This window comes from Acidiphilium iwatense (genome assembly GCF_021556475.1).
In the GTDB taxonomy this organism is placed as follows: Bacteria; Pseudomonadota; Alphaproteobacteria; order Acetobacterales; family Acetobacteraceae; genus Acidiphilium; species Acidiphilium iwatense.
In genome coordinates, this window is sequence record NZ_JAKGBZ010000032.1 from 1 (window position 1) to 41,854 (window position 41,854).

40 protein-coding genes and 1 pseudogene are annotated in these 41,854 nt (G+C 64.8%); 28 read left to right on the forward strand and 13 right to left on the reverse strand.

The annotated features are described in order from the left end of the window. Positions 1-298 precede the first annotated feature (298 nt). On the forward strand, positions 299-721 hold the full coding sequence (ndk, locus tag L2A60_RS14320) for a nucleoside-diphosphate kinase (protein WP_235705121.1): 423 nt from the start codon (positions 299-301) through the stop codon (positions 719-721). Between the two features lie 18 nt (positions 722-739). Then, the gene (locus L2A60_RS14325; RefSeq protein ID WP_235705122.1) at positions 740-1,324 is read left to right on the forward strand and encodes a GNAT family N-acetyltransferase; all 585 of its coding nucleotides are present in this window, start codon (positions 740-742) and stop codon (positions 1,322-1,324) included. A 6-nt stretch (positions 1,325-1,330) separates the two neighbouring features. On the opposite strand, the gene L2A60_RS14330 is transcribed toward L2A60_RS14325, so the two are convergent. After that, a complete protein-coding gene (locus L2A60_RS14330; protein WP_235705123.1) occupies positions 1,331-3,112 on the reverse strand; it encodes an SLC13 family permease in 1,782 nt (593 codons plus the stop codon). Positions 3,113-3,311: 199 nt separating this feature from the next. Continuing rightward, positions 3,312-3,566 carry a YMGG-like glycine zipper-containing protein gene (locus L2A60_RS14335; RefSeq protein ID WP_235705124.1) on the reverse strand — a complete coding sequence of 85 codons (255 nt, stop codon included), beginning with the start codon at positions 3,564-3,566 and terminating at the stop codon, positions 3,312-3,314. 443 nt (positions 3,567-4,009) lie between these two features. Between L2A60_RS14335 and L2A60_RS14340 the strand changes: the two genes are divergently transcribed. The 7 genes from L2A60_RS14340 (at position 4,010) to cysN (ending at position 12,025) form a co-directional block, all read left to right on the forward strand. After that, a complete protein-coding gene (locus tag L2A60_RS14340; protein ID WP_235705125.1) occupies positions 4,010-5,050 on the forward strand; it encodes a rod shape-determining protein in 1,041 nt (346 codons plus the stop codon). Positions 5,051-5,100: 50 nt separating this feature from the next. After that, complete coding sequence (locus L2A60_RS14345; RefSeq protein WP_235705127.1) at positions 5,101-5,979, forward strand: universal stress protein; 879 nt, start codon at positions 5,101-5,103, stop codon at positions 5,977-5,979. A gap of 15 nt (positions 5,980-5,994) precedes the next feature. Beyond that, positions 5,995-6,444, forward strand: a complete 450-nt coding sequence (locus L2A60_RS14350; RefSeq protein WP_235705129.1) for a MarR family winged helix-turn-helix transcriptional regulator — start codon at positions 5,995-5,997, stop codon at positions 6,442-6,444. A gap of 77 nt (positions 6,445-6,521) precedes the next feature. Further along, positions 6,522-7,253, forward strand: a complete 732-nt coding sequence (locus L2A60_RS14355; protein ID WP_235705131.1) for a pirin family protein — start codon at positions 6,522-6,524, stop codon at positions 7,251-7,253. A gap of 244 nt (positions 7,254-7,497) precedes the next feature. Beyond that, positions 7,498-9,030, forward strand: a complete 1,533-nt coding sequence (locus L2A60_RS14360; RefSeq protein WP_235705133.1) for a Do family serine endopeptidase — start codon at positions 7,498-7,500, stop codon at positions 9,028-9,030. Positions 9,031-9,203: 173 nt separating this feature from the next. After that, the gene (gene cysD, locus L2A60_RS14365; protein WP_235705134.1) at positions 9,204-10,145 is read left to right on the forward strand and encodes a sulfate adenylyltransferase subunit CysD; all 942 of its coding nucleotides are present in this window, start codon (positions 9,204-9,206) and stop codon (positions 10,143-10,145) included. Next, entirely contained in the window at positions 10,145-12,025 is a 1,881-nt protein-coding gene (gene cysN, locus L2A60_RS14370) for a sulfate adenylyltransferase subunit CysN (RefSeq protein WP_235705135.1), read from the forward strand. The genes cysD and cysN overlap by 1 nt, the downstream gene beginning before the upstream one ends. Positions 12,026-12,078: 53 nt before the next feature. On the opposite strand, the gene L2A60_RS14375 is transcribed toward cysN, so the two are convergent. Together L2A60_RS14375 and L2A60_RS14380 are read right to left on the reverse strand one after the other, a co-directional pair. Next, positions 12,079-12,936 (reverse strand): restriction endonuclease subunit S, encoded by an 858-nt coding sequence (locus L2A60_RS14375; RefSeq protein ID WP_235705136.1) that lies wholly within the window; start codon positions 12,934-12,936, stop codon positions 12,079-12,081. Continuing rightward, the gene (locus L2A60_RS14380; protein ID WP_235705137.1) at positions 12,899-14,731 is read right to left on the reverse strand and encodes a restriction endonuclease subunit M; all 1,833 of its coding nucleotides are present in this window, start codon (positions 14,729-14,731) and stop codon (positions 12,899-12,901) included. The genes L2A60_RS14375 and L2A60_RS14380 overlap by 38 nt, the downstream gene beginning before the upstream one ends. A 205-nt stretch (positions 14,732-14,936) precedes the next feature. Here L2A60_RS14380 and L2A60_RS14385 point away from each other — a divergent pair, with 205 nt between their 5' ends. The 4 genes from L2A60_RS14385 to L2A60_RS14400 are packed head-to-tail and all read left to right on the forward strand — an operon-like array spanning position 14,937 to position 20,414. Next, positions 14,937-15,443: a GNAT family N-acetyltransferase gene (locus L2A60_RS14385; protein ID WP_235705138.1), complete on the forward strand. Its 507-nt coding sequence runs from the start codon at positions 14,937-14,939 to the stop codon at positions 15,441-15,443. Beyond that, positions 15,444-18,062, forward strand: coding sequence for a YfhO family protein (locus tag L2A60_RS14390; RefSeq protein ID WP_235705139.1), 2,619 nt, complete (start codon positions 15,444-15,446; stop codon positions 18,060-18,062). It begins immediately after the preceding gene. A gap of 6 nt (positions 18,063-18,068) precedes the next feature. After that, positions 18,069-19,205, forward strand: a complete 1,137-nt coding sequence (gene aroC, locus L2A60_RS14395; RefSeq protein ID WP_235705140.1) for a chorismate synthase — start codon at positions 18,069-18,071, stop codon at positions 19,203-19,205. Between the two features lie 18 nt (positions 19,206-19,223). Continuing rightward, on the forward strand, positions 19,224-20,414 hold the full coding sequence (locus L2A60_RS14400) for a hypothetical protein (RefSeq protein WP_235705141.1): 1,191 nt from the start codon (positions 19,224-19,226) through the stop codon (positions 20,412-20,414). 7 nt (positions 20,415-20,421) lie between these two features. On the opposite strand, the gene L2A60_RS14405 is transcribed toward L2A60_RS14400, so the two are convergent. Genes L2A60_RS14405 through L2A60_RS14415 form a run of 3 tightly spaced genes read right to left on the reverse strand, consistent with a single transcriptional unit; the run spans position 20,422 to position 22,753 of the window. Continuing rightward, complete coding sequence (locus tag L2A60_RS14405; protein ID WP_235705142.1) at positions 20,422-21,138, reverse strand: SDR family NAD(P)-dependent oxidoreductase; 717 nt, start codon at positions 21,136-21,138, stop codon at positions 20,422-20,424. Then, complete coding sequence (locus tag L2A60_RS14410; RefSeq protein WP_235705143.1) at positions 21,135-21,917, reverse strand: enoyl-CoA hydratase; 783 nt, start codon at positions 21,915-21,917, stop codon at positions 21,135-21,137. The genes L2A60_RS14405 and L2A60_RS14410 overlap by 4 nt, the downstream gene beginning before the upstream one ends. An 8-nt stretch (positions 21,918-21,925) precedes the next feature. Further along, complete coding sequence (locus L2A60_RS14415) at positions 21,926-22,753, reverse strand: DeoR/GlpR family DNA-binding transcription regulator (RefSeq protein WP_407932559.1); 828 nt, start codon at positions 22,751-22,753, stop codon at positions 21,926-21,928. 261 nt (positions 22,754-23,014) lie between these two features. On the opposite strand from L2A60_RS14415, the gene L2A60_RS14420 reads away from it, so the two are divergent. The 8 genes from L2A60_RS14420 to ptsP are packed head-to-tail and all read left to right on the forward strand — an operon-like array spanning position 23,015 to position 33,299. Continuing rightward, the gene (locus L2A60_RS14420; RefSeq protein ID WP_235705144.1) at positions 23,015-24,511 is read left to right on the forward strand and encodes an MFS transporter; all 1,497 of its coding nucleotides are present in this window, start codon (positions 23,015-23,017) and stop codon (positions 24,509-24,511) included. Positions 24,512-24,561: 50 nt separating this feature from the next. Further along, positions 24,562-25,401 carry a phosphodiesterase gene (locus tag L2A60_RS14425; RefSeq protein ID WP_235705145.1) on the forward strand — a complete coding sequence of 280 codons (840 nt, stop codon included), beginning with the start codon at positions 24,562-24,564 and terminating at the stop codon, positions 25,399-25,401. Then, positions 25,398-26,930 carry a glycerol-3-phosphate dehydrogenase gene (gene glpD, locus L2A60_RS14430; protein WP_235705146.1) on the forward strand — a complete coding sequence of 511 codons (1,533 nt, stop codon included), beginning with the start codon at positions 25,398-25,400 and terminating at the stop codon, positions 26,928-26,930. Before L2A60_RS14425 ends, glpD begins: the two co-directional genes overlap by 4 nt. Before the next feature lie 40 nt (positions 26,931-26,970). Then, positions 26,971-28,470: a glycerol kinase GlpK gene (gene glpK, locus L2A60_RS14435; protein ID WP_235705147.1), complete on the forward strand. Its 1,500-nt coding sequence runs from the start codon at positions 26,971-26,973 to the stop codon at positions 28,468-28,470. Between the two features lie 25 nt (positions 28,471-28,495). Beyond that, a complete protein-coding gene (locus L2A60_RS14440; RefSeq protein ID WP_235705149.1) occupies positions 28,496-29,335 on the forward strand; it encodes an MIP/aquaporin family protein in 840 nt (279 codons plus the stop codon). Between the two features lie 53 nt (positions 29,336-29,388). Further along, the gene (dhaK, locus tag L2A60_RS14445; RefSeq protein WP_235705151.1) at positions 29,389-30,390 is read left to right on the forward strand and encodes a dihydroxyacetone kinase subunit DhaK; all 1,002 of its coding nucleotides are present in this window, start codon (positions 29,389-29,391) and stop codon (positions 30,388-30,390) included. Then, positions 30,390-30,992, forward strand: coding sequence for a dihydroxyacetone kinase subunit DhaL (dhaL, locus tag L2A60_RS14450; protein ID WP_235705152.1), 603 nt, complete (start codon positions 30,390-30,392; stop codon positions 30,990-30,992). The genes dhaK and dhaL overlap by 1 nt, the downstream gene beginning before the upstream one ends. 6 nt (positions 30,993-30,998) lie before the next feature. Then, on the forward strand, positions 30,999-33,299 hold the full coding sequence (ptsP, locus tag L2A60_RS14455; protein WP_235705153.1) for a phosphoenolpyruvate--protein phosphotransferase: 2,301 nt from the start codon (positions 30,999-31,001) through the stop codon (positions 33,297-33,299). Between the two features lie 16 nt (positions 33,300-33,315). Here the strand turns inward: ptsP and L2A60_RS14460 are convergent, their stop codons facing one another. After that, on the reverse strand, positions 33,316-33,744 hold the full coding sequence (locus L2A60_RS14460; RefSeq protein WP_235705173.1) for a MucR family transcriptional regulator: 429 nt from the start codon (positions 33,742-33,744) through the stop codon (positions 33,316-33,318). A 160-nt stretch (positions 33,745-33,904) separates the two neighbouring features. On the opposite strand from L2A60_RS14460, the gene L2A60_RS14465 reads away from it, so the two are divergent. Next, a complete protein-coding gene (locus L2A60_RS14465) occupies positions 33,905-34,168 on the forward strand; it encodes a sulfurtransferase TusA family protein (RefSeq protein ID WP_235705154.1) in 264 nt (87 codons plus the stop codon). Here L2A60_RS14465 and L2A60_RS14470 read toward each other — a convergent pair. Genes L2A60_RS14470 through L2A60_RS14485 form a run of 4 tightly spaced genes read right to left on the reverse strand, consistent with a single transcriptional unit; the run spans position 34,146 to position 36,407 of the window. Continuing rightward, complete coding sequence (locus L2A60_RS14470; RefSeq protein ID WP_235705155.1) at positions 34,146-34,568, reverse strand: GNAT family N-acetyltransferase; 423 nt, start codon at positions 34,566-34,568, stop codon at positions 34,146-34,148. The two genes, L2A60_RS14465 and L2A60_RS14470, sit on opposite strands and share 23 nt — an antisense overlap. Then, on the reverse strand, positions 34,565-35,236 hold the full coding sequence (gene tsaB, locus L2A60_RS14475; protein WP_235705156.1) for a tRNA (adenosine(37)-N6)-threonylcarbamoyltransferase complex dimerization subunit type 1 TsaB: 672 nt from the start codon (positions 35,234-35,236) through the stop codon (positions 34,565-34,567). Before tsaB ends, L2A60_RS14470 begins: the two co-directional genes overlap by 4 nt. After that, positions 35,233-35,817, reverse strand: a complete 585-nt coding sequence (locus L2A60_RS14480) for a malonic semialdehyde reductase (protein ID WP_235705158.1) — start codon at positions 35,815-35,817, stop codon at positions 35,233-35,235. The genes tsaB and L2A60_RS14480 overlap by 4 nt, the downstream gene beginning before the upstream one ends. Before the next feature lie 32 nt (positions 35,818-35,849). Continuing rightward, complete coding sequence (locus L2A60_RS14485) at positions 35,850-36,407, reverse strand: NifU family protein (protein ID WP_235705160.1); 558 nt, start codon at positions 36,405-36,407, stop codon at positions 35,850-35,852. 207 nt (positions 36,408-36,614) lie between these two features. Between L2A60_RS14485 and L2A60_RS14490 the strand changes: the two are divergent. The 4 genes and pseudogenes from L2A60_RS14490 to L2A60_RS14505 all read left to right on the forward strand — a co-directional run. Further along, a pseudogene (locus L2A60_RS14490) lies at positions 36,615-36,971 on the forward strand (NADPH-dependent FMN reductase); the annotation flags it as partial. A gap of 129 nt (positions 36,972-37,100) precedes the next feature. Beyond that, the gene (locus tag L2A60_RS14495; protein ID WP_235705164.1) at positions 37,101-37,508 is read left to right on the forward strand and encodes a Fur family transcriptional regulator; all 408 of its coding nucleotides are present in this window, start codon (positions 37,101-37,103) and stop codon (positions 37,506-37,508) included. Then, entirely contained in the window at positions 37,505-38,359 is an 855-nt protein-coding gene (locus L2A60_RS14500) for an urease accessory protein UreH domain-containing protein (RefSeq protein WP_235705165.1), read from the forward strand. The genes L2A60_RS14495 and L2A60_RS14500 overlap by 4 nt, the downstream gene beginning before the upstream one ends. 119 nt (positions 38,360-38,478) lie before the next feature. Next, positions 38,479-39,009, forward strand: coding sequence for a Spy/CpxP family protein refolding chaperone (locus L2A60_RS14505; protein WP_235705166.1), 531 nt, complete (start codon positions 38,479-38,481; stop codon positions 39,007-39,009). Between the two features lie 4 nt (positions 39,010-39,013). Here L2A60_RS14505 and L2A60_RS14510 read toward each other — a convergent pair whose 3' ends face one another. Then, positions 39,014-39,721, reverse strand: coding sequence for a class I SAM-dependent methyltransferase (locus L2A60_RS14510; protein ID WP_235705167.1), 708 nt, complete (start codon positions 39,719-39,721; stop codon positions 39,014-39,016). A gap of 31 nt (positions 39,722-39,752) precedes the next feature. Between L2A60_RS14510 and gloB the strand changes: the two genes are divergently transcribed. After that, positions 39,753-40,487 carry a hydroxyacylglutathione hydrolase gene (gene gloB, locus L2A60_RS14515; protein WP_235705168.1) on the forward strand — a complete coding sequence of 245 codons (735 nt, stop codon included), beginning with the start codon at positions 39,753-39,755 and terminating at the stop codon, positions 40,485-40,487. Between the two features lie 20 nt (positions 40,488-40,507). Further along, positions 40,508-41,698 carry a metallophosphoesterase family protein gene (locus tag L2A60_RS14520; RefSeq protein WP_235705169.1) on the forward strand — a complete coding sequence of 397 codons (1,191 nt, stop codon included), beginning with the start codon at positions 40,508-40,510 and terminating at the stop codon, positions 41,696-41,698. Positions 41,699-41,854 lie beyond the last annotated feature (156 nt).

Sequence of the window (41,854 nt, forward strand, 5' to 3'; positions counted from 1 at the left end):
CTCCCATTGGTCAGCCCTCAGCCCATAACGCCCCATCAATCAGCCTTTCGGAATGCTGATCTGCTATGAATCAGGAAAACGGTCGCGCCGGAATCCCCCCGGTCAAATGACGACACACCCTAGCAAACATTTGATTTCAGTGCGGTGGTTCTGAAATTCCCAAAATTGCCGCCGCGGGCATGTTGGGAATTTCAGAACCACCGCACTGGCTAGCTATCGCAGAGGGCGGGGCTTGCCCACCCCGCACGGTGCGGCTATGGCCGCCCGCAATTCTTTACCAACTGAAAAGAGACCAAGCATGGCCACCGAACACACTTTGTCGATCATCAAGCCCGACGCGACCCGCCGCAACCTGACCGGGCGGATCAACGCCAAGTTCGAGGCGGCCGGGCTGCGCATCGTCGCCCAGAAGCGGCTCCGGCTCACCCAGGCGCAGGCCGAGGCGTTTTATGCGGTTCACAGGGAGCGGCCGTTCTTCGGCGGTCTGGTGTCGTTCATGACCTCCGGCCCGGTGGTCGCCCAGGTGCTCGAGGGCGAGGATGCGGTCGCGAAGAACCGCGAGATCATGGGCGCCACCGATCCGAAAAAAGCCGATGCCGGCACGATCCGGGCGGAATTCGCCGAGGATATCGAGGCGAACTCGGTGCACGGCTCGGATGCCGCCGATACCGCCGCCCAGGAAATTTCCTTTTTCTTCGCCGGGATCGAGATCACCGGCTGATCTTTTGCTCCACCCGCGATGGCCACCAAGCTGTCATCGCGGGAGCATCGGAAGATGCCTGCCATGAATGATGCCGGAAGGCCAGTCATGCTCGAAACCAGTCGGCTGGTTCTCCGACCGCACGAGCGGAGTGATTTCGAGGAGCTGGCGACGATATGGGCCGATCCCGAGGTCGTCAAGCATATTTCCGGCAAACCCTCAAGCCGCACCGAATCCTGGATGCGGCTTGTCACCTATTCCGGTCTGTGGCCGCTGCTCGGATACGGGTATTGGGCAATACAGGAAAAGCAGACTGGACGCTTCATCGGCGATATCGGGTTTGCGGATTTCCACCGGCCGATTGAACCCTCGATAAACGGTATTCCCGAAGCGGGGTGGGCCCTGGCATCGTGGGCGCATGGTCAAGGTTTCGCGAGCGAAGCCCTCGGCGTCGCGCTCGCATGGCTCGACCATGAAACTCCTTACCGCAGGACTGTCTGCCTCACAGACCCTAATCATCGCGCATCGATACGCGTCGCGGAGAAGGCCGGTTTCGTCGCCGGCCCGATCACATCGTTCCGCGGCGAGGATACCCTAATTCTCGTAAGGGACATTACCGGCTGATACGCTCTAACGATGCAGCGGCCAGACCAGCATGATCAGCGGCACGGCCACCGCCATCACCACCAGGCTGAGCGGCAGGCCGAGCCGCCAGTAGTCGCTGAATTTGTAGCCGCCCGGCCCCATCACCAGCACGTTGCATGGATGGCCGGTCGGGATCAGCATCGGCGCCGAGGCGCCGACCGCGACCGCCATCAGCAGCGGATCGACCCCGACATGCATCCCGTGCGCGACCCCTGCCGCGACCGGCGCCATCAGCACGGCGGTCGCCGCGTGATTCACCGCGTTCGACAACAGCAGCGTGCCCAGCAGCATCACCGCGATGATGCCGAAGGGCGGCATATGATGGGCGAGCGCGACGAACAGGCCGGCGATCGTCTTGGCACCGCCGGTCTGTTGCAGCGCCTGCCCCACCGGAATAATCGCGCCGAGCAGGATGATCACCGGCCATTCGATCGCGTCATAGATGTCGCGCACCGAGATCAGCCGCGCCAGCACCATCGCCAGCGCGCCGCAGGTAAACGCCACGTCGGTCGCCAGCGCATTGGTCGCGGCGAGGACAATCGCGGCGGCGAAAATGCCCAGGGCGGTGACGATGCGAGTCGGCTTCCCGAGCCGGATGTCGCGTTCGGCGAGCGGTAGGCAGTCGAGCCGCGTCATCACCTCGTCCAGCGTATCGGCATCGCCCTGGAGCAGCAGAACGTCGCCGGCCACAAGCGGGATGTCGGAATAACGTCCCTTGATGCGTTCGCCGTGCCGGGCGACCGCCAGCAGGTTGACGCCATACCGGCGGCGCAGCCCGAGCGACCGGGCGGAACGCCCGACCAGCCGGGAGCCGGGCTGGACGATGCATTCCACCACCTCGATATCTTTCGATTTCAGGAAATCGTCCTCGATCTCCTTATCCTCGGCCAGGGTGAGCTTGGCGGCGTCGAGCAGGGCAGTGAGGTTGTCGGCACCCGCCTCGATCACCAGCCGATCGCCGGCGGCAAGACGCTGATGGGGGCGCGGGGCGAGCCTGCGGTCGTCGCCGCGCACCAGCCCGACCACGGCGAAGTCCGCCTCGACCTTGGCTTCCAGCTCGCCGAGCGTCTTGCCGGCGAAAGGGCTGTCCTTGTCGATTTCGGCCTCGGTGAGATATTTGGCGATGCCGTAATGCTCGTCCTCGCCCTTGCCGCTCTGGCGCTCGGGCACCAGAAACCGGCTCGCCAGCGCCATGAAGACCAGCCCCGCCACGGCGACGCCCGCCCCCACCGGGGTGAACGAGAACATGGTGAAATTGCCGTGGCCGAGCTGGCCGCGATAGGCGGCGATGATGATGTTCGGCGGGGTGCCGATCAGCGTGGTCATGCCGCCGAGAAACGCGCTGAACGAAAGCGGCATCAGAAACCGCGACGGGCTGGTTTCTGATTTGCGGGCAAGCTGAATCGCGACCGGCATGAATACGCCAAGAGCGCCGGTATCGTTGATCAGCGCCGAACACAGCGCTTCCGTGCCGGTCAGCGCGACCATCTGGCTGCCCGGCGATCTGGCGGCACGGCCGAGCCACTTGGCGATGAAATCGACCACGCCGGACTGCCAGAGCGCGTGGCCCATCACCAGCACCGACGCGATCGTGATCACCGCCGGATTGGCGAAGCCGGTGAACACCTGCTTCGCCTTGAGCACGTGGCTGACCGCAAGCACCATCAGTGCCAGCACGGCAACCAGATCGTAACGGATCAGGCCGGTCAGAAACAGGACGAGGCTGCCGCCGATCACGGTGAACACGATCATCTGGCCGAGCGGCATGGGGCGTCCCTGTGCGAGAGAGCCTAGAGCAATTTTATCAGATCTGATTGAATCAGAGAGCCAATCAGATCTGATAAAATTTCTCGCAAAAACAAACAATTAGAGCGCTTTCAAGCTAGCTGGTTACGGTCAGCCTGAAAGCGCTCTAAAAAAGGGAGGCCGAAGCCTCCCTTTCAAGTCCTCTATGATCGATCGCGGTTTACGGCGCGGGACCAAGATTGACGGTGTTCGGGTTGGTCAGCGCGCCGCCGAGCGCGCCGACGCCGCCGCCGATCAAAGCACCCATCGCCGGCGAACCGCCGGTCGCGGCGCCGATAATGGCACCGGTGCCGGCGCCGATCGCGCCGCCGGACAGGGCGCGCGACCCTGGCGTATAGCCGCAGGCGGCGAGGCTGAGTGCCAGGCCCGCGAGCAAGGCGGGGGTGAGAAGCTTGCGTGAGGTAGCGCGTGTCATACTTGTTCTCCTTCTGAATCGGCCTGATAACGTCTCGTTCTTTGCATCACGATTGCCGGATCATGTCGGCATTGTCACGGCGAGGATATGGCGGGATCATGGCAGCCGGCCGGCACGAACGAGCTTCTAAATCGCGACACTAGTGTGGCGGTTCTGAAATTCCTACGTGCCTGAGTGAGGCAGCGGTTTTAGGAATTTCAGAATCATAAACCACACTAAAATCAAAGGCTTGCTAGTGTCCTACTCGATTTGCAAGTTCGTAGACCGCCTTCGCCAACCCTGACGAACTTCCAAATCGGGACACTAGCGGCTAATCGGACGGATGCGCCGTGCCGTACGGTGCTTCCGTTCGCTTTCGCCACCTTGACTCTTCGCCCGTGCCGCCGCCAGACGGAAGATATCGCTTTCCTCTGGTTTCGCCGACGCTGCGCAGAAAGGATTCCATGTTCTCTCGGCTTCTCGGGCTCATGTCCGCCGACATGGCCATTGATTTGGGTACTGCCAACACGCTTGTCTATGTCAAGGGCCGCGGAATCGTGCTCGACGAACCCTCGGTCGTCGCGATCGCCGAGGTCAAGGGCCGTAAGCAGGTGCTGGCGGTCGGCGAGGAAGCCAAGCACATGCTCGGCCGCACCCCCGGCAATATCTCGGCGATCCGGCCGCTGCGCGACGGAGTGATCGCGGATTTCGAGGTGGCGGAGGAAATGATCAAGCATTTCATCCGCAAGGTGCATAACCGGCGGGGCTTCGCCTCGCCGATGATCATCGTCTGCGTCCCTTCCGGCTCGACCGCGGTGGAACGCCGGGCGATCCAGGAAAGTGCGGAGAGCGCCGGGGCGCGCAAGGTGCTGCTGATCGAGGAGCCAATGGCGGCCGCGATCGGGGCCGGCTTGCCGGTGACCGAGCCGTCGGGCTCGATGGTCGTCGATGTCGGCGGCGGCACCACCGAGGTCGCGGTGATCTCGCTCGGCGGCATCGTCTATTCGCGGTCGGTGCGGGTCGGCGGCGACAAGATGGACGAGGCGATCATTTCCTATATCAGGCGTAACCATAACCTGCTGATCGGCGAATCCTCGGCGGAAAAGATCAAGCTCGATATCGGCGCCGCCTGGGCCGACCCCAAGGCTCCCGGCCCGCTGCGCGAGGTCAAGGGCCGCGACCTGATCAACGGCGTGCCGCGCGAAGTGACGGTCAGCCAGGCGCAGATCGCCGAAAGCCTGGTCGAGCCGGTCAGCCAGATCATCGAGGCGGTGAAGGTGGCGCTCGAGAACACGCCGCCCGAACTCGCCGCCGATATCGTCGATAAGGGCATCGTGCTCACCGGCGGCGGCGCGCTGCTGCACCGGCTGGACGACGTGCTGCGCGAATCGACCGGCCTTCCCGTGGTGATCGCGGAAGACCCGCTGCAATGCGTCGCCATGGGGACCGGCCGCGCGCTCGAGGAGTTGAAACGGCTGCGCACCGTCCTTTCTTCGATGTATTAGAGCGTGACGACTTTAAGTCGATCACGCGTTCGTTTTCGGGGGACTTGATCATGGCGATACGGAAAATCCTGCTGCCGCTGGCCGGCGTCGCCTCGGCGCGCGGCGCCCTGAGCACCGCGCTGATGCTGGCCGGGCGCTGGGGTGCCCATGTCCATGCGTTTCACGTCCGCACCGACACGCGCGACGTCGCCCCGCTGGCCGGCGAGGGTCTGTCCGGCGCGATGATCGAGGAGATGATGGCGAGCACCGAGAAGGAGGGCCATTCCGAGGCTCGCGCGCTCGCCGCCCTGTTCGAGGCGGAAACCGGCGCGCGCGGCATCGCGGTCGGCGCGCCGGTCCGCGCCGCGGACGGTGCGGTGCGCGCCTCCAGCGCGCGCTTCGAATCGGTGATCGGCCGCGAGGAGGAACTGGTCGCCGGCGAGGCGCGGTTGTCCGATCTGATCGTGGTGCCGCACCCGAAATCCGCCGAGGAGGTCGCCTCCGCCGACGCGCTGCACGCCGTGCTGTTCGATTCCGGCCGGCCCGCGCTGATCGCGCCGGCGGGCGTGCCGGAGACGATCGGCGCGCGCATCGCCATCGCCTGGAACGGCACGGCGGAGAGCGCGTCCGCCGTCGCCTCGGTGCTGCCCTGGCTCGCCGAGGCCGAACAGGTGCGGATTTTCCACTCCGAGGACTATCAGCGCCAGGGGCCGGGGGCCGACCGGCTGGCTGGATTCCTGGAACTGCACGGCATCGCCGCCGAAATCGCCGCATTCCGCGCGATCGACCGCAGCGTCGGCGCCGGGTTGCTCGCCGCGGTGACCGAGTACGGCGCCGACCTGCTTGCGATGGGCGCCTATTCGCATTCGCGCCTGCGCCAGCTCATCCTGGGCGGCGTGACGCGCCACGTGCTGGAACACGCCACGACCGCCGTGCTGATGAACCGATGAATTCGTGATGGTGTGATGTACGGCGTCGAGGATGCGGCGACCATCGCGGCGGTGCGGGCCTATGTGAAGCTGCTGCGCGCCAGCCGCGCCGTGGTCGCGCGCACCCTGCCGCGCCTTGCCGAGGCCGGGCTGACCCATACCCAACTCGGCGTGCTCGAGGCGGTCCTGCATCTCGGCCCGCTCACCCAGCGCGACCTGACGCGCAAACTGCTCACCAGCCCCGGCAATCTGACCGACGTGATCGACAAGCTCGCCCGGCGCGGGTTGGTCGAGCGGGTCGCCTGCAAGGAAGACCGGCGCAGCGTGCGGGTGGTGCTGACCGACTCCGGCCGCGCCTTCATCGAGGGTCTGTTCCCCGGCCACGCCGAGGATATCGCCGCCGCGATGGCGGGGGTAACCGGCGTGGAGCTGGCGGAACTCGACCGGCTGCTGCGCCGGCTCGGGAAGGGTGCGGCGGGAGATTGAATCGGAAGAGCCTCGCGCTATATAGTTTGATATCGAACTATAACAGCGCAACTTCGCGCTTATCAGGAGATCTCTCCATGATCGAACTGCGCCCCTTCGAGGGCATCGGACGGTTTCGCAACGACTGGCTGAACGCGCATCATCACTTCAGCTTCGGCCAGTATCATGACCGCGGCCGGATGGGCTGGGGGAGCTTGCGCGTCTGGAACGACGACGAAATCGCGCCCAGTGCCGGATTCGACCCGCACCCGCACCGCGACATGGAAATCATCACCTTCATCCGGCAGGGCGCGATCACCCATCGCGACAATCTCGGCAACGAGGGGGTGACGCGCGCGGGCGACGTGCAGGTGATGCACGCGGGCACCGGCATCGTCCATGCCGAATACAACAGGGAAGCCGAACCCACGCGGCTGTTCCAGATCTGGATCGTGCCGGACCGCACCGGGGTCGAACCCGGCTGGGCGAGCCGGGAATTCCCGCGCATGGCGGGATCGGGCCTGCAGGTGCTGGCGGGCGGGCGGCCCGGCGATGCCGAACTTGGCGCCCTGCCGCTCTATGCCGACGCCGCCGTGCTCGCGGCGCGCCTCGCCCCCGGCGAGCGGGCAACCTACGACATGGCGCCGGGCCGAGCCGCCTATCTGGTCGCGGCAACCGGCTCGATTTCGGTCAGAAACGCGGACGCATCGTCACGCGATGGTGTGGACGCGTCGTCACGTGATGGCGTCGCGGTCAGCGGCGAACGCGCGATCGTGATCGAGGCCGGGGCCGAAGAAACCGAGTTGGTGCTTGTGGATGTGCGCGGATGAAACGAGTTTCATCGCAGACCCTTGCCCGCGTTTAGAATCGTCCCTCTATCGCGAGCGAGGTAAATCGATCCGTAACGCGAATGATGCAGACTGGCGAAACAATTGTGCCGAACCTGCCGATGATGCAACATCACCGTTCGTCGCGGCAGGACGGCCGAGCCGTCAGGCTCATCCGGCCCGCGATCGGAGCCGACGCGATCCCTCCCCGGCCGGTACCGCCGGCCAAAAACAAAGGAAAAGCTGAATGACAGTCTTCGTCGCACGACGCCGGCCGCAGCGCATCGCGGCCCTCTCCGCCGTGCTGCTCGCCGGAACCGCGCTTGCCGCCGTTTCGCTGCGTCCGGCTCTCGCCGGCGATCAGTCGCTCAACGCGACCGCCAAAGTCCAGCAAGATTTCAAGCCGATTCCGAGCTTCGCGCCGCTGGTCAAGGACGTGAAGCCGGCGGTGGTGTCGGTCACGGTGCATCTCAAGGTGCAGAACGCGGTCAACGCCCAGGGCCAGATGCAGGGGCCTCAGGGCATGCCCTTCCCGTTCCCGTTTCCGTTTCCGAATCCCCAACAGCAGCAGGCGGTCGAGGCCAAGGGTTCGGGCTTCTTCATCAGCCCGAAAGGCTATCTCGTCACCAACAACCACGTGGTCAAACACGCCAAATCGGTGTTCGTCACCCTGTCGGACGGTGAGCGTCTGCCGGCCAAGGTGGTCGGCACCGACCCCAATACCGATCTCGCGGTACTGAAGGTGACGCGGGCGAAGCCGTTCCCCTATCTCGAACTCGGCGATTCGGCGAAAGTCGTGCCCGGCCAATGGGTAATCGCGATCGGCAACCCGTTCGGCCTCGCCGAAACCGTGACGACCGGCGTGGTCTCCGCACTCGGCCGCGATATCGGCGATGGCGAGTACGACAGCTTCATCCAGGTCGACGCGCCGATCAACGAGGGCAATTCCGGCGGCCCCCTGCTGAACCAGAAGGGCGAGGTAATCGGGGTGAATACCGCGATCCTGACGCCGACCGGCGGCTCGGTCGGCATCGGCTTCTCGATCCCGTCCGACATGGTCAAGCGCATCACGGCCGACCTGATCAAGAGCGGTCATGTCACCCGCGGCTTCATCGGCGTTCAGGTGCAGCTCATCAGCCCGGAAATGGCGCAGGCGATGGGCATCAAGACCAAGGACGGCAAGGCAAAGGGCGCGCTGATCGCCGCGACCGAGCCGAACAGCCCGGCGGCGAAGGCGGGAATCAAGCCCGGCGACGTGATCACCAAGGTCGACGGCAAGGCCGTGACCGATCCGCGCGATCTCGCTCTCGCGATTTCCGACATCAAGCCGGGCAATACCGCGCATGTCAGCTATCTGCGCGACGGCAAGCCGCACGACGTCACCATCACGGTCGAGAAAATGCCGGCCAACGCTCAGGCGGCGTTCAATCAGGGCGGCAATAACAGCACCAGCAGCACGGTGGCGAAGAAGCCGGAACTCGGCCTGACCCTGGCGCCGCTGACCGAGACCGACCGCCAGCAGCTCAACATGCCGATGAGCAGCACCGGCGCCCTGGTCGCGCATGTCACGCCGAACTCCCCGGCGGACGAGGCCGGGCTGCGCTCGGGCGACGTGATCGTCGGCGTCGGCAGCTCCGCGATCGCCAATCCGAACCAGGCGGTCGATGCGATCCACAAGGCCGAGACACAAAAGGCCAAGGCGATCGCGCTCCGGGTGATGCGCGGCAATCAGGCGATCTTCGTCGCGGTGCCGCTGCCCAAGCCGGGCGCCAAAAAATAATTTTTTATTTTGGCGAAAATTGAAAAAACTTTCTCTATAACGCGGCTAAAAACGCCTTATTGTGCCAAAATTTTCCCCGGCTCTTGCGAGCCGGGGACATTTCTGTTTTCACGGCGTGGCTGTCGCCGCCTGTCGCGGCGCCATTGGGTACACACCCTAATCGCGGGATTGCCATGAATTTGCTCGCCGACTCCAGGACTGAAGCCGGAATTGCCGGCGAGAGCGCCGATCTTGCCGCCCTCGAAGCCGAGAGCATCGAAATCATCCGCGAGGCGGTCGCGGGATTCCGCAATCCGGTGATGCTCTATTCGATCGGCAAGGACTCATCGGTCATGCTGCATCTGGCGATGAAGGCGTTCTACCCCGCCAAGCCGCCCTTCAGCCTGCTGCATGTCGATACCGGCTGGAAATTCCGCGAAATGATCGCGTTCCGCGACGCGACGGTAAAGCGCCTCGGCCTCGAACTGATCGTGCGCACCAACGGCGAGGCGGCGGCGCGCGGAGTTGACCCGTTCAACTATTCCGCCTCGACCTATACTCAGATCATGAAGACCGAGCCGCTGAAATCGGCGCTCGACGATCTGAAATTCGACGCGGCGTTCGGCGGCGCACGCCGCGACGAGGAAAAATCCCGCGCCAAGGAGCGGATTTTCTCGGTGCGCAGCGCGCATCATGGCTGGGACCCGAAAGCGCAGCGGCCGGAACTCTGGACCTTGTTCAACACGCGCCTCGCCCCCGGCCAGACCATGCGGGTGTTTCCGCTGTCGAACTGGACCGAGGCCGATGTGTGGAATTACATCGCGAGAGAGAACATCCCGGTGGTGCCGCTCTATTTCGCGAAACCGCGCCCGGTGGTGGAGCGCGGCGGCCAGCTCATCATGGCGGATGACGACCGCCTGCTGCTCCTGCCCGGCGAGGTGCCGCAGCTCCGCACCGTGCGGTTCCGCACCCTCGGCTGCTACCCGCTGACCGCCGCGATCGAATCGGACGCCGAAACCCTCGGCGCGGTGCTCGCCGAGATGCGCGCCTCGCGCCTGTCCGAACGCCAGGGCCGGCTGATCGACCATGACGATTCGGCGGCGATGGAAAAGAAGAAGCGGGAGGGTTACTTCTGATGAACGACATGCGCCTCCCGCCCGCCCAACCTGGGTCCGCCCGCTCGCTGCTGCGCCTGCTGACCTGCGGCTCGGTCGATGACGGCAAATCGACGCTGATCGGCCGGCTGCTGTTCGATACCGACAACATCCCCGACGATCAGCGTGCGGCGCTCGAACGCGACTCGAAAAAATTCGGCACCGACGGCGCCAATATCGACTTTTCTCTCCTGGTCGATGGGCTGGAGGCCGAGCGCGAGCAGGGCATCACCATCGATGTCGCCTATCGGTTCATGGCCACACCGCGCCGCAAATTCATCATCGCCGACACGCCCGGCCACGAGCAATATACCCGCAACATGGCGACCGGCGCCTCCACCGCGCAACTCGCGATCCTGCTGGTCGACGCCAGCCAGGGGCTGCTGACCCAGACCCGCCGCCACGCCTTCATCGCCGATCTTTTGGGCATCCGTCACGTGGTTCTGGCGGTGAACAAGATCGACCTGATCGGCTTCGATCAGGCGCGGTTCGAAGCGATCGCGCGCGACTTCGCGAGCCTCGCCGAGCAATTCCATTTCGAGACGATCGCCCCGATCCCGCTCTCCGCCCGGCACGGCGATAATGTGGTACATCGCAGCGCGCGCATGGGCTGGTATGACGGCCCGACGCTGCTCGAGCATCTCGAACGCATCGAGCCGGGCATCGCGGCATCCGGGCCGTTCCGCCTGCCGGTGCAATGGGTCAACCGGCCGGATGCCTCGTTCCGCGGCTATGCCGGCACCATCGCGGGCGGCGCGATCAGCACGGGCGATCCGGTCATTGTCGCGGCGTCGGGCCGGACGAGCCGCGTCGCCCGCATCGTCACCGCCGATGGCGACCGCGCGGCCGCGCGCGCCGGCGATGCGGTGACGCTGACCCTGGACGACGAGATCGACATCTCGCGCGGCGATCTGCTCGCCGCCCCCGAGGCACGGCCCGAGGTCGCCGACCAGTTCGCCGCCGATATCGTCTGGATGGCCGAGGCGCCGCTGCTGCCGGGCCGGCCCTATGTGGTGCGGATCGGCACCGCGACGGTCTCGGGCGTCGTGTCGAAAATCAAGCACAAGGTCAACGTCAACAATTTCGACCATCTTGCCGCCGACAGCCTGGCGCTGAACGAGGTCGCCGCAGTGAACATGGCGCTGTCGGTCCCGGTCGCCTTCGACCCCTATACCGGCAACCGCCGCACCGGCGGCTTTATCCTGATCGACCGGCTGACCAACGCAACGGTCGCCGCCGGCATGGTGCGCCATCCGCTGGGCCGCGCGACCAACATCCACCGTCAGGCGCTGACCATCGACCGCGCCGCGCGCGAGGCGCGCAACCGGCACCGCCCGGCGATTCTCTGGTTCACCGGGCTGTCGGGCGCCGGCAAATCGACCATCGCCAATCTGGTCGAGGCCAAGCTGCATCTGCTCGGCGCGCACACCTATCTGCTCGACGGCGACAATGTCCGCCACGGGCTGAACCGCGATCTCGGCTTCACCGACGCCGATCGGGTGGAGAACATCCGCCGGGTCGCCGAGGTGGCGAAACTGTTCGCCGATGCCGGGCTGATCGTTCTGGTCAGTTTCATCTCGCCGTTCCGGGCGGAGCGGCGGATGGCGCGCGAACTGGTCGAACCCGGCCTGTTCCACGAGGTGTTCGTCGATACGCCGATCGAAATCTGCCGTCAGCGCGATCCGAAGGGTTTGTATCGCAAGGCCGATGCCGGGCAGATTCGCAATTTCACCGGAATCGACAGCCCGTATGAACCGCCCGAGGCGCCGGAATTCCATCTCCGCACCGAAACCGGCACGCCCGAGGCGCTGGCCGACGCGATGATCGCCGCCCTGCGCGATGCGCTGGGGTTTGCGGAGTAGTCCGGGGGGACGGAAGCCTCCGACGAGTAGCACCCAGGCAGCATGTCGGCCATTTAGGCAACCGCCAGAAGGTCTGGCTGATCGTTACCCGATGCACGCCCCTTGCGCTGTGGTACATCGAACGTAAGGGCAGGAAGGTTTTCCCGAAGTCGCTCGATCATATCAAGGGAGAAGTCCGATTCAGCCGGCTGCTGGTGTTGAACCTGCGCGGCAATCTGCTCCGCGAGACGTGCGAGCGTATCATTCCAACGATCATTAGCGAGCCTTATGGCTTCGGATCGTTCACGAAATGCCCGCATCACCTCGTCGGCAATCGCATCCTGTTCTACCTGCCCGACCATCGGCACGAGTGTTTTCCGTACATCATCGTCGAGGATCGCCGGATAGCTTGAGCCCGTACTCCACTTCCTAAATTGCTCCAATGTACTTGGCAGTCGGAGAGCGAAGTACAGATAGTACGGATTGATACCTGGCTTCGGCCGGATAACGGTGAAGGCGGTTGATGCGATCTGATTGTGCAATTCGACAGGAACAACCGCTATTGCCCCTCGCGTCGGTCTGCATGTCGAGACGATGATGTCGAAGGCGCTCACAACTTTTCGTGCCCGCGAGGGCGCTTCCTCGCCGAGCAGTTCCTGCGGAGAAACAATGGAGCCCGTCGTAACATCGACGCTCGCGATATCTATGTATTGGAACATCATTTCTGGATTCGAAGTTGGATCGCGTTTCTCAATCGCTACGTCCGCAAGCGTATCGACCCGGCGCAACGCATCCTTTCGAAATTGTCGAATGCCCTCTGAAGGAAGATGAAAATCGATGTCCCAGCGTCCCGCAGCCTTGAGCGCGTCTCGCGCAAGCTTCACCACCTTCATATCACCAACCCACATGATCGCGGAATGCAGCAGCCGCATCCGCTATTTCTGTTCCAGATTTTGCCCGCCCGGTGGCGTCGTACCCGAGGTTCTCCACTTCGCACAGGAAGACATCCTCCTCTCGCTCGGCATCTCCCACGCGACGCTTCTCGAGGATGCACAGGCATGTTTTTACCATCGCACCGTACGGGGTGAAAGCATCTTCGGGAAAGAAGAAAATGCCTCTTAAATGCGCACATCCGTACAACCAGTCACGTACAAATGATCCGCTTTTCCCTTTCGTAAGGTGTTCAGGTAGAACGATGGCAAGCCTACCACCCGGCTTTAAGAACTGGATACTGCGCTCCAAGCCAAGAACTTCTAGCGGAAGAGACTTCTTCTTGTGCCCAAGGTCAAAGCGACCTAGCATGGCCAAAGTTTCTTGTTTCATAATGCTACCAAACGGCGGGTTTGTTAGTACTACGTCAAATACCGCCGGCTCGCCGTTACCCAACGCTGTTATATCGGGGTAGTTGTCGAAACTAAGTAGCGCATCTTGGTTGCGGATGTTTGTATGGCCGTCGTCGTTCAAAAGCATATCCGTCATGGCGATCCGTACCATCCGGTCGGATTTCTCAATGCCATGTAAATGAAAGAACTTGAATTCGTGAATCGCGTGAGCAGTGAGCGTTGCTCCCTGATTTGCCATCACGTATTGCAAGGCCTTAGTAAGAAAATGGCCCGATCCACAAAACGGATCAAGAATCAATTCATCTGCGCGCGGTTTTATCGCATCGACAGCGAGCATAACAATTGGATCAGGCGTAAAGTATTGGCCCATACCAGCCCGGATGGCAGGGCCTAGAACGCGCTGAAATGCACGGCCTTTGATATCTGCCGCACTATCAATTAGCGAAAACTCCTGAAGCCGATCGACAATATTGTACAACGCCGTATCGCTCAGCCTAATCTGAGTCTTGAAGACGCCACGCGACCGCTCATATCCCGGAATTCTTTGTGAATATACCTCAAGATCGGTATTCCGAGCTTCCTCGTAGAGGATGCGGATATTAGAGGCAACCTCCGACGCGTTACTTGCGCCGTACGTTTGAAAGCAAAATGGCGTTCCTACGGCTTGCTTTGTCGTATGCCGCTCATCGTAAATCTTAGTGTAGAGAACCTTGCATATCTCATCTAACGCCTCATCTGCGTGTAGCCCATCAATGTCTCGTGCTGTGCTGTGACATTCGAACAGCTTTCTCTCATACTCAGCCGAGATAGGTCGAAGTCCGGTGGTCCGGCCGGACCCGACCTCCGGCAACTCGCGAATGAATTGCACACGAACGGCAGCCTCAAGGCCGTAGGTGGGTAAGTCTGCGATGTATTCGAAGTCGTTTGGATCGATCTTTTTCCGAAGCGTGCGCACGCGGTCGCCGTCGGTAACGAGCCCGATCGTAGCTGTGTGTGTCGAGGCAAGGTACGTCTCTAGCTGCCGTTCTGCCTCTATGAACTCGTCGTCAGTGGCCCCCCGCTTCTTCACCTCGACGTATAGAAACGTTCGACGAGTCGCATTCCGAATTGAGATATCAGCCTGTTTTTCCGTAGAGCCCATTTTGACGGGCTCCTCGATGATAAGCCTCTCGCCAAGCCAATCGCGAGGGTAGCCGTACTTGGAGATGAGGCTTTCAAGCGCCCATTGACGAATGAACTCCTCAATGACTCTCTCGGCACCGTCATAGGTGTTGTGTTGATGAAACCATAGGTCCGCGCGCCGGCGAGCGTCCGCAACATCGCCATGATTTGGGAAGAGCCAATCTGCGGGGGGAATGAGCCTAAAATTACCAATCAGTGCCATCGAACGTCCCAAATTCTTAAACCGCGTCGCGGTGATCGGGTCCCTGATATGACATGAGAGGCGACGGGTATAGGGTTTGTGCGGTCGCTACGTGCTACGCTGGTGCTACTTTTACCAGCTTCAAGGCCCAGCCGGCACGCCCCCCCCAACCGAAACGCTGCTGGGCGGAATGGACGGTCGGCTCGGGGGATGATAGCAGCGGTCGATGAGCGAAACGACCGGCAAGCCGTTTTCCCTGCGCGCCGCTCGGCAGGATGACGCCGCCGGGCTGTGCGCGATCCGCAACCTGCCCGGCGTGCGCTGGGGCACGCTGGCGCTGCCGTTCGGCCGCGTCGAAGCGAGCGAGGCCTATCTCGCCAAACTCGGCCCGAACAATCATTTTATCGTCGCCGAGGCCGAGGGCGCGCCGATCGGCTCGGCCAGCCTCGATCGCTACGCCGAGCGCCGCGCCCACGCGGCAGGACTCGGCATGATGGTCGCCGATCCCTGGCAGGGCAGAGGCGTCGGCGCCGCGCTGCTCGGCGCGCTGACCGACCTCGCCGATAACTGGCTCGGCCTCAAGCGGATCGAACTCTGCGTGTTCGCCGATAACGGCCGCGCGATCGCGCTTTACGAAAAATTCGGCTTCGTCGAGGAAGGCCGGCAGCGCGCCTATGCATTGCGCGGGGGCCTGTTGGTCGATTCCCTGCTGATGGCCCGGCTGCGCGATTAGATGGTCGCCGCCCTGCGCCGCCACTTCTGGCCGCTGCTCGGCTTCGCGGCGCTGCCGTGCCTTGCCAATCTCCTGCTGATCGCCGGCGTGATGCACGCCGACCCGGCGCTGTTCTTCTCCTCGCTGGCCACTCATCTGCGGCTCGGCCCCTGGCCCGGCTCGCCGACCTGGTTCGACCCGACGATCGGCCTGATCACCGAGGCGCAGGGCATGCTGTCCGCCAAGGACTGGCTCGCCGGCATCATCCCCTGGTGGAACCCCTATACCGGCATCGGCATGCCTCTGGCCGCCGAAATGCAGACTCTCTCGTTCTTTCTGCCCTTCGTTCTGCTGCTGCGCCTCGCCCATGGCTGGCTGATCCTGCGGCTGGTGCTGCAGGGCCTGAGCGGTGTGGCGCTCTACGCCCTGCTGCTCGAACTCGGCGCGACCCGCTTCGCCGCCTTCGCGGCGGGGGCGCTCTATGCGCTGAGCGGCACGTTTTTCATGGTCCCGCACGCCGCCGGGCCGCTGCCGTTCATGCCGCTTCTGCTGCTCGGGATCGAGCGTGCCGCGCGCGCGGCCGAGGCCCGAACCCCGCTCGGCTGGGGCGGGATCGCCGCTTCGCTCGCGGCCATGCTCTATGCCGGCTATCCCGAGATCGCCTATTTCGGCGGGCTGCTCGCCGCGGTCTGGACGCTGCGCCATGCCGTTCTGCTCGGCGCCGATCGCTGGCGGTTCGCCGGAAAGATCGCCCTCGGCGCCGGGCTCGGACTGGCTTTCGCGGCGCCGCTGCTGATTCCGTTCCTGCATTATGTCGCGGTGTCCTTTCTCGGGCCGCATGGCGGATTCTTCGCACGGATCGCGGTTCCGTATTCCGGCCTGCCCTTGCCAGTCCTGCCGTTCATTTACGGACCGATCGCGGCCCCCGCGCCGGCGTCGCTGGTGCCACCCTACGGCGAAACCCTCGGCATCGCCTGGTCCCAGCTCGGCACCTGGTTCGGCGTGGTCGCGCTCGGCCTCGCCAGCGCCGCGCTGACGTGCCGCACCCGGCATCGCGGCCTCGTCCTGGTTCTGGCCGGATACGTGCTGGTCTGGGCGCTGCGGCTGCGCGGCGTCGCGCCGGTGCGGTTCCTGGTGAACCTGATCCCCTTCGTCGGCGCGAGCGACGCGATCCGCTTCGCAAGCCCGGCGATGGATCTCGCGCTCCTGGTCATGGCCGGACTCGCGCTGGATCGCTGGCAACGGGACGGCGCGCTGCCAAGGCGGGCGGTGCTTGGCGCCGGAGCACTGCTCGGCCTGATCGTCGCGGTGTCGGTGTGGCCCGCTTTGCCGGCACTGCGCGCCTGGTACCGTGCCAGCCCAGACCTGTTGAATTTCGGCATGATCGCCTGCTTTGCCGAACTCGCCTGCGCCGCTTCGGTTCTCCTCCTGCTCGCCGCGCGGCCGGCGCGGGCGGCGCGGCTGATCCTCGCGGTTCTGGCCCTGGGCGACGCGACGGCGGCGTTGGCCTCCGGCCAGTTCTCCGCCGCGTGGTCGGGCCGGCTGGAGCGCGGCGGCGTTACGTTCCTGGCGCAACACCAGGGGCTGGCGCGGTTTTTCACCCTGCTGCCGTTTGGCCCGAACTATCCGGCTTCATCCCGAATCGCCTCGATCAACAGCAATCAATTGCCGGTCGCGGCGAACTGGATCGCCTACGGCCAGAGTCATCTCGGCTGGAAATTGTTTTCCACCATCGCCGATCAGACGGCGGCGCTGCGCCGCCATATCCCGGCCTATCAGGCGCTCGGCGTAAAATACGTGCTCGCCCCGCCGGGCGACAACCCGTTCCGCGATACCGAGCATCTGCGCCTCGATCCGGCCACGATTCGCGCGATCAACGTGCAGGGCGCCACCGAGATTCACGGCGGATTGCCGGCCGGCCTGGTGCGGCTGCGCCGGATCGCGGTCGTTTCGGTCCTGATCGGCACCTATGACGGTGCCGCGCGCGGCCCCTTGCTCGCGACACTTTGCGCCGGGACCGATTGCGCGCACGGCGCGGCATCGCTGGATCGCGCGTCGGACGATGCGTATCTGCCGATCCATCTCGATCACGTGCTGGATATCCCGCCGGGAACAGCATTGCGCTACCGGTTTCGCCATCCTTCCGGCAGCGGCGTGGCGTTCTGGACCGGGCGAATCGCTGCGGACGGCAAATCGCCGCCGATCACCGCGCCGCGCCTCGGCTTTTCGACACCACTGCCCCAACCGGCGCCGCGCCTCGTCTATCGCGACCAGGTGATGCGGATCTATAGCCTCGCCGGGGTCAGCCCGTTTTATACAGCACAAGGCTGCACCCTGGCCGGCGCGGGCTGGAACCGCGTCACCGCCGATTGCCCGGCACCAACCCGACTGATTCGGCGCGAGGCGTGGTTCGGCGGCTGGCACGCGCGCATCGGCGGCAAACCCGTGCCGATCGCCCATGCCGGCCCCTTGTTCCAGTCGGTGATGCTGCCGGCCGGGCGCAGCCGCGTGGTGTTCTTCTATCGTCCGCGCCTCACCCGGCTCGCCTGCGCCCTGGCGCTCGCCGCCCTCGTCCTCGCCGCCGGATTGATGATCCGGGACCGCCGGATGCTTGGCGGAATGCCTGTGCCACGCCTATAAACCGGCATGTCGCATAACAGTTTCGGCCATTTGTTCCGCGTGACCACCTGGGGCGAGAGCCATGGGCCGGCGATCGGCTGCGTGGTCGACGGCGTGCCGCCGCGGATTGCGCTGTCCGAGGCGGATATCCAGCCGTTTCTCGACCGCCGCCGGCCCGGCCAGTCGCGCTTCACCACCCAGAGGCGCGAACCCGATACGATAAAAATCCTGTCCGGCGTGTTCGAGGGGATGACCACCGGCACGCCGATCGCGCTGACGATCGAGAATGTCGATCAGCGCTCGAAGGACTATGCCAATATCGCCGACCAGTTCCGCCCCGGCCACGCCGACATCGCCTATCTCTGGAAATACGGCATTCGCGATCCGCGCGGCGGCGGCCGCTCCTCGGCGCGGGAAACCGCGATGCGCGTCGCCGCCGGGGCGATCGCGCGGAAAATCCTCGGCGATGGCGTGACGATTCGCGGCGCCCTGGTGCAAATGGGGCCGCACCCGATCGATCGCGCCCGGTTCGACTGGGCCGAGGTCGAACGCAACGATTTCTTCTGCCCCGACCCGGTCGCGGCGGCGCATTGGGCCGATGAACTCGACAAGGTCAGGCGCGACGGATCGTCGCTCGGCGCGGTGGTGGAAATCGAAGCCGTTGGCGCGCCGCCGGGCCTCGGCGCGCCGGTCTATGCCAAGCTCGACGCCGATCTCGCCGGCGCAATGATGGGCATCAACGCGGTCAAGGGCGTCGAAATCGGCGACGGATTTGCCGCCGCCAGCCTGCGCGGCGAGCAGAACGCCGATGAAATGCGGATGAACCAGGACGGCACGGTGCGCTTCCTCGCCAATCACGCCGGCGGCGTTCTCGGCGGGATTTCGACCGGCCAGCCGATCGTCGTGCGCTTCGCGGTCAAGCCGACCAGTTCGATCCTCACCGAAGTCGCGAGCGTCGATGCGGTCGGCGCCGAGATCATGGTGCAGACCAAGGGGCGGCACGACCCCTGCGTCGGCATCCGCGCGGTGCCGGTCGGCGAGGCGATGATGGCCTGCGTGCTGGCCGATCATCTGCTTCGTCATCGCGCCCAATGCGGCGACCCCGCGCCGTCCGGGCGGCTGCCCGTCACGCCGAATTGCTCGCCGGAGCGCCCCGCGCCGTAGTATATACGGATCATGAATATGTCGGTGCCACAAGGCCCGGACGCCAGGACGATCCCGGCCTTTCTCTCCCTCGCGGGGGAGAAATGCTGGGCCGGGCGGATCGCGCTTCTGCACGCCAGGGTCGCCGGCAGCCCGCGCTACGGCAGGCTGCTCGCCCAGCGCCACGCCGCCGAGTTCGCACTGGAAAAAGCCCGGCGTGGCCTCGGTCTCTCCGCCGACGAGGCGCTGCTCGCCACCCGTGTCGCCAACCTCGCCGCGCTCGATGCCGGCCTCGTCGCTTCGGGCAAGGTGCGCTTTCGCGCCGCTTTGGCCACAGCGCTCGACGGCGATGCGACGATCATTCCGCTGCTGCATCTGCACCGTACCGCCATGCTGCACGAAGCGGCGGGATTTTCGGTGCGCTACGCCGGGTTCGAGGACGGCGCCCCGTTCGACCTGCTGATCGCCCGCGAGGGGGCGAGCGCGGAAATCGCCTGCGACACGTTCTCCGCCGAGGCGGGACGCTTCGTGCGCCGCGCCGCCTGGATGCGCCTGATCGACCGGATCGACCCCGATCTGCAGACCTGGCTCGCGGCGCATCCGGGCCGCTATCTGCTGAAAATGACCCTGCCCAACGGGTTGCGCGATAGCGGCGAGGATGGCGGCGCGGCCGCGCTCGCCGAGTTGCACCAGCGGATCAATGCGATGCTGTCGGCCTCGCGCCGCGCCGATTACGACGAGGCCGCGGTGCTGCGGCTCGACCCGTTGATGCTCACCGCCGCCCAGGCGGACGAGAACGGGCTGATGAGCGGCTTGCGCCAGGAATTCGGGCCGGAAGCGCAATTGGCGGTCACCGGCGGCGGCCGGGGCGTTCTCGTCCTCGCGGCACGCGCGGGCAGCGAGAACGAGGTCGCGACCGCGATGCGACGACGCCTCGCCGCCATCGCCCCGGCAAGGCTCACCGGAACCCGTCCCGGCATTCTCGCCATGTTCATCGAGGATACCGACCGGCTCGAATGGCGGCTGTTGCGCGAACACCTCACGCTCGAAGGCGAGGCGCGGCAGTTCCTGACCGACCCCGCGGCCCGTTCGGTCGTTGCGATCACCTGCGCGTCGCGGTTCGAGCTGTGCCGGGAAGCCGGCGCCGAAAGCGCTATGCGGTTCCGCAACCCCGCGCACCCCGCCGCCCGATCGGCCGCCTTGGCCCCTGCGGTGCTATCGACCGTCTGACCGCCAGCTACGTGCCCTGCCACACCACGATCGCGCCGTGGCGGGTTTCCGCCGGCAGACAGAGTGCCGTGATGGCGGGCGCAATATCGGCGGGTTGCGGCAGGCTTGTGGGGTCTTCGCCGGGATAGGCCGCGGCGCGCAGGGCGGTCGCCGCGCGCACCGGATCGAACAGATTGACCCGCAGCGCGGTTTTCTTCAGCTCGGCGGCCCAGGACAGCACGAGATTCTGCCGCGCCGCCATGCTTGCGCCGAAACTGCCCCAATAGGCGCGCGGCGATGCCGCGACCGCATGGGTCAGAACCACCGCCCGCCCGTTCGGTGCCGCGCGCAGCATCGGCTCGGTGGTGCGGATCAGCCGCCAGGTCGCGGTCGCGTTGATGCCGAAGGCCGGCTCCCACTGATCCTCCATGATGTGGCTCGCCGGGGTCAGCGCGCCCAGCGCGGAGGCCGCGTGAACCAGGATATCCAGCCGGCCGAACCGCTCGTACAGGCTGGGGCCGATCGCGTCGGTCACGTCCCCCTTGGTGAGGTCGGCGGGCAGCAGCGTGGCATCGCCACCCGCCGCGCGGATGATGTCGTCGGTCGCGGCGAGGCCGGCATCGTCGCGCGCCGCGATCACCACATGCGCGCCCAGCCGCGCGAGTTCGATCGCGGTCGCCGCCCCGAGACCGCGGCTCGCCCCGGTCACCAGGGCCACGCTGTCCTTCAGCGGCAGATCGGTCATCGGGGTTTGTTCCGGCCGATGAAGGCGCCGATGCCCTGCCGCGCCGAGGGTTCGGCCAGGTTGCACGCCATCGCCTCGCTCGCCGTCGCGTAAGCCGCTTCCACGCCCTGCTCGGTCTGGCGGTAGAACTGCGCCTTGCCGATCGCCAGCGCCGCGCGCGGCTTGGCGAGAATATTCGTCACGAGATGCTCGACCGCATCGTCAAGTTCGCCGTCCGGCACCGCGCGGTTGATCAGGAACCGCCGCTCCGCCTCGCGCGCGCCGATCATCCCGCCGGTGAACAGCATCTCGAGCACCGCCTTGCGTGGCACGTTGCGCGCGAGTGCGACACTCGGCGTCGCGCAGAACAGGCCGAGATTGACGCCGGAGACCGCGAAGCGCGCGCTTTCCGCCGCGATCGCGAGGTCGCAGGTCGCGACCAGTTGGCAGCCGGCCGCCGTCGCGATGCCGTGGACCCGCGCGATCACCGGCACCGGCAGGTGCTGCAGCGACAGCATGACCCGGCTGCATTTGGCGAACAGCGCGCGCTGTGCCGCCGGATCGGGCAGCGCCATCATCTCGCGCAGGTCGTGCCCGGCGCAGAAGGCCCGCCCGGCGCCCTCGATAATCACCAGCCGCGCCGCTTCGTCCGCGCCGATCGCGCCGATCGTATCCTGCAGCGCATCGAGCAGCGCCTCCGACAGGGCGTTGAGCGCATCCGGCCGGTTGAGCGTGAGCCGCACCGCGCCGCGCGCATCGCGCGTAAGGAGCAGCGGCGGCGTTTCGGTCATCGCATCCATGGAGGGGATTATGCCGGATGACGCGCTGTAGCGCCATCCTCTCCTTCCGGTGCGATATGCAGTTCGACGCCGAGGCTCGCGATCAGGGCCGCGATCGGCGCCGGCGGCGGCAGATCGGTATAGAGTGCCGCGATCTGCGCGAGATTGCCCACCCGCATCAGCGCGGGCCGGCCAAATTTCGAATGGTCGGTGACCAGAAGCACCCGCCGCGCGTTGCGGATGATCGCTTGCGAACAGATCACCTCGTCCATGTCGTAATCGTACAGCCCGCCATCGGCGTCGATCCCGGAGATGCCGATAATGCCGAGATCGGCGCGGAACTGGTCAAGCATGTCGCGCGTCGCCTGTCCGGTGATGCCGCCGTCGCGGTTGCGCACCGTCCCGCCGGTCACCACGATGCGGAAATCGGGATTCTCGCTCATGATCCGCGCGACGTTCAAATTATTGGTGATGATCCTCAGATGCGTGTGATCGAGCAGGGCGCGCGCGACCTGCTCGGTAGTCGAGCCGATATTGATGAACAGCGAGGCGTGGTCCGGCACGTCGCACGCCGCCATGGCGGCGATCCGCTGCTTGGCGGCGAGATGCACCACCTTGCGGCGCTCGTACTCCATGTTCTCGATGCTGGACGGCAGGCCGGCGCCGCCGCGATACCGGCTGATCTTGCCTTCGGCGGCGAGCGCGTTGAGGTCGCGCCGGATGGTCTGCACCGTCACGTCGAAATGCTGCGCGAGCGAATCGATGGTCTGAAACCCGCGCGAGCCGACCAGGGCGACGATCTCGGTGAGTCTTGTGGCATTGGCGGAACGATCGGACAGATGACTTCTCCCTTGCACGGCACGCGGCGGTGACTCCGCCGCGAAATTTGCATGACAATGGCGCGCGTCCGACGCGGATGCAAACCCAAACCGGCACGAATTCGCTGAATTCCTCATGCTGCATGTGCGAAATAGAGCTTTTTCTGGTGATTTAATTTTCGCTTGCGAACATCACGGCTCCGTGTTAGATTGCCAGCAACGATAATCGGGGGAAATCGCCATGCGGCATTCTTATCATATTGCAAAATTTGAATATCTTTACGCGGCTTCGGGCAAACGATGCGGCGCGAGATTTTCCGAACCCGGCTTTATTCGCATTCGAACGAAACGCCGCGCACGAGTGCGCCGATCGATCTCCTGATCGTCGACGGTGCTGGGGGCGCCGGACTGAGATGCTTGGCGCAGCGTTATGGCAAAGGAAGGGGATGTTGCATGGCTTTCGATATCCTTGAGTCCGCGGAACTCCGGTCGTTTCATCGCAGGATCACGATTCTCTCGGCAGCCGGGGTATTCCTGGATGGCTTTGATCTCACCGTTATCGCGGTCGCGCTTCCATTTCTCATCAGACAATGGTCGATACCGCCAGATTTAATTGGCGTGGTCGCCGCCTCCGCGATCTTCGGGATGCTTGTTGGCTCGCTCATCTTCGGCCATCTGACCGACCGGCTCGGCCGCAAGGCCATGTATATGTTCGATCTGGTTTTCTTTGTCGTATTTGCCGCTTTGACGGCTCTATCGCAGAACATTTGGGAATTGCTGATCTTCCGCTTTCTGCTTGGCATCGGCATCGGGGCGGATTACCCGATCTCCACGACCCTCCTGGCCGAGTTCGTGCCGGCGAAAACCCGCGGCATGTTCGTGGCATTGCTGGGAGCGACATGGTTTTTCGGCGCGATGTGCGCCTATATCGCAGGCTACCTGCTGCTGCCATTAGGCCCAGATGCCTGGCGCTGGATGTTGGGCATTGGCGCGATCATTGCTCTCATTGTGATCTTTTTCCGCGCGACAATCCCAGAATCGCCGCGCTGGTTCGCGTCCCGTGGGCGCATTGACGAGGCGAACGCGGTTCTGCGCCATCTGGGTGCCGCCCAGGTTTCCGTGCCGAATATCTCGAGTCACGGCTGGATCGAGATGTTTTACAAGCCTGTGCTCCGCATGACGGTTTTCGTCTCGGGGTTCTGGTTCTGTTATGATGTGGCTTTTTATGGGATCGCCATTTATACGCCCACAATTCTAAAGGCGTTCAGCCTTGGATCGAGCGGTGCGGCCTATCTAGGTTCAGCCATCGTTTCACTGCTGGGTCTCGTTGGTGCAATGATCGGCGTTGCATTGGTCGATCGCTGGGGGCGCCGGCCGCTGATCATTTTCGCTTTTGCCGGCCTGACGCTCCTGGTCGTCGTGCTGGCCTTGGTACCTAAGCCGGTACTGGCAGTTTTAGTCGTGCTGTTCGGTTTGGCAACCCTGTTCGCTAATATGGGACCAGGCGTGTTGGATTTCGTCTATGCAACGGAAGTCTTCCCAACCGGGTTGCGCGCAAGCGCTGCGGGATTTGCCACTTCCGTCAGCCGGGTCGGGGCGATTCTCTCCATTCTGGTATTTCCAGGTCTGGTGCACTCCTGGGGACTGCAGAAAGCGCTGTGGCTGTTCGTTGCCGCGTCATTCGCGGGGCTCGTGATATGCCTGTTGTTAGCGCCGGAAACCAAGAGGCAAAATCTGGACGACCTTAGCGAAATCCAACAACCAGCTCGAGAATCTCTGATAAATCCTCATGCCTGAATCGATGTTGCCGCAGATTTTTCCGCAGATTCGTCTTTTTGGATGAGATAATGCTCATTGCTCAGTTGACCGACCTTCATGTCTGTTCCGCCGGACGCCCAGCCGCCAGGGTCGTGGAAACCAACATGCTGACCGAACGCGCATTGCGCGCGGTGGCGGGACTGCGCCCGGCACCCGATTTTGTAGTGATATCCGGGGATCTTACGGAGAACGGGTTGATTGATGAATACAAAAACCTCGCCGCATTGCTGGAACGCTATCTGACCATGCCGATATTCGTCGTGCCCGGCAATCACGACCGTCGTTCCAATTTACGCCAGATCCTGCCACATCTTCCCGGCGTAAGCAGCGATTCTCGATTCATCCAGTATGTCGTGGAAGAGTTTCCCGTTCGGCTGATCATGCTTGATACCGTTGTTCCAGGGCACGCCCATGGCGAACTGGGCCCGGAGCGTCTTGATTTTCTTGATCGATCTCTCACGGCCGCACCGCATCGCCCCAGCCTGGTCGTGATGCATCATCCGCCATTTCGCTGCGGAGTTGCCAGCATGGATTCGATCCATCTTCGTGACAGCGCCGCCTTTACCTCGGTCATCGCGCGTCATCAGCAGGTGGACCGGATTCTGTCCGGCCATCATCATCGCATGATCATCGGCAGGGTCGCACAGGCGATCGCCATGGTCGCACCCTCCATCGCCCATCAATGGATACTTGATTTCGATGCCGCAGCACCCGCGGCGCTGGTCATGGAGCCTCCCGCCTTCATGCTGCACCACTGGGCGCGCGAAGAAGGCATGTCTTCGCATGCCGTCTATGTCGAATCCTATCCCGGCCCATTTCCTGGACTTACCGACCCTGAATATCCGGGACATGGAGGAGCAGTCTCATGAGCGCCGATCTCCTGATTGTCGGCGGCGGCATCAACGGCACCGGTATTGCGCGTGATGCCGCGGGGCGGGGCCTGTCCGTCCTTCTCGTTGAACAGGACGATCTCGCTTCACATACTTCCTCGGCAAGTACCAAGCTTATTCACGGCGGGCTGCGCTATCTCGAATATTACGAATTCCGCCTGGTGCGCGAGGCGCTGATGGAGCGCGAGCGGCTGCTCGGCATCGCGCCGCACATCATCTGGCCGCTCGAATTCGTGCTGCCCCATTCGGCGGATCAGCGCCCGGCCTGGATGATTCGCATCGGCCTGTTTCTCTACGATCATCTCGCGAAGCGCGAGCGCCTGGCCGCGTCGCGCGCCGTGGGCTTTCCGCCGCATCCGGCCGCCACAATCCTGCAACCCGCCTATCGGCGCGGCTTCACTTATTCCGATTGCTGGGTCGAGGACAGCCGGCTCGTCGTGCTGAACGCGATGGATGCCGCCGAACGCGGTGCGGATATCCGCACCCGGACGCAACTGGTCTCGGCCCGCCCCGAAGGGACGTTCTGGCGCGCCGAGATCGAGGATCGCGCCACCTTCGCACGCGAAACCGTCATGGCGCGCGCGCTGGTCAACGCCGCCGGCCCCTGGGTGGGCGAGGTGCTGAGCGAAAAACTCGGCCGCAACACCCACAAGACCGTACGGATGGTCAAAGGCAGCCACATCATCGTCCGCAAGCGCTACGAGGGCGATTTCGCATTCATCCTGCAGAACCCAGACAAACGCATCGTTTTCGCGGTGCCCTACGAGCACGATTTTACTCTCATCGGCACCACCGACATCCCCTATGAGGACGATCCGTCTCAGGTCGTTATTTCCGCTGACGAGACGCGCTATCTGTGCGACAGCGTGTCGCGTTATTTTCGCGCGCCAGTCACCCCGGCGGATGTCGTGCGCAGCTATTCCGGCGTTCGCCCGCTCTATGACGATCACGCCAAGAACGCCTCGGCGGTGACGCGCGACTACGTGCTCGATGTCGAGGGCGGCGACGACAAACCCGCCCTCCTCTCGGTGTTCGGCGGCAAGATCACCACCTATCGCCGGCTGTCCGAGCACGCCTTGGAAAAACTGCTGCCGGCCATGGGGCGTGCGATCGGCACACCCTGGACGGCGGGATCGCCCTTGCCCGGCGGCGACATGGAGAATGCGGATTTCAGCACCTATCTGCATCAACTGACTTCGCGTTATTCTTTCCTGCCACCTCGCCTCGCCCATCGCCTCGCCCGCGCCTACGGCACCCGCGCCGAACGAATCCTTGGTGATGCAGCCAGCCTCGCCGATCTCGGCACCGATCTCGGCGGCGGACTGACCGAGGCGGAGGTGAATTATCTCGTGGCCCACGAATGGGCGCGCGAAACCGACGATATTCTATGGCGGCGCTCGAAACTCGTGCTGCACGTGCCAGACGGCACCCAAGCGAGGCTCGCCGCCTATCTCGCGTCTCTGCGAACGGCCGGGCCGGTTGAAGGAGGTGGCCGCACGCATTGCTGACCAGTCATCGGTTTTCAAATCAATATCGAGGGAGCACAAAATGTCACGTTATGTCGGTGCCATCGACCAAGGCACCACGAGTTCGCGCTTTATCGTGTTCGACAAACACGGCAACATCGTGTCGGTCGCGCAGAAGGAACACAAGCAAATCTATCCAAAGCCCGGCTGGGTCGAACACGATCCGCTGGAAATTCTCGCCAATACCAGCGAGGTGATCGGTGCCGCCCTCGCCCGCGCCAATCTGACCGCGAGCGATCTCGCCGCCGTCGGCATCACCAACCAGCGTGAAACCACCGTGCTGTGGGACAAAGCGACCGGCAAGCCGCTCTGCAACGCTTTGGTCTGGATGGATACCCGCACCGATCAGCTCGTGCAGCGGTTTACCAAGGATGGCGGGCAGGACAGGTTCCGCGCCAAGACCGGCCTGCCGCTGGCGACCTATTTCTCCGGGCTGAAGCTGCTGTGGATTCTGGAAAACGTCGAGGGGGCACGCAAGAAAGCCGAAGCGGGCGAGGCACTGTTCGGCACGATCGATGCGTGGCTCACCTGGAATCTTACCGGCGGCGCTAACGGTGGCAAGCACGTCACCGATGTCACCAACGCCAGCCGCACCATGCTGATCGACCTCGCCACCTGCGACTGGGACGACGGAATGCTGAAACATTTCAATATCCCACGCGCCTGTCTGCCGAAAATCGTCGCGTCCTCGGCGGTATATGGCGAAATGGAAACCGCACCACTGCGCGGCACCAAGCTCGCCGGCATGTTGGGCGACCAGCAGGCGGCGTTAGTGGGCCAGACCTGTTTTGCTCCGGGCGAGGCTAAAAATACCTATGGCACAGGGTCTTTTCTCCTGATGAACACCGGCACCGATCCGGTGCAGTCGAAAGCCGGGCTGCTCACCACCCTCGCCTATCAATTCGGCGACGAGAAACCGCGCTACGCGCTGGAAGGCGCGATCGCGATCACCGGCGCGCTGGTGCAGTGGCTGCGCGACAACCTGAAACTCTTCGATGTCGCGCCGCAGATCGAGCCGCTGGCGCGCAGCGTCGAGGATAATGGCGATGTCTATATCGTGCCCGCCTTCTCCGGCCTTTATGCGCCGTATTGGAAGGACGATGCGCGCGGCGTGATCGCCGGGCTGACGCGCTATGCCACCCGCGCCCATCTCGCCCGCGCCGCGCTCGAATCCACCGCCTATCAGGTACGCGACGTGGTCGAGGCGATGGAGGCCGACAGCGGCATCAAGCTTGCCGCGCTGAAAACCGATGGCGGCATGGTCGCCAACGAACTGCTCATGCAGTTCCAGGCGGATATTCTGGCAGCACCCGTGGTACGACCGAAAATGACCGAAACCACCGCGCTCGGGGCGGCCTACGCGGCGGGTCTCGCGGTCGGCTACTGGCAAAATGTCGAGGACCTGCGCGCGAACTGGGGCGTCGACAAGACCTGGGAGCCGAAAATGGCCGAGGATGTCCGCGCCCGTCACTACAAATCCTGGAAGAAGGCCGTGCAGCGGTCCTTCGCCTGGGTCGAATGAACCACTAACGTTAGGGAGCAAACCAATGAACCGACAATTGAGAGGCGAGCTGATCTCCGAAGCCGTCGCCGTCTTCATCATCATCGCGTTCGGCGATTCGGTTGCCGCGATGTATTTCCTGTATGACCCAAGCCCCTATCAGAACGCCTACTGGGGGGTGTGCATGAGCTGGGGTATGGCGGTCACGCTCGCAATCTATGTAACCGGATCGATCTCGGGTACCCACGCCAATCCGGCAGTGACTCTGGCACTCGCAATGTTCCGAGGATTTTCCTGGAAAAAGGTGATTCCCTATGTTGTGGCGCAGATCGTCGGCGCGTTTGTCGGCGCGATCGTGGTGTATGCCTTGTTCGTGCCTGTGATCAACCACTTCAACGACCTTCACCATTTCACCCGGCCGGAGAGCATCCAGACGGCAGGCGTGTTTTTCACCCATCCTGGTCTCGCAATCACGCCGCTGCACGCTCTATCCGACCAGATCATCCTGACCGCCTTCCTGATATTCGGCATTTTCGCGATCACCGAGCAATATAACGAGATGGCTCCGGGAGCGAATTTCGGCGCGGTGATGATCGGCCTTCTGGTCGCGATCATTGGTTCGAGCATGGGCTATCTGGAGGCATGGGCGATCAACCCGGCACGTGACTTCGGCCCACGTGTTTTCGCCTATCTGGCCGGCTGGGGCTCGGGCGCGTTTCCCGGACCCGGTGACTACTGGTGGGTGCCGATCGTCGGCCCGCTAATCGGCGGGGTTATCGGCGGTGCCGCGTATCAGTGGCTGATCCACCCCTATCTGCCGGCGCGGGTGCGCGCGATGGAAGAAGAACGTCGCCGGATGGGCTTGAATGAAAATCCGGCCGAATGATCTGACATGAACGGGCCGGTCCTTCAGGATCGGCTCGCACGCGGGAGGGACTCATGAAAAAACTCATCAACGCGCCCGAACACGTCGTCGCCGAGGCGCTGGAGGGCATGGCGTTTGCCCATGCCGATCTGATCCGGGTGAATCGCGACCCGGATTTCATCGCCCGCGCCGATGCACCGGTGCGCGGCAAAGTGGCACTCGTCTCCGGCGGTGGCTCCGGCCATGAACCGATGCATGGCGGTTTCGTCGGGCGCGGCATGCTCGACGCCGCCTGTCCGGGTGCGGTGTTCACCAGCCCGACGCCCGACCAGATGCTGGAAGCCACCAAGGCGGTCGATGGCGGTGTCGGGGTTCTGCACATCGTCAAGAACTACACCGGCGACGTGCTGAATTTCGAAATGGCCGCCGATCTCGCCAGGGAGGAGGGCATCGACGTGCATGCCGTCGTCATCGACGACGATGTCGCGGTCAAGGATTCACTCTACACCGCCGGTCGGCGCGGCGTCGGCGCGACCGTACTCGCGGAAAAAATCTGCGGCGGGATGGCCGAAGCGGGCGCGCCAGTCGATCATGTCGTCGATCTCTGCCGCGCGGTGAATGGTGCGGCGCGCTCCATGGGTCTGGCACTGACGCCCTGCACCGTGCCCCATGCCGGCAAGCCGAGCTTCGATCTCGCCGAAGACGAAATGGAATTCGGCATCGGCATCCATGGCGAGCCGGGACGCAGGCGGATGAAGCTCGAGCCCGCCGACCGCATCGCGGAGATGCTGATGGAACCGATCCTGGAGGATCTGCCGTTCAGGCGCGGCGATGACATACTGTTATTCGTCAACGGCATGGGCGGAACCCCGCTGATCGAACTCTATGTCGTCTATCGCGCCGCCGAGGCGATCGCAGCGAAGCACGGGCTCGCCGTCTCGTGCCGCCTGGTCGGCTCCTACATGACCAGCCTCGACATGGCGGGGGTTTCGATCACCGCGCTCCGGCTCGACGACACCATGCGCAAGGGGTGGGATGCGCCGGTCATCACCCCAGCTTTGCGTTGGGGCGGCTGATGGCGCGCGACGCAACCGCGCTCGCCCTCTGGCTGCGCCACGCGAACGCCATGTTCGCAAACGAACAGGCGGCGCTGAACGCGCTCGATGCGGCGATCGGCGATGGCGATCACGGCGCCAATCTCGCGCGCGGTTTCGCCAAGGTGGTGACGAAGCTCGACGAAGCGACGCAAGCGACCCCCGCCGCGCTGTTCAAGCTCGCCGGCATGACGCTGATCGGCACGGTGGGCGGCGCCTCCGGCCCGCTCTACGGGACGTTCTTCCTGGAAGCGGCGAAGGCGGCGGGCGATGCCGCGACCCTCGACGATGCCGCCCTCGCCGCCTGCCTGCGCGCCGGCCTCGCCGGGGTGCGGGCGCGCGGCAAGGCCGAGCCGGGCGACAAGACCATGGTGGATGCGCTGATCCCCGCCATCGCCGTGCTGGACGGCGGTGGATCGCTCGCCAAGGCCGCCGAGGCCGCGCGCGACGGCGCCGAAGCGACCAAGCCGATCGTCGCGCGCAAGGGACGGGCGAGCTATCTTGGCGAGCGCGCCATCGGCCATGTCGATCCGGGGGCGACCTCGTCGGCCATGCTGCTCGCCTGCCTAGCCGAGGCGTCTTGAACCCCGATGTCAGCTAAAGTCGCGCTGGTTCTCGTTTCGCATAGCCGGGTGCTGGCCGAAGCGGTCGCGACACTGATCCGGCCGATGACCGGGCCTGACCTGAAGATCGCCTGCGCCGCCGGCGCGGGCGATGATGGTGCCGAACTCGGCACCGACGCCACCGCGATCCTGGCGGCGATCGAAGACCTGGACAGCCCGGCCGGCACGCTCGTGCTGATGGATATCGGCAGCGCGCTGCTGAGCGCCGAAACCGCGCTCGATCTGCTGGATGCGGTGATCCGTTCGCGGGTTTCGCTCTGCGCCGCACCATTCGTCGAAGGCGCGATCGCCGCCGGGGTTGCCGCTGCCGGCGGGGCGCAGCTCGATACCGTGCGGGCGGAAGCCGAAGCGGCACTAGAGTCGAAGCGCGCGCAACTCGGTCTCGATTCGGCGCAAACAACGCCGCAGCCCGCTAACAACGTCGATTCAGTGACGCGCGAGGTGCGCATCGCCGACCCCGCCGGGCTGCACCTGCGCCCCGCCGCCGCAATCGCGCGGCTCGCCCAGGCGCAGGCAGCAAATGTCACGCTCGCCCCGGCGGACGGATCGCGCGTCCCGGCGCCGGCGACCAGCCTGACGGCCCTGCTCGGTCTCGGCGCGCGGGGCAACGCAACGCTGCGCCTCTCCGCGAGCGGCGCGGGTGCCGAAGCGGCCCTCGATGTGATCGAAGCGGTGCTGACCGCGCCAACACAAGAGCCCGAACCGCCGGAGCCGGTTGCGGCAACCGGCCCGCGCCCGGCATCGCCCGGCATCGCGATCGGTCCGATGCGCACTCTACGCACCACCATGCCGCCTATCGCGCGCAGCCTCGCCAAGGATCGCGACGCGGCCAAACGCGCTCTCGATGCGGCGCTCGGCACGGCGAAGCGTCAGGGCGGCGCCGGCCATGCAATTCTGGACGCCCAACGCGCGCTGCTCGACGATCCAGCCCTCCGCGCCCATGCCATCGCCCTGACCGACCGGGACGGTCTCGACGCCGCACCCGCCTGGGCGGAGGCGATCGAGGCCGCAGCCTCAACAATCGCCGCGCTCGACAATCCCATCCTGCGCGCCCGCGCGGCCGATCTGCGCGATGCCGGCGCCCTGGTGCTGCGCGCGCTCGGCGTGACCCACGCCGCCGCGCTGCCTGACGGGCCGCCCGCGATCCTGATCGCCGACGATCTGCTCCCCTCCCTCGCCGTCACTCTCGATCGCGACCGCGTGCCCGGCGTGATCGACCGTGCCGGTGGAACTGCGTCGCACGCCGCCATTCTGCTCCGTGCCGCCGGAATTCCCTATCTGGTCGGCGCCGGGGCAACCGAGCTGAAGGAGAGCGCGATCGTGGCATTCGATGGCGCAACCGGTGAATTCTGGCTCGATCCTGACGCAGCGACGTTGGCGATGCTGCGCGCGCGGGAAGCGCAGGCGGCGCGGGATGAAGCCGCGTCGCGATCGAACCCGGTGCGCCTCGCCGACGGCAGCGACATCACCCTCTGGGCCAATGTCGCGAGCCGCGCCGAAGCCGAGGCGGCCGATCGGGCGAATGCCGCCGGCATCGGACTGCTGCGCACCGAATTCCTGTTCCTCGACCGGGTCTTGCCACCCTCGGAGGACGAACAATGCGCGATGCTGCGCGCGATCATGGCGCCGATGCGCGGCCGGCCGATCGTGCTGCGCACGCTCGATGCCGGGGCGGACAAACCTATGCCGTTCCTGCCACTCGCACCGGAGCAGAACCCCGCGCTCGGTGTGCGCGGTCTGCGCGCGCTGCTGGACAACGATGCGATTTTCGAAACCCAGCTCCGCGCCATGCTGCGGGCGGGTGTGGATCACGATGCGCGCATCATGCTGCCGATGGTCACCAATCCAAGCGAGGTGACCGCGGCGCGCGCCATCCTGAATCACGCCCACGAGGCGCTCGCCGGAGCGAAAACCGATCACGCCTGGCCGGTTCGCCTCGGCATCATGATCGAAGTGCCGGCGGCGGCGCTCGTCATCGCGGATTTCGCCGACATCATCGATTTCGTCTCGATCGGCACCAACGATCTCACCCAATACACGCTCGCCGCCGACCGCAACGTCCCGGCCCTCGCCGGGCTGGGCGGCACGGCGCATCCTTCGGTGCTCGCCTTGTGCCGCAAGGTCGCCGCCGAGGCGCGCGTGCCGGTATCGGTCTGCGGCGAGGCGGCGGGCGATCCCGAGATCGCACCGCTGCTCGCCTCCTGCGGTATCCGGAATCTGTCGACGGCGCCGCGATCCTTCGCCGCGATCCGAAAGATATTCGACTAGGACCGGGCTGGACCGATTACTTCTTGCCGCGCGCCGCCTGGGCCGCCGGCTTGGTGCCGAGCCCGATCTTCTTGGCGAGGTTGGAGCGCTGCTTCGCATAGTTGGGCGCGACCATCGGGTAGTCAGACGCCAACTGCCAGCGCTCGCGATATTGCTCCGGCGTCAGATTATAGGCCGACTTCAAATGCCGGCGCAGCATTTTCAGCTTTTTGCCGTCTTCCAGGCAAATGATATAGTCGGCGAACACCGACTTCTTCGGGTTGACCGCAGGCTCCGGCAGCGGCGGGGGCGCCGGCTTCTGCGTTTCGCTTCCGCTCAGGCTGCGATAGACCTCGCGGATCAAGTTCGGCAGCATTTCGGGAGTCACTGAGTTGTGCGACACATGAGCCGAGATGATCTCCGCGGTCAGTTGCAGGAGATGTTCATTGGTCTGGGAATCCGACATGACTAGTCCTTCAGAAATCTTCTTGCGCACCATGTGGCGCCACGCTCAATAGAATGATTCTTGGGGCAAACGCAAGAAATGACCGACAAAAATTCCATCGATCAACGAAATCGGCCGAACGATGACTACCGAACCAGTGAGGTTGATTGGAAAAACCCTAATGAATAACACGAATATCGTTGAATTTCCGCCGCATGACCGGGCGATCGACATTACTGGTGAAACCTGCCCGATGACTTTCGTGCGCACCCGGCTCGCGCTCGATTCGCTGCCGCCGGGCGCGGTTCTGCTGGTCCGGCTCAAGGGCGCGGACCCACGCGCCAATGTGCCGCGCGCCACCGCCGATCAGGGCCACGATCTACTCGACATGTTCGACCTGCCGGACGGCAGCGCCGTCCTGGTCATTCGCAAGGCGTCCGCCTGAGCAGCAGAGCATCCTGACCGGCGCCGTAATAATCCCGCCGCCGCCCGGCCTCGGCAAACCCCGCGCGCGCATAGAGCGCACGCGCAGCCGCGTTATCCGCCGCGACTTCGAGAAACACCGCCGAAGCGCCGCGCCGCCCGGCCTCATGCAGTGCCGCACCGAGCAATTGCCAACCAAGGCCGCGCCGCCGCGCCGCCGGAATGACGCCGATGGTCAGGATTTCCGCTTCGTCCGCCACCGTGCGCGCGATCACGCAGCCGCCCGCCTCGTCGATGAATCCGAACACGCCTGGGCTCGCGAACAGGGTCGCGATGCTCGCTTCGGACCAGGCCTCCGGGCCGAAAGCCGCTGCGTGAAGCAGGCCAATGGCCTGAGCGTGCGGCGCCGCAGCCGGGATCATTGCGGCGGTGGCCGCAGACCCGCTTCGGGTAGCTTCGCTTCCGGCGGATCGACATAGAGCGGCGCCGCCGGGCGTGGCGCATCCCCGCCTGCCACAAGGTGCCGCAGCGCCGAAGCGATCGCAGCACCCGAGCAGAATCGCGCATCGGTCAGCATCACGTCATGGCCGCGCGCGGCGAGCATCGCGGCGGTCTCGCCGGCCCGATCGCCGGCAAGGGCGACCGGCCCGTCGGGGACAGGAATATCGGCATCGTCGAACGCCGCGGCGCGCCCGTCCCGCACCAGGAACAGCCGGCCGCGCCGTGCCGCGATCGCGATCCAGAGCGGACGATGCAGGGTGGGAAACGCGGCGCCGAACGCCTCGCTCATCGAAATGCCGTGAACCGGAACGCCGGCGGCAACGCCAAGCCCTTGCGCCAGCGCGATCGCGGCGCGCAACCCGGTGAAGCTGCCCGGCCCCACCGTCACCGCAATCGCATCGAGCGCCGAGGCCGCGATCCCGGCTTCAGCGAGGCAGTCGTCGACCCAGACCGCGAGCGTATCGGCGAGTCCGGTCTTCAGCACTCCGGCGCGCAGCGCGCGCACGTGATCGCCCTCCATCAAGGTCACGCTGGCGCGGCGCTGTGCCGCGTCGATCGCCAGGATGCGTCCGGGCGGCTTTTCGCTCACGCCAGTACGCAGGCCTCGTCGAAATCGAGGCGCGGTGAGCGGGGAAACAGATTGGCATCGGTGCCATGGCCGAGATTGACCAGGAAATTGGACTTCCAGCCCTGTTCGGCGAGAAAGGACTGATCGACCTTCGCCTTGTCGAATCCGGACATCGGCCCGCAATCGAGCCCGAGGCCGCGCGCGGCGATGATCAGATAGGCGCCCTGCAACGTGCCATTGCGGAACGCGGTTTCGTCGGCGAGATCAGGATTGCCGGCAAACCACGCCCGCGCATCGGCATGGGGAAACAATTTCGGCAGGTGTTCATAGAAAATCGGATCATAGGCGACGATCACGGTGACCGGTGCCGCCATCGTCTTGTCGACATTGCCGGGATTCAACGCGGGTTTCAGCTTCTCCTTCGCCTCGCGGGTGCGGATGAAGACGAAGCGCGCCGGCGAGCAATTGGCCGAGGTCGGGCCGAATTTCAGGATATCGTACAGAGCGTGCAGCGTCTCGTCGGCAACCGGCGTGTCGGTCCAGCCGTTCCGGGTGCGAGCAGTGCGGAACAGCACATCGAGCGCGCCATCGTCGAGCGTCATGCGAAATCTCCGAAAAAATTAACTGGAAATGATCAGGCGGCGACCTGCTCGACCGCCTTCACCTCGGGTACGTAGTGCTTCAGCAGGTTCTCGATGCCCATTTTCAGGGTCGCGGTCGAGGATGGGCAGCCCGAGCAGGCACCCTGCATGTGCAGCCGCACCACGCCGTCGCGATAGCCGCGGAAAATGATGTCGCCGCCATCGCCCGCCACCGCCGGACGCACCCGCGCATCGAGCAGATCCTTGATCTGCTCGGCGATCTCGCGATCCGCCGGATCGACATCCTCCGCCGCCGCAACCGCCTCGCTCGCCATGACCGGGCGGCCGGAGAGGAAATGCTCCATGATCGCGCCGAGCACCTGCGGCTTCAGCGCCGGCCAGAGGATGCCGTCATCTTTGGTCACCGAGACGAAATCGGTGCCGAGAAACACCCGCGTCACCCCGGCAAGCTCGAACAGGGCGCTCGCGAGCGGGCTGATCGACGCCGCTTCGGCATCGCTGAAATCGGCCGATCCCTCGGCGAGGACGGTCCGGCCGGGCAGGAATTTGAGTGTCGCCGGATTGGGGGTGACGTCGGTTTCGATGAACATGGCAGGGCTCCCGTTTCATACCGGACCAATGCGGTCCTCTCGCTACAACATCGGCGCCGGCAACGCAAAGGGCAAGGGGACTCGGCGTGGGTCAGTTTGAATTTCGGTGCCCCAGTCCAAAGTGGGGCGCTCGTATGAACCGCGCCGGGTTTGCCAGAGGCAATCTGAGTCAGGCCACCATAGCCAGCTCTTCCACCAGCGTCGGTTCTAGCGCTGCGAAAGCAGATTGGATCATGCCAAGGTTTGCTCTTGTGCAGCCCGGAATACGCTCGCGGAGTGGCCGGCGTGATGAAGAACGCCCTGGATTGGCTGGTCAGCAGCCTGGAATTCCCCGGAAAGCCCGTTGCTGTCATCAACGCGTCACAGCGGGCTACCTGTGCCGATGCCCATCTTAAGCTGACATTAGCAACAATGTCGGCGCGACTGGTTGAAGCCGCTTCGATTACGCTTCCCTTGCTTGGCCGGAACCTTGATGCGGATGGTATCGTGTCCGATGACGCATTATCGGCGCAACTTCGCACGGCCCCCGATTGTCTTGCGTGCACAATTGCGGAGAATGGCTAAGCAGGTTTTCCGTCATCGCTTTAATTCAAACCGAGACACAAGCACGGATTCCTGAACCGGGGATTCCCTGGCACGGCAAGTTACGCAAACTGCTTGCATAATGAGGCCGCAATCGCTATCTCCCGGCCCATGGCCCGACCCTCCCGCACCCAGGCAGCCCTCCTCGCCGTGATGAACCGGCCGGACCGCCATGCCTGGACCCTGGACGAACTCGGCGCCGGACTCGCGGCGGAGGGCGTAACTGCCGATTTTTCCACCCTGTTCCGCGCGGTGGAGCGGCTGGTCGCCGAAGGGCGGCTGCGCAAGGTGCGGCTCGAGGATGCTCCGGCGCGCTACGAGCATAGCGGGGCGCATCACGACCATCTGCACTGCACGGAATGCAACGCGCTGGTGCCGGTGCCCTGCCTGGCCCGGCAGATCGACGTCGCCGCCCTGGAGCGCGCGACCGGCTTTTCAATCGCCACCCACGACATCGTGCTCGACGGCATCTGCCCATCCTGCCGCGCGCAGCCGACCATTTTCGAAAGTGCATCATGATCGATTTGTGGAACCCGGCCCATGTGTCGCTCGGGATCGACCTGCTCACCGCGCTTCTGCTCGGCATGGTCCACGGCGTGACGCCGGACGAGCACACCTGGCCGATCACCTTTTCCTATGCGGTCGGCTCCTATTCGACTTGGCGCGGGTTGCGGGCGGGGCTGATCTTCTCGCTCGCCTTCACCCTCCAGCGCGCGATCGCCAGCGAACTCGCCTATCTCGGCCTGTCGCGCCTGCTCACCTTCGCCGCAGTGGATTTCTACGTCTATGTCGTGGTCGGCGCGGTGATGGTCTGGGCCGGGCTGGCAATCGCACAAGGCCGCATGGCGCCGCATCTGCATCTTCGCCCCTCCCCACCCCGCGCCGATCCCTTCGCCGATCCGCGCCCCTGGATGCCGGCCCTGCACGGGTTCATCGCCGGCTGGGGTTTCGGCGCCTTCGCGACCATTCTCTACACCGTGCTCGCACCCGCCATGCCGTCCGCCGCCTGGGGCTGGACGCCGGGTGCGGCGTTCGGCCTCGGCACCACCCTGGTGCAGATTTTCGCCGGCGCCGCCTTCGGCTATTGGGCGGCGCGGCGCGGCCTGCCCGCCGAGGCGATCCGCCGGGTCGGGTTGCTGACCGCCGCGCGCACCCTGCTCTGGGGCGGCGGCGCCTTCGTTCTGGCCGGGCTGTTCGGCATCGGTTTTCCGCGCCTGGCCGATTTGAGTTTCGACAGCGGGATCAAGGTGCATAACCTGCACAGTATCGGGCTGCCGTTCCTTCTGGTCGTCGGCGTGGTGATCGGCGTCGGCTTCACCTCGCTGCTCCGCGAAACCGCGACCTTGCGGCGCGCCGTGCCGCGCGGGTGAACCGCATATCAGCGGCGCGTTAAACTTCGGTAGGCCATGTTTCGGACATCAACGCGCCAGCATCCGGTCATCGGCCGGCGCGTAAAGCGATGCGGACCAATTTTATTCGGAGATCGATCATGTCGCTGTCCCGCACTCTTCACAAACCCGTGCTCGCCGCCGCCCTGCTTGCCTCCGGCCTCGGCCTCGGCGCCGTCGGCCTGCACCGGGCCAGCGCCGAGACGGCGCCCGCCACCGCGACCGGCGCCGCACCAATGACGCCGATGCAGAAGGCGATCATCGCCCATGTCAATGCCCGGCTCGCTTCGCTGAAAAAGGATATCGGCATCACCAAGGCCGAGGAACCCGCCTGGCACGGCTTCACCCAGGTCTCGCGCGGCAATGCCACCGGCATGGCCGCGCTCTATGCCGCGCGGGCCAAGGGGCTGGCGACGATGAACGCGGTGCAGAACATGGAATCCTATTCCGCGATCGCGGCGAAGCAGGCAGACGACATGAACGCGCTCTCGGCCGCGTTCCAGACCCTCTATGCCAAGCTCACGCCCGCGCAACGGAAGAAGGTGGATGCGCGCTTCCGCGCCGAGGCCCGCGCGATGCAAGCGCGGCATATGCACGCCATGACGAAATCGCACAAAAAGCCGCAAAACTGAGGTTTCAGCCCGCTTCGACGAATACCATCCGCCGGCGCGGCTCGCGCAGCGGCATCACGCCGGCGACATCCTTCGCCGCCTCGGCAAGAATGACGCCGGCGGCCTGCGGCATCGCCCGCCGCCCGGCGCGTTCGGCGAGCGACGCGGTCTTCAGGATCGTCCCGCCACCCAGCGGCGGCATGAACAAGGCGACATCGCGCCGCTCGACCCGGAACAGCGCGCCGGCAAGCAGCCGGCCGAGTTGGGACGCGCTGTAAGGCTGGCCATGGCCGAACGGTGTGCGCTCCAGATAGGCCCAGGCCGAGGTGCGGTTCGGCACCACCACGATCAGCCGCCCGTCCGGCTTCAGCACCCGCCACGCCTCGCGCAGCATGCGCCGCGCACTCTCGGCCTGTTCGAGCCCGTGGATCATCAGCAGGCGATCGATGCTGACATCCGCGAGCGGCAGAGATTCTTCCTCGGCGGTCACGCTGAGGTTGGGCCGGTGCGCCGGCCAGCGCGCCGCACCCATCTGCGCCGGGGTGACCGCGATGCAGCGCGCCGCCTGCCCGCGCCAGAGTCGCAGATAGGGCGCCGGATAACCGATGCCGAGCACCGCCATGCCGGTCAGATCGGGCCAGAGGCCGAATAGTCGGGCGCGAATCAGCCGCGCCGCGATCACGCCGCGTCGCGTGGCGTAGAAATCGGCCATTGCGGTCGCATCTATAGCCATGCCACCCTTATAACACGCCAAAGGATCGAATATGACCATCGCGCATTCCGGCTTCACCGTCATCCGCGTGCCCATGCTCGCCGACAATTACGCCTGGCTGGTGAGCCGACAGGGCGTTGCCGCCTTCATCGACCCCGCCGATGCCGGTGCCGCGATCGATGCCGTGGAGCGCAGCGGCGGCAGGCTCGATTTCGTGCTCCTGACCCATCACCATGACGATCACATCGCCGGCGCCGCTTCCCTCGCTGCCCGGTTCGGCGCAAAGCTCATCGGCAACGCGGCGGATGCGGCGCGGCTGCCGAAGCTGGGCATCGCGCTGAACGACGGCGACACCCTCGATTTCGGCGGTGCGACCCTTCGCATGATCGCGACCTCGGGCCACACGATCGGCCACGTGACCTATCTGTTCGGCGACGCCATCGCCGCCTGCGGCGATACGCTGTTCAGCCTCGGCTGCGGGCGCATGTTCGAGGGCACGCCCGCGATGTTCCAGTCCAGCCTGCAGCGGATCGCAACCCTGGACCCCGGCATCATGCTGCTCTGCGGCCATGAATACACGCTGGCCAACGCGCGCTTCGCCCGCTCGGTCGATCCCGACAACGAAGTGCTCGCCGCCCGCGCCACCGAGGTCGAAAGGCTGCGCCGCGAAAACCAGCCGACCCTGCCGGTGCTCCTCGCTGACGAGCTGCTCGCCAACCCGTTCCTGCGCGCCCAGACCGCCGAGGAATTCGCCCGGCTGCGCGCGGCGAAAGACAATTTCAGATAGCCCAACATCACGAGGACGCCATGACGACGACGCCACGCGCGCCCAAACCCGCCCCCCACCGCTTCGCCGCGGACTGGGCCGGACGCCACTGCCTGGATTCCCAGGCCGGACCGTATAACGCGGGCAGCGGCTTCGAGCCCTTGCCGCCGCCCACAGGCAAGCAGCCGTTCCGGCTCGATCTCGCGAAAATCATCCCCGATGCGGTTGCCGCGATGAAAAAATCCGGCGGCATGTGCCTGCATGTCGTGGGCGATACCGGCGGCGTGCTCGATCCGCGCCCGCAGGAACTGGTCGCCGCCGGTCTGGTCGCCGATTCCGCGATCGCCGGGCCTTACGGAAAACCCGCTTTCTTCTATCATCTCGGCGACGTGGTCTATTTCGACGGCCAGGCCGACCGCTACTATCCGCAATTCTACCTGCCCTACGACTATTATCCGAACCCGATCATCGCGATTCCCGGCAATCACGACGGCGACCGCTACGATAACGGGCGGTTGGTGGAAACCGTACCCTCGCTCGCCGCCTTCGTGCGGAATTTCTGCGCGGCCGGGCCGGGCATTCACACGCCGGAAGCGATGGACGCGCCGCGCACCGCGATGATCCAGCCGAACGTGTATTTCACCCTTAAAACCCCGTTCGCGACCTTCATCGGCCTCTACACCAACGTTCCCGAAGGTGGCGAGGTCAAACCGGATCAGCGCGACTGGTTCGCCGGCGAACTCAGGGCCGCTCCGGCGGACAAGCCGGTCATCGTGGCGATGCACCACCCGATCCACTCGCTCGACGCCTATCACTCCGGCAGCAGAACCATGGCCGCGGTGCTCGCCGAGGCCGAAGCCGCATCGGGCCGGCAGGCGCATATGGTTCTCGCCGGCCATGTGCACAACTACCAGCGTTTCACCGTGACCGATGCTGCACGCGGAGCAAGGCCCTTCATCGTCGCGGGGTTCGGTGGCTATCACAATCTGCACCGGATGATGCGCATCGGAGGCCAGGACATCGTGCCGCCCTTCACCGCGCCGAACGATCCCAATGTGGTGCTGGAAAACTTCGTCGACGACCGCTTCGGCTTTCTCCGTCTCGACATCGACACCGAGACGATCAGCATAAACACCTACACCGTACCGCGCCCGCAGGAACCCTACCGCAACCCCCCGCGCCTGCGCGACACCGTGACGCTCGACTGGAAAAACCGGCGGCTGATCGCGTAAGCGAGAAAGTCCAGAAGCGCTGCCTACGAAAGCCTAGACCGAAGTTTTCATTGGTCTGAACGAGAATCCCCTGGATTTATTGGCGGATTTTTTGATCTGCTTTTGACGTCTACTGGACACGCATGGGTTCGATCTCGAGGAGGTTGAACTCGAGGA

Coding starts and splice junctions, on each gene's coding strand:
- L2A60_RS14380 (WP_235705137.1), bottom strand. CDS start 14,731: ATGGCACTGATTGGTAATTTTAGGCTCATTCCCCCCGCAGATTGGCTC.
- L2A60_RS14470 (WP_235705155.1), bottom strand. CDS start 34,568: ATGATCCCGGCTGCGGCGCCGCACGCTCAGGCCATTGGCCTGCTTCAC.
- glpK (WP_235705147.1), top strand. CDS start 26,971: ATGTCACGTTATGTCGGTGCCATCGACCAAGGCACCACGAGTTCGCGC.
- L2A60_RS14520 (WP_235705169.1), top strand. CDS start 40,508: ATGACGACGACGCCACGCGCGCCCAAACCCGCCCCCCACCGCTTCGCC.
- L2A60_RS14410 (WP_235705143.1), bottom strand. CDS start 21,917: ATGGATGCGATGACCGAAACGCCGCCGCTGCTCCTTACGCGCGATGCG.
- L2A60_RS14420 (WP_235705144.1), top strand. CDS start 23,015: ATGCGGCGCGAGATTTTCCGAACCCGGCTTTATTCGCATTCGAACGAA.
- L2A60_RS14505 (WP_235705166.1), top strand. CDS start 38,479: ATGTCGCTGTCCCGCACTCTTCACAAACCCGTGCTCGCCGCCGCCCTG.
- L2A60_RS14465 (WP_235705154.1), top strand. CDS start 33,905: ATGAATAACACGAATATCGTTGAATTTCCGCCGCATGACCGGGCGATC.
- L2A60_RS14335 (WP_235705124.1), bottom strand. CDS start 3,566: ATGACACGCGCTACCTCACGCAAGCTTCTCACCCCCGCCTTGCTCGCG.
- L2A60_RS14385 (WP_235705138.1), top strand. CDS start 14,937: ATGAGCGAAACGACCGGCAAGCCGTTTTCCCTGCGCGCCGCTCGGCAG.
- L2A60_RS14390 (WP_235705139.1), top strand. CDS start 15,444: ATGGTCGCCGCCCTGCGCCGCCACTTCTGGCCGCTGCTCGGCTTCGCG.
- dhaL (WP_235705152.1), top strand. CDS start 30,390: ATGGCGCGCGACGCAACCGCGCTCGCCCTCTGGCTGCGCCACGCGAAC.
- glpD (WP_235705146.1), top strand. CDS start 25,398: ATGAGCGCCGATCTCCTGATTGTCGGCGGCGGCATCAACGGCACCGGT.
- L2A60_RS14460 (WP_235705173.1), bottom strand. CDS start 33,744: ATGTCGGATTCCCAGACCAATGAACATCTCCTGCAACTGACCGCGGAG.
- L2A60_RS14440 (WP_235705149.1), top strand. CDS start 28,496: ATGAACCGACAATTGAGAGGCGAGCTGATCTCCGAAGCCGTCGCCGTC.
- L2A60_RS14355 (WP_235705131.1), top strand. CDS start 6,522: ATGATCGAACTGCGCCCCTTCGAGGGCATCGGACGGTTTCGCAACGAC.
- aroC (WP_235705140.1), top strand. CDS start 18,069: ATGTCGCATAACAGTTTCGGCCATTTGTTCCGCGTGACCACCTGGGGC.
- gloB (WP_235705168.1), top strand. CDS start 39,753: ATGACCATCGCGCATTCCGGCTTCACCGTCATCCGCGTGCCCATGCTC.
- L2A60_RS14405 (WP_235705142.1), bottom strand. CDS start 21,138: ATGACCGATCTGCCGCTGAAGGACAGCGTGGCCCTGGTGACCGGGGCG.
- ptsP (WP_235705153.1), top strand. CDS start 30,999: ATGTCAGCTAAAGTCGCGCTGGTTCTCGTTTCGCATAGCCGGGTGCTG.
- dhaK (WP_235705151.1), top strand. CDS start 29,389: ATGAAAAAACTCATCAACGCGCCCGAACACGTCGTCGCCGAGGCGCTG.
- L2A60_RS14350 (WP_235705129.1), top strand. CDS start 5,995: ATGTACGGCGTCGAGGATGCGGCGACCATCGCGGCGGTGCGGGCCTAT.
- L2A60_RS14340 (WP_235705125.1), top strand. CDS start 4,010: ATGTTCTCTCGGCTTCTCGGGCTCATGTCCGCCGACATGGCCATTGAT.
- L2A60_RS14480 (WP_235705158.1), bottom strand. CDS start 35,817: ATGACGCTCGACGATGGCGCGCTCGATGTGCTGTTCCGCACTGCTCGC.
- L2A60_RS14360 (WP_235705133.1), top strand. CDS start 7,498: ATGACAGTCTTCGTCGCACGACGCCGGCCGCAGCGCATCGCGGCCCTC.
- ndk (WP_235705121.1), top strand. CDS start 299: ATGGCCACCGAACACACTTTGTCGATCATCAAGCCCGACGCGACCCGC.
- L2A60_RS14400 (WP_235705141.1), top strand. CDS start 19,224: ATGTCGGTGCCACAAGGCCCGGACGCCAGGACGATCCCGGCCTTTCTC.
- cysN (WP_235705135.1), top strand. CDS start 10,145: ATGAACGACATGCGCCTCCCGCCCGCCCAACCTGGGTCCGCCCGCTCG.
- cysD (WP_235705134.1), top strand. CDS start 9,204: ATGAATTTGCTCGCCGACTCCAGGACTGAAGCCGGAATTGCCGGCGAG.
- L2A60_RS14375 (WP_235705136.1), bottom strand. CDS start 12,936: ATGCGGCTGCTGCATTCCGCGATCATGTGGGTTGGTGATATGAAGGTG.
- L2A60_RS14500 (WP_235705165.1), top strand. CDS start 37,505: ATGATCGATTTGTGGAACCCGGCCCATGTGTCGCTCGGGATCGACCTG.
- L2A60_RS14495 (WP_235705164.1), top strand. CDS start 37,101: ATGGCCCGACCCTCCCGCACCCAGGCAGCCCTCCTCGCCGTGATGAAC.
- L2A60_RS14325 (WP_235705122.1), top strand. CDS start 740: ATGGCCACCAAGCTGTCATCGCGGGAGCATCGGAAGATGCCTGCCATG.
- L2A60_RS14485 (WP_235705160.1), bottom strand. CDS start 36,407: ATGTTCATCGAAACCGACGTCACCCCCAATCCGGCGACACTCAAATTC.
- L2A60_RS14330 (WP_235705123.1), bottom strand. CDS start 3,112: ATGCCGCTCGGCCAGATGATCGTGTTCACCGTGATCGGCGGCAGCCTC.
- L2A60_RS14345 (WP_235705127.1), top strand. CDS start 5,101: ATGGCGATACGGAAAATCCTGCTGCCGCTGGCCGGCGTCGCCTCGGCG.
- L2A60_RS14510 (WP_235705167.1), bottom strand. CDS start 39,721: ATGGCTATAGATGCGACCGCAATGGCCGATTTCTACGCCACGCGACGC.
- L2A60_RS14425 (WP_235705145.1), top strand. CDS start 24,562: ATGCTCATTGCTCAGTTGACCGACCTTCATGTCTGTTCCGCCGGACGC.